This is a genomic window from Rothia sp. HMSC069C10 (genome assembly GCF_001812205.1).
Classification (GTDB): domain Bacteria; phylum Actinomycetota; class Actinomycetes; order Actinomycetales; family Micrococcaceae; genus Rothia; species Rothia mucilaginosa.
The window spans coordinates 1-57,671 of the sequence record NZ_KV808290.1 but is presented as its reverse complement, the minus strand read 5'-3'; the positions used below and the strand labels follow the sequence as shown (position 1 = coordinate 57,671).

At 59.9% G+C, this 57,671-nt stretch carries 46 protein-coding genes (1 of these 46 running past the window's edge); 41 read left to right on the top strand and 5 right to left on the bottom strand.

Features of this window, described 5'->3' with window-relative positions:
* From argS to HMPREF2842_RS00960, 9 genes are all read left to right on the top strand, one after another.
* Positions 1 to 1,451, top strand: partial view of an arginine--tRNA ligase gene (argS, locus tag HMPREF2842_RS01000; protein ID WP_070641932.1) — the 3' portion only. 214 nt of this gene lie to the left of the window's left edge; the window shows 1,451 of its 1,665 coding nt (coding positions 215-1,665); the start codon falls outside the window, past its left edge; the stop codon is at positions 1,449 to 1,451.
* An 82-nt stretch (positions 1,452 to 1,533) separates the two neighbouring features.
* The gene (locus HMPREF2842_RS00995) at positions 1,534 to 3,054 is read left to right on the top strand and encodes a diaminopimelate decarboxylase family protein (protein ID WP_070641930.1); all 1,521 of its coding nucleotides are present in this window, start codon (positions 1,534 to 1,536) and stop codon (positions 3,052 to 3,054) included.
* Positions 3,055 to 3,356: 302 nt separating this feature from the next.
* Positions 3,357 to 4,646, top strand: a complete 1,290-nt coding sequence (locus HMPREF2842_RS00990; RefSeq protein WP_012903775.1) for a homoserine dehydrogenase — start codon at positions 3,357 to 3,359, stop codon at positions 4,644 to 4,646.
* A 173-nt stretch (positions 4,647 to 4,819) separates the two neighbouring features.
* Complete coding sequence (gene thrC, locus HMPREF2842_RS00985; RefSeq protein WP_044150573.1) at positions 4,820 to 5,920, top strand: threonine synthase; 1,101 nt, start codon at positions 4,820 to 4,822, stop codon at positions 5,918 to 5,920.
* A 123-nt stretch (positions 5,921 to 6,043) separates the two neighbouring features.
* Complete coding sequence (gene thrB / locus HMPREF2842_RS00980) at positions 6,044 to 7,012, top strand: homoserine kinase (RefSeq protein WP_044150571.1); 969 nt, start codon at positions 6,044 to 6,046, stop codon at positions 7,010 to 7,012.
* A gap of 513 nt (positions 7,013 to 7,525) precedes the next feature.
* Entirely contained in the window at positions 7,526 to 9,688 is a 2,163-nt protein-coding gene (gene rho / locus HMPREF2842_RS00975; RefSeq protein ID WP_070641928.1) for a transcription termination factor Rho, read from the top strand.
* A 142-nt stretch (positions 9,689 to 9,830) separates the two neighbouring features.
* A complete protein-coding gene (prfA, locus tag HMPREF2842_RS00970; protein WP_049337341.1) occupies positions 9,831 to 10,913 on the top strand; it encodes a peptide chain release factor 1 in 1,083 nt (360 codons plus the stop codon).
* 152 nt (positions 10,914 to 11,065) lie between these two features.
* Positions 11,066 to 11,974: a peptide chain release factor N(5)-glutamine methyltransferase gene (prmC, locus tag HMPREF2842_RS00965; RefSeq protein WP_070641926.1), complete on the top strand. Its 909-nt coding sequence runs from the start codon at positions 11,066 to 11,068 to the stop codon at positions 11,972 to 11,974.
* 169 nt (positions 11,975 to 12,143) lie between these two features.
* Entirely contained in the window at positions 12,144 to 13,349 is a 1,206-nt protein-coding gene (locus tag HMPREF2842_RS00960; RefSeq protein ID WP_049352981.1) for an L-threonylcarbamoyladenylate synthase, read from the top strand.
* A gap of 162 nt (positions 13,350 to 13,511) precedes the next feature.
* Here HMPREF2842_RS00960 and HMPREF2842_RS00955 read toward each other — a convergent pair whose 3' ends face one another.
* The gene (locus HMPREF2842_RS00955) at positions 13,512 to 14,513 is read right to left on the bottom strand and encodes an NAD-dependent epimerase/dehydratase family protein (protein ID WP_070641924.1); all 1,002 of its coding nucleotides are present in this window, start codon (positions 14,511 to 14,513) and stop codon (positions 13,512 to 13,514) included.
* 429 nt (positions 14,514 to 14,942) lie between these two features.
* Between HMPREF2842_RS00955 and HMPREF2842_RS00950 the strand changes: the two genes are divergently transcribed.
* From HMPREF2842_RS00950 to HMPREF2842_RS00890, 13 genes are all read left to right on the top strand, one after another.
* A complete protein-coding gene (locus HMPREF2842_RS00950) occupies positions 14,943 to 16,907 on the top strand; it encodes a glycosyltransferase family 2 protein (RefSeq protein WP_070641922.1) in 1,965 nt (654 codons plus the stop codon).
* Positions 16,907 to 18,865 (top strand): polysaccharide biosynthesis protein, encoded by a 1,959-nt coding sequence (locus tag HMPREF2842_RS00945; protein WP_070641920.1) that lies wholly within the window; start codon positions 16,907 to 16,909, stop codon positions 18,863 to 18,865. Before HMPREF2842_RS00950 ends, HMPREF2842_RS00945 begins: the two co-directional genes overlap by 1 nt.
* 256 nt (positions 18,866 to 19,121) lie before the next feature.
* Complete coding sequence (locus HMPREF2842_RS00940) at positions 19,122 to 20,408, top strand: MraY family glycosyltransferase (protein ID WP_049350328.1); 1,287 nt, start codon at positions 19,122 to 19,124, stop codon at positions 20,406 to 20,408.
* Entirely contained in the window at positions 20,408 to 20,974 is a 567-nt protein-coding gene (locus HMPREF2842_RS00935) for a hypothetical protein (protein WP_052265079.1), read from the top strand. The genes HMPREF2842_RS00940 and HMPREF2842_RS00935 overlap by 1 nt, the downstream gene beginning before the upstream one ends.
* A 28-nt stretch (positions 20,975 to 21,002) precedes the next feature.
* Positions 21,003 to 21,263, top strand: coding sequence for a hypothetical protein (locus HMPREF2842_RS00930; RefSeq protein ID WP_049347487.1), 261 nt, complete (start codon positions 21,003 to 21,005; stop codon positions 21,261 to 21,263).
* A 112-nt stretch (positions 21,264 to 21,375) separates the two neighbouring features.
* Positions 21,376 to 22,167, top strand: a complete 792-nt coding sequence (atpB, locus tag HMPREF2842_RS00925; protein ID WP_049347485.1) for a F0F1 ATP synthase subunit A — start codon at positions 21,376 to 21,378, stop codon at positions 22,165 to 22,167.
* 143 nt (positions 22,168 to 22,310) lie between these two features.
* On the top strand, positions 22,311 to 22,514 hold the full coding sequence (atpE, locus tag HMPREF2842_RS00920; RefSeq protein ID WP_005506461.1) for an ATP synthase F0 subunit C: 204 nt from the start codon (positions 22,311 to 22,313) through the stop codon (positions 22,512 to 22,514).
* Positions 22,515 to 22,565: 51 nt separating this feature from the next.
* Entirely contained in the window at positions 22,566 to 23,123 is a 558-nt protein-coding gene (locus tag HMPREF2842_RS00915) for a F0F1 ATP synthase subunit B (protein ID WP_049326923.1), read from the top strand.
* Positions 23,123 to 23,935, top strand: a complete 813-nt coding sequence (locus HMPREF2842_RS00910) for a F0F1 ATP synthase subunit delta (protein WP_005506459.1) — start codon at positions 23,123 to 23,125, stop codon at positions 23,933 to 23,935. Before HMPREF2842_RS00915 ends, HMPREF2842_RS00910 begins: the two co-directional genes overlap by 1 nt.
* 187 nt (positions 23,936 to 24,122) lie before the next feature.
* A complete protein-coding gene (gene atpA, locus HMPREF2842_RS00905; RefSeq protein WP_070629493.1) occupies positions 24,123 to 25,748 on the top strand; it encodes a F0F1 ATP synthase subunit alpha in 1,626 nt (541 codons plus the stop codon).
* A 75-nt stretch (positions 25,749 to 25,823) separates the two neighbouring features.
* Positions 25,824 to 26,765: a F0F1 ATP synthase subunit gamma gene (locus tag HMPREF2842_RS00900; RefSeq protein WP_070506648.1), complete on the top strand. Its 942-nt coding sequence runs from the start codon at positions 25,824 to 25,826 to the stop codon at positions 26,763 to 26,765.
* Positions 26,766 to 26,821: 56 nt separating this feature from the next.
* Positions 26,822 to 28,285: a F0F1 ATP synthase subunit beta gene (gene atpD / locus HMPREF2842_RS00895; protein WP_005507810.1), complete on the top strand. Its 1,464-nt coding sequence runs from the start codon at positions 26,822 to 26,824 to the stop codon at positions 28,283 to 28,285.
* 2 nt (positions 28,286 to 28,287) lie between these two features.
* Positions 28,288 to 28,545: a hypothetical protein gene (locus tag HMPREF2842_RS00890; RefSeq protein ID WP_070629492.1), complete on the top strand. Its 258-nt coding sequence runs from the start codon at positions 28,288 to 28,290 to the stop codon at positions 28,543 to 28,545.
* Positions 28,546 to 28,776: 231 nt separating this feature from the next.
* On the opposite strand, the gene nucS is transcribed toward HMPREF2842_RS00890, so the two are convergent.
* Positions 28,777 to 29,490: an endonuclease NucS gene (nucS, locus tag HMPREF2842_RS00885; RefSeq protein ID WP_005506450.1), complete on the bottom strand. Its 714-nt coding sequence runs from the start codon at positions 29,488 to 29,490 to the stop codon at positions 28,777 to 28,779.
* A gap of 247 nt (positions 29,491 to 29,737) precedes the next feature.
* On the opposite strand from nucS, the gene HMPREF2842_RS09035 reads away from it, so the two are divergent.
* Both HMPREF2842_RS09035 and HMPREF2842_RS00880 read left to right on the top strand, forming a co-directional pair.
* On the top strand, positions 29,738 to 30,064 hold the full coding sequence (locus HMPREF2842_RS09035) for an ATP/GTP-binding protein (RefSeq protein WP_081094630.1): 327 nt from the start codon (positions 29,738 to 29,740) through the stop codon (positions 30,062 to 30,064).
* A gap of 66 nt (positions 30,065 to 30,130) precedes the next feature.
* Positions 30,131 to 30,949, top strand: coding sequence for an alpha/beta hydrolase (locus HMPREF2842_RS00880; protein WP_070641915.1), 819 nt, complete (start codon positions 30,131 to 30,133; stop codon positions 30,947 to 30,949).
* Positions 30,950 to 31,133: 184 nt separating this feature from the next.
* Here HMPREF2842_RS00880 and HMPREF2842_RS00875 read toward each other — a convergent pair whose 3' ends face one another.
* Positions 31,134 to 32,420, bottom strand: a complete 1,287-nt coding sequence (locus HMPREF2842_RS00875) for an AI-2E family transporter (RefSeq protein WP_070641913.1) — start codon at positions 32,418 to 32,420, stop codon at positions 31,134 to 31,136.
* A 294-nt stretch (positions 32,421 to 32,714) separates the two neighbouring features.
* Here HMPREF2842_RS00875 and HMPREF2842_RS00870 point away from each other — a divergent pair, with 294 nt between their 5' ends.
* The 7 genes from HMPREF2842_RS00870 to HMPREF2842_RS00840 all read left to right on the top strand — a co-directional run bounded on the left by HMPREF2842_RS00870 (position 32,715) and on the right by HMPREF2842_RS00840 (position 43,350).
* Positions 32,715 to 33,728: a co-chaperone YbbN gene (locus HMPREF2842_RS00870; RefSeq protein WP_070641912.1), complete on the top strand. Its 1,014-nt coding sequence runs from the start codon at positions 32,715 to 32,717 to the stop codon at positions 33,726 to 33,728.
* Between the two features lie 319 nt (positions 33,729 to 34,047).
* Positions 34,048 to 35,043 (top strand): ABC transporter ATP-binding protein, encoded by a 996-nt coding sequence (locus HMPREF2842_RS00865; protein WP_070641910.1) that lies wholly within the window; start codon positions 34,048 to 34,050, stop codon positions 35,041 to 35,043.
* The gene (locus HMPREF2842_RS00860; RefSeq protein WP_070604643.1) at positions 35,019 to 36,695 is read left to right on the top strand and encodes a transporter; all 1,677 of its coding nucleotides are present in this window, start codon (positions 35,019 to 35,021) and stop codon (positions 36,693 to 36,695) included. The genes HMPREF2842_RS00865 and HMPREF2842_RS00860 overlap by 25 nt, the downstream gene beginning before the upstream one ends.
* A 281-nt stretch (positions 36,696 to 36,976) precedes the next feature.
* On the top strand, positions 36,977 to 37,276 hold the full coding sequence (locus HMPREF2842_RS00855; protein ID WP_005506434.1) for a DUF3039 domain-containing protein: 300 nt from the start codon (positions 36,977 to 36,979) through the stop codon (positions 37,274 to 37,276).
* Positions 37,277 to 37,619: 343 nt separating this feature from the next.
* A complete protein-coding gene (locus HMPREF2842_RS00850) occupies positions 37,620 to 39,407 on the top strand; it encodes a DEAD/DEAH box helicase (RefSeq protein WP_070641908.1) in 1,788 nt (595 codons plus the stop codon).
* Between the two features lie 592 nt (positions 39,408 to 39,999).
* Entirely contained in the window at positions 40,000 to 41,487 is a 1,488-nt protein-coding gene (locus HMPREF2842_RS00845; protein WP_070641907.1) for a transcriptional initiation protein Tat, read from the top strand.
* Between the two features lie 492 nt (positions 41,488 to 41,979).
* The gene (locus HMPREF2842_RS00840) at positions 41,980 to 43,350 is read left to right on the top strand and encodes a hypothetical protein (RefSeq protein ID WP_070641905.1); all 1,371 of its coding nucleotides are present in this window, start codon (positions 41,980 to 41,982) and stop codon (positions 43,348 to 43,350) included.
* A gap of 202 nt (positions 43,351 to 43,552) precedes the next feature.
* Here the strand turns inward: HMPREF2842_RS00840 and HMPREF2842_RS00835 are convergent, their stop codons facing one another.
* Together HMPREF2842_RS00835 and HMPREF2842_RS00830 are read right to left on the bottom strand one after the other, a co-directional pair.
* A complete protein-coding gene (locus HMPREF2842_RS00835; protein ID WP_049352972.1) occupies positions 43,553 to 44,179 on the bottom strand; it encodes an isochorismatase family protein in 627 nt (208 codons plus the stop codon).
* A gap of 87 nt (positions 44,180 to 44,266) precedes the next feature.
* Positions 44,267 to 45,565 (bottom strand): nicotinate phosphoribosyltransferase, encoded by a 1,299-nt coding sequence (locus HMPREF2842_RS00830; RefSeq protein ID WP_070641904.1) that lies wholly within the window; start codon positions 45,563 to 45,565, stop codon positions 44,267 to 44,269.
* A gap of 228 nt (positions 45,566 to 45,793) precedes the next feature.
* Here HMPREF2842_RS00830 and clpS point away from each other — a divergent pair, with 228 nt between their 5' ends.
* From clpS to cydB, 10 genes are all read left to right on the top strand, one after another.
* Positions 45,794 to 46,114, top strand: coding sequence for an ATP-dependent Clp protease adapter ClpS (clpS, locus tag HMPREF2842_RS00825; RefSeq protein ID WP_070593485.1), 321 nt, complete (start codon positions 45,794 to 45,796; stop codon positions 46,112 to 46,114).
* The gene (locus HMPREF2842_RS00820; protein WP_070641903.1) at positions 46,114 to 46,746 is read left to right on the top strand and encodes a DUF2017 domain-containing protein; all 633 of its coding nucleotides are present in this window, start codon (positions 46,114 to 46,116) and stop codon (positions 46,744 to 46,746) included. The genes clpS and HMPREF2842_RS00820 overlap by 1 nt, the downstream gene beginning before the upstream one ends.
* Positions 46,747 to 46,900: 154 nt before the next feature.
* On the top strand, positions 46,901 to 47,953 hold the full coding sequence (gene murI / locus HMPREF2842_RS00815; RefSeq protein ID WP_070641901.1) for a glutamate racemase: 1,053 nt from the start codon (positions 46,901 to 46,903) through the stop codon (positions 47,951 to 47,953).
* Entirely contained in the window at positions 47,944 to 48,837 is an 894-nt protein-coding gene (locus HMPREF2842_RS00810) for an MBL fold metallo-hydrolase (protein ID WP_049350312.1), read from the top strand. The genes murI and HMPREF2842_RS00810 overlap by 10 nt, the downstream gene beginning before the upstream one ends.
* 142 nt (positions 48,838 to 48,979) lie before the next feature.
* On the top strand, positions 48,980 to 49,711 hold the full coding sequence (gene rph, locus HMPREF2842_RS00805; RefSeq protein WP_070641899.1) for a ribonuclease PH: 732 nt from the start codon (positions 48,980 to 48,982) through the stop codon (positions 49,709 to 49,711).
* 38 nt (positions 49,712 to 49,749) lie between these two features.
* A complete protein-coding gene (locus tag HMPREF2842_RS00800) occupies positions 49,750 to 50,406 on the top strand; it encodes a non-canonical purine NTP pyrophosphatase (RefSeq protein ID WP_070641898.1) in 657 nt (218 codons plus the stop codon).
* Between the two features lie 336 nt (positions 50,407 to 50,742).
* Positions 50,743 to 51,972, top strand: coding sequence for an RDD family protein (locus tag HMPREF2842_RS00795; RefSeq protein WP_070641896.1), 1,230 nt, complete (start codon positions 50,743 to 50,745; stop codon positions 51,970 to 51,972).
* A 223-nt stretch (positions 51,973 to 52,195) separates the two neighbouring features.
* Positions 52,196 to 54,298: a DNA gyrase/topoisomerase IV subunit B gene (locus HMPREF2842_RS00790; protein WP_070641894.1), complete on the top strand. Its 2,103-nt coding sequence runs from the start codon at positions 52,196 to 52,198 to the stop codon at positions 54,296 to 54,298.
* Positions 54,299 to 54,788: 490 nt separating this feature from the next.
* Complete coding sequence (locus tag HMPREF2842_RS00785; RefSeq protein ID WP_070641891.1) at positions 54,789 to 56,360, top strand: cytochrome ubiquinol oxidase subunit I; 1,572 nt, start codon at positions 54,789 to 54,791, stop codon at positions 56,358 to 56,360.
* Positions 56,361 to 56,381: 21 nt separating this feature from the next.
* Complete coding sequence (gene cydB, locus HMPREF2842_RS00780; RefSeq protein WP_070641889.1) at positions 56,382 to 57,452, top strand: cytochrome d ubiquinol oxidase subunit II; 1,071 nt, start codon at positions 56,382 to 56,384, stop codon at positions 57,450 to 57,452.
* Positions 57,453 to 57,671: the final 219 nt, after the last annotated feature.

The window sequence follows — 57,671 nt, the reverse complement described above, 5'->3', positions numbered from 1 at the left end:
AGAAGATTGGTGCCATCCCCGGTGTCGCATCCGTAGATATTGCTGGCCCCGGCTTCCTGAACATCACCCTGGACGCCGCAGCCGCTGGTGAGCTTGCCGCCACCATCGTTGAGGCTGGCGAAGCATACGGCCGCAGCGACAAGTTCGCCGGTAAGACCATTAACCTTGAGTTCGTCTCCGCGAACCCCACCGGCCCCATCCACCTGGGTGGTACCCGCTGGGCTGCCGTCGGTGATGCGCTCGCCCGCGTCCTTGAGGCTGAGGGTGCTAACGTCGTGCGTGAATACTACTTCAACGACCACGGCACCCAGATTGACCGTTTCGTGCGCTCTCTGATTGCCGCTGCCCGCGGCGAGGAGACCCCCGAGGACGGCTACGCTGGAGCGTACATTGTTGACATTAAGGACCAGATTCTGGCTCAGCGCCCCGACGCGCTTGAGGCTGAGAACCCCGAAGAGATTTTCCGCGAAATCGGTACTCACCTGATGTTCGATCAGATCAAGGAGTCCCTGGCGGCATTCGGCACCCACTTCGACGTGTTCTTCCACGAGAACTCCGTGTTCGAAGGCGGCAAGGTGGACGCCCTGCTCGACACCATGCGTGAGAACGGTCAGCTCTTCGAGGCTGACGGCGCATGGTGGATGCGCACCACCGACTACGGCGACGACAAGGACCGCGTGGTCATTAAGTCTGACGGCAACCACGCCTACGTGGCGGGCGATATCGCCTACTACCAGGACAAGATGACCCGCGCAGTAAACCCCGCCGACGTGGCGATTTACATGCTCGGTGCTGACCACAACGGCTACGTGGGCCGTCTGAAGGCTATCGCCCAGATTCTTGGCTACCGCGCCGACCAGATTGAGGTCATGATCGGTCAGCTGGTGAACCTGGTCAAGGACGGCAAGCCCGTCCGCATGTCCAAGCGTGCCGGCACCGTGGTCACCCTCGAGGACCTGGTCGAGGCTGTGGGCGTTGACGCGGCTCGCTACGAGCTGACCCGCTACTCGGTGGACACCCCCATCGACATTGACCTGGGCCTGCTGACTTCCAAGAGCAACGAGAACCCGGTCTACTACGTGCAGTACGCTCACGCACGTACCGCCGCTGTGGCACGTAACGCCGCGGAGGCTGGCGTGAAGGTTGAGGACGGCGTGGACACCTCCCTGCTCGACTCGGCTGCTGACGGCGAGCTGCTGGCTGTACTCGGCCAGTTCCCCGCTGCTGTGCGTGATGCCGCGAAGTTCTACGAGCCGCACCGCGTGAACCGCTACCTGGAGCAGCTCGCTTCGGCGTACCACAGCTGGTACGGTGTCTCCCGCGTCACCCCCAAGGCGGATGAAGAGGTCACCGACCTGCACCGTACCCGCCTGCTGCTGAACAACGCGGCACAGCAGGTGCTGGCTAACGGCCTGAACCTGCTGGGTGTGAGCGCACCCGAGCGCATGTAATACTCTCGTTTCAACCCCCGACCCGGTGCTACCGGGGCGGGGGTTGAGCGTATGCCGGCAAGATAGCTAAGAAAGAGATACGATGAGCGAAGCCCGCGCCCTCTACGCCCCCGAATGGCTCACCTACCCCGAGCGCCCCGAGGCCCTGTCCCGCACGATCTGGACGGATTCCTTTACCCGCAATAATCAGGGCGAGCTCTGCATTGATGGCGTGACCGTCAGCGACCTGGTTGCTGAGCACGAAACCCCGCAGTACGTCTTCTCCGAGACGACCTTCCGCGCCCGCGCCCGCGCCTACCGCACCGCTTTTGAGCAGGCTTTCGCCGCGCACGGTGCGAAGGTGAGCGTTTACTACGCCGGTAAGTCGTTCCTGTCCACTGCCGTGGCGCGCTGGGCGACCGAGGAAGGCCTGTGCCTGGATACCGCCTCCGGTGGTGAGTTGGCGTTGGCTCTGCGCGCACAGGTGCCCGGTGCGAACATCGCCCTGCACGGTAATAACAAGTCGGAGGCTGAGCTTGCCCGCGCGATCCGTAACGGCCTGGGCCGTGTGGTGGCTGACTCGGTGGATGAGCTCAAGCTCATTGAGTGCGTGTACGCCGAGCTTGCCGCCGAGCGTGTGGCTGAGGGCGAGGAGCCTTACGCCCCGGTTCCGGTGCTGATTCGCATCACCCCCGGCGTGCATGCCTCGACCCACGAGTCCATTGCGACCGCGCACGAGGATCAGAAGTTCGGCATGTCCCTGCAGCCCGGCACCGCCGCGCTTGCTGGTCTGGATGAAGAGGAGCTGGAATACTGGGGCGTTGAGTCTACCGATTCTTACGCGGCTCTGGCTGCCGCGATTCTGAACGCGACCGATTCCCTGGATTTCCGCGGTATTCACTGCCATATTGGTTCGCAGATTTTTGAGGCGGAGGGCTTTGAGCAGGCGGCTACTACCGCCCTGGAGTTCATGAACCGCCTCAACCGTGACCTGGGCGTGACCCTGCCGGAGCTGGATTTGGGTGGTGGCTACGGCATCGGCTACACCGAGGCGGATCACCCCCGCTCGATTACCGAGGTGACCGAGTCGATTGCCGCTTCCGTTGCGGCGACCTGTGAGCGCCTGGGCATGGCGATTCCGCACATGTCGTTCGAGCCGGGCCGTTCTATTTCTGGTCCTTCGGGTGCGACCCTGTACACGGTGGGCACCATTAAGAACGTGAGCATTGAGGATGAGAACGGCGAGATTCGTGTGCGCCGCTACGTTTCGGTGGATGGCGGTATGAGCGATAACGCCCGCCCGGTGCTGTACGAATCGGATTATTCGGTGACTCTGGCTAATCGTGCCCCGGTGGGGGAGCAGGTGCTCTCTCGCGTGGTGGGTAAGCACTGCGAGTCTGGCGATGTGGTGGTTCGTTACTGCTACCTGCCTGCTGACCTGCAGGCTGGCGATATTCTGGCGGTTCCGGCGACCGGCGCGTACTGCTATGTGCTGGGTTCGAACTATAACTTCTTGACTCGCCCGCCGGTGATTGCGACCGCGCAGGGTCAGCCTTCTCGTGTGATGATTCGCCGTCAGTGCGAGGAGGATATGCTGGCGCTGGATATGGGTTCGGATATCTAAGAACCCTGTCTGACATCATGAAAAACCGTGAAGTTCCCGTCTCTGCCATGGACGCCGTGAGGTGGCGGTTGCGGGCGGGGTCTTCACGGTTTTGTGCGTTCAAAACATGACAGACGATAAGGTTCACCTCATAACTGTGAGGGATACCTCATCTCAGAGAGTAAAAGTCGCACCTTGAGGCTGCTGAGCCGTCGCCGCCTCTTGATAAAGTGGTTGTTGGGTGCGTGCTCTGCGCCGCATCCGTGCCTTAGCCCGAAGAGATACCGGGGCGAACCCGGAACAGACCGTAGAAAGAGACTATCGTGGCTGAAAAGATCAAAGTAGCACTGCTTGGTGCCGGTAATGTCGGTTCCCAGGCTGCTCGCATCCTGGTAGAGGATAACGCTGTCCTTGAAAAGCGCATTGGCGCGCCCGTGGAGTTGATCGGTATTGCTGTGCGCGATACTAATGCATCCCGCCACTGGAATGCGGACCCCTCGCTGTACACCACCGATGCTGACGCTCTCATCGATGCAGCGGATGTGGTCATCGAGCTGACCGGCGGTATTGAGCCGGCTCGCACTCGCATTCTGCGTGCTCTGAAGGCGGGTAAGTCCGTGGTCTCCGGCAACAAGGCGCTGCTGGCTAAGCACGGCGTGGAACTGCAGGCTGCCGCTGATGAGTCCGGTGCTCAGCTCTCTTACGAGGCTGCTGTTGCGGGTGCTATCCCGATTCTGCGCCCCCTGCGTGACTCCCTGGCTGGTGACCGTGTGACCCGCGTTCTGGGCATCATGAACGGCACCACCAATTACATTCTTGACCAGATGGACACCACCGGCGCATCCTTCTCGGACGCGCTGGCTGAGGCTCAGAAGCTCGGCTACGCGGAGGCTGACCCGACCGCTGACGTTGAGGGCCACGACGCCGCGTCGAAGGCTGCGATTGTTGCTTCTTTGGCGTTCCACTCGACGTTCACTATTGATGACGTGCACACCGAGGGCATTACTTCCATCACCGCTGATGATGTTGCTGCCGCGGATGCTGATGGTTACGTCATCAAGCTGCTGGCTATTTGTGAGCGTGAGGGTGAGAACGGCGCGAACATTCGCGTGAACCCGACCCTGATTCCTCGTCAGCACCCGCTGGCGGGCGTGCACGGTGCGTTCAACGCTGTGTTCGTTGAGGCGGAGAACGCTGGCGAGCTGATGTTCTACGGTCCCGGTGCGGGTGGCGCTCCGACTGCTTCGGCTGTTCTGGGTGACTTCGTGTCCCTGGCTCGTCGTCTGGTGCTGGGTGGTCCCGGTGTTCCGGAGACTTCCCACGCTCAGCTGCACGCAACCGGTCTGGATAACGTGGTGTCTCGCTACTCGGTGGGTGTTTTGGTGGAGGATCGCCTGGGCGTTCTGGCGAATATTACCCGCATCCTGACTGAGCACGGCATTTCTGTTGATTCTCTGCGCCAGTCCGCCCCGAAGGAGGGTGTGGCTCAGATTCGTATGGTCACCCACTCTGCGAAGGACGCAGATTTGCGCCGTGCGATTGCTGTGATTGACGCTCTGGACACTGTGCGTGAGGTGAACTCGGTCATCCGCGTGGAGTCCGAGAAGCACTAGGCACTGAGAAGCACTAGGCGCTTAGCGCTAACTGATGTGCGGCACGCGCCGCTCACTAAACGTGCGATGCTCGCGTGTAGAAGCATCGCTCACGAACGAACCCGCGTACCCGCTACCGCGCCGGACCTACGGGAGGTCCGGCGGGCGGGGCGCCAAGATTGAAGGAGAAGCCAATGGCACACGTGTGGCAGGGCGTTATCAATGAGTACCGTGACCGTCTGCCCTTCGCAGACGATGTGAAGGCTGTGACCCTGGGCGAGGGCGGTACCCCGCTGATTCACGCGCCGGCACTGTCTGCTGAGACCGGTAACACCGTTTACCTGAAGTTTGAGGGTATGAACCCGACCGGTTCGTTCAAGGACCGCGGTATGACCAGCGCGATGACCGCCGCTAAGCGTGACGGTGCGAAGGCTGTTGTGTGTGCTTCGACCGGTAACACTTCTGCGTCGGCTGCTGCGTACGCTCTGCAGGCTGGTATGCGCTGTGCAGTGCTGGTTCCGGACGGCAAGATTTCTATGGGTAAGCTGTCTCAGGCTATTGCTCACGGTGCTGACATCATTCAGATTGACGGCAACTTCGATAACTGCCTGGAGATTGCTCGCAAGCTCAGCGAGAACTACCCGGTGTTCCTGGTGAACTCGGTGAACCCTTACCGTATTGAGGGTCAGAAGACCGGTTCGTTCGAGGTTGTTGACACCCTGGGTGACGCTCCCGATTACCACCTGCTGCCGGTGGGCAACGCGGGTAACATTACCGCGTACTGGAAGGGCTACAAGGAGTACTCGGAGCCTTACACCAACCGTGACGGTAAGGTTCTGGAGCCGGTTGCGACCAAGCGTCCGATCATGTGGGGCTTCCAGGCTGCTGGTGCTGCTCCGATTGTTGCTGGCCACCCGATTGAGGCTCCTGAGACCATTGCAACCGCTATCCGTATCGGTAACCCCGCGTCGTGGGAGAAGGCTGAGGCTGCTCGTGACGAGTCCGGCGGCGTGATTGAGGCTGTCACCGATGAGGAGATTCTGGAGGCGCACCGCTGGCTGTCTGCCCGCGAGGGTGTCTTCGTGGAGCCGGCTTCGGCTGCTGGCGTTGCGGGTCTGCTGAAGAAGCACCGTGCCGGTGAAGCTCCCGAGGGTAAGACCATCGTCATCACCGTGACCGGTCACGGTCTGAAGGACCCGCAGTGGGCTCTTGAGGCTGTTAACGGTGTGAAGGTTGAGCCGACTAAGGCTCCCTTCGACGTGGTTGCTGTGGCAGATATTCTTGATTTGAACTAGTCTGTTCATACTACGATGTGCACTCCGTCCCGTGTTTGCGGGGCGGGGTGCACCTGCATGACAGCCCCTTTTTGTATCTTTCACCTATTCACTCATTACGTCACCGATCGCGAGGTTCTTCTCATGTCTTCCCTGCATATTTCTGATATTCCGGTGGGCGCGTCCGTTAAGGTTCGCGTTCCCGCTACGAGCGCTAACCTGGGTCCCGGCTATGACAGCATGGGTTTGGGTCTTGGCTTCTATGATGAGCTGGTTGTTGAGCGTATTGAATCCGGCCTGGAGTTTGAGCTCAGCGGTGAGGGTAGCGCGGATGTTCCTCGCGATGAGAGCCACCTGGTTTTGCAGGCGATGAAGGCTGGTTTTGCGGCGGCTGGTTTGGATGAGCTGCCGCCGGTGAAGCTGATTGCCGATAATAAGATTCCGCATTCTCGCGGTATGGGTTCTTCGGCGTCGGCTATTGTGGCGGGTGTGGCTGCGGCGAGCGGTCTGCTGCCGGAAGAGTACCGTCTGAGCCGTGAGCAGATGCTGCAGGTCGCCTCCGATATGGAGGGCCACCCGGATAACGTGGCTCCGGCGATTTACGGCAACCTGTCGGTGTCCTGGGGTGAGATGGGCAACTGGAAGACCTTGATTATTCCGGTGCATCCTGATGTTCACCCTGTGGTGGCTGTGCCCGATTATGAGGTGTCGACGAAGCTTGCTCGTTCGCTGATTCCTGAGGAGATGCCCCACGTTGAGGCGGTGGCGAACTCCGCTCGTGCGGCGTTGCTGGTGCGCACTCTCTCTGATGCTCCCGAGTACCTGATGGATGCGACCGTGGATTACCTGCATCAGGGGTACCGCGTGACCGCGATGGAGCCGTCCGCTGTGCTGGTTGCGTACCTGCGCAGTCAGGGTTTTGCTGCGGTGATTTCTGGCGCTGGCCCTACTGTTTTGACCTTTGCGCACGGTGACGAGCAGGTGCGACAGGTTCAGGAGGCGATTGCCGAGTTTGAGGCGACTCACCCCGGTAGCGCTATTGCGGATCGCCGCTTGAACTGGAGGGTTCTTCCCCTTGAAATTGACACTGAAGGTGTTATAGTTACTCAGTAGGACGTTATTAGTTCGTCCTATGTTGAGGTTCGCCCGTCGTTCAATGTAGACCGTCGATACTATCCTTCGTAACGTACTTCCGTTTCCCCTGATGCCTCAGATGCTTTGTGTATCTGGGCGGGAGCCGGCAGAGTTCGGGGGAGTGCCTTTGGAGTTCACGTCTTTCTTTATTTCTGACGCATAGGGGAAGACTTTTCTGGAGGTTCGGTTTCGCGGCGGGTGCCCTTTCAAAGTGACCAATCCATCCTCTTCATCTCGCGTAGATGGTTTGTATAGATGATGGTTTGGGCTTACCCACATTTGTGATAGAGCGCCTTATCTTCCGTGTGTGCTCGCTGTGTCTGAATCAGCGGGTACGGTAAGAGACGCGAACCGCCTCCAGCGCGGTTCGAGGGAGTCGAAGGTGCAGACTGCTGTTTTCTTTCGGCAGTGTCTAAACCTTTGACCGCGCTATAGCGCCCGCCCGATCTTTATTCTGAAGATTTTCAGGGCTTATAACCAAAGGAATTGTAGTTGGCAAAGAATATTGTTGTCACCGATGAGTACGGTACGGAAGCTGCCGCACCGGAACTTGCAAACTTGAAGGTCGCGCAGCTGCGTGTCCTCGCCCAGCAGCTTGGTATCCGCGGCTACCTGAAGTTGAAGAAAGCTGAGTTGGTTCAGGCTCTTGAGGAGCATCAGCGTGGTGGCGCCGTAGCCGCTCCTGCTGCACCCAAGTCTGAAAAGCCTACGTCTGAAGCACCCGCTGAAGCTGCTGAATCTGCCCAGGATCCCGCTGCTGAGAAGGCTGAAGAATCTAAGCCTCGCCGTACTCGCCGCACTCGCGCCCAGAAGGACGCCGAGGCGAAGGCTGAGAAAACCGAAAACACTGAGGCTGCTGAAGCCCCCGCTGAGGGCGTTGAGAAGGCTGAAAAGTCTGAGAAGCGTACCCGCTCCTCTCGTTACGAGACTCCCGCTCAGAAGCGTGCGCGCGCTCGCCGTGCCGCTGAGGGTGAGGACGCATCGGCTGAGATGAACGAGAAGGCGGAGAAGCGTACCCGCCGCACCCGTAAGGACGAGAATCCCGCTGAGCTTCCTCCGCTGGATGTGCGCGCTGAGCTGGCCGCTGAGCGTATTGGCGAGCGTTCGGAGCAGATTGACCTGCCCGGTAACTCTGCTGAGCTGAAGGCTGCTACCGCTGACGGCACCGCGAGCCTGGACAGCCTGAACGCTGCCCTGGATATGACTTTTGGTACCCCCGACGGTGAGAAGAGCTCGAAGCGTACCCGCACTCGTGAGCGTCGCCGCGATCAGGATGGTGAGCGTACCGAGCGCCGCACTAAGCGTGACCGTCAGGCTGAGCGTGCAGAGCGCAGCACTGAGCGTAGTGAACGTGCCGAGCGTAAGGCTGCTGAGCGTGCCGAGCGCACCGAGCGCACCGAGCGCACCGAGCGCACCGAGCGTACTGAGCGCCGTTCCAAGCGTGACCGTCAGGCTGAGCGTGCTGAGAAGCAGGCTCGCCGCCGCGAGGAGAACGAGCCTCGCCTGAGCGAAGACGATGTGCTGGCACCGATTTCGGGTGTTCTGGACATTCTCGATAACTACGCTTTCGTGCGTACCACCGGCTACCTGCCCGGCACTAATGACGTGTACGTCTCCCTGGCTCAGGTGAAGAAGTACAACCTGCGTAAGGGTGACCACGTGCTCGGCGCGATTCGCGTGCCGCGCGAGGGCGAGTCGAATAACCGTCAGCGTTTCAACGCGCTGGTTCAGGTTGAGGCGATTAACGGTCAGAGCGTTGAGGAAGCAGCGAACCGCCGCGTCTTCTCGAAGCTGACTCCGCTGTACCCCAAGGAGCGTCTGCGTCTGGAGACCACCCCGAAGAAGCTGGGCACCCGCGTGGTGGACCTGGTGTCCCCGATTGGTAAGGGCCAGCGTGGTCTGATTGTGTCCCCGCCGAAGGCGGGTAAGACCCTCATGCTGCAGTCCATTGCGAACGCGATTACCGTGAACAACCCGGACGTGTACCTGATGATGGTCCTGGTGGATGAGCGTCCTGAAGAAGTGACCGATATGCAGCGCACCGTTAAGGGCGAGGTTATTGCCTCGACCTTCGACCGCCCGGCTGAGGATCACACCACTGTGGCTGAGCTGGCTATTGAGCGCGCAAAGCGTATGGTGGAGCTCGGCTACGATGTGGTCGTGCTGCTGGACTCCATGACCCGCCTGGGCCGCGCATACAACCTGGCGGCTCCCGCATCCGGTCGTATCCTGTCCGGTGGTGTAGATTCTGCCGCGCTGTACCCGCCGAAGAAGTTCTTCGGTGCTGCCCGCAATATTGAAGAGGGCGGCTCGCTGACTATCCTGGCTACCGCCCTGGTTGAGACCGGCTCGAAGATGGACGAAGTGATCTTCGAAGAGTTCAAGGGCACCGGTAACATGGAGCTGCGCCTGTCCCGTCAGCTGGCGGATAAGCGTATCTTCCCGGCGGTTGATATTAACGCTTCTGGTACTCGCCGCGAGGAGAACCTGCTCTCCCCGGATGAGGTCAAGATTATGTGGGGTCTGCGCCGTGCCCTGGCGGGTATGGAGCCCGAGCAGGCTCTGGGTGTTCTGACCAACCAGCTGCGTAAGACTGAAAGCAACGTGGAGTTCCTTCTGACGGTTCAGAAGAACGGTCTGCGTCTGGTCGACTAAGGCTCGTATCTCACGCGCCCCACCTCCTCATGTGGGTGGGGCGCGTGAGCCGTTCGTTTTGTGCATCCCCGTTGTGAGGGGTGTGAGATGTCTAGTGCCTGCCCGTGCGGCGTAAAGTGCGGGAGATGGAAGAGAGAACAGAATGTTTGAATCTATTCAGGTTCTGCTGGATGAGCACGCTGACCTGCAGAATCAGCTGGCGGACCCCGCCGTGCAGGCGAACCAGGGTAAGGCACGCCGTGTGGGCCGCCGTTACGCGGAGCTGACCGGTATTGTGACTGCGTACAACAAGTACACTTCGCTGAAGGATGACCTTGAGGCTGCTCGCGAGATGGCTGATGAGGATCCGGACTTCGCGGCGGAGATTCCCGGCCTGGAGGAGGAGCTGGAGGTTGCTCAGGAGAAGCTGCGCCGCCTGCTGATTCCGCGTGACCCGGATGATGGCCGTAACGTCATTCTTGAGGTGAAGGCTGGTGCTGGTGGCGACGAGGCGGCTCTGTTCGCTGGTGACCTGCTGCGCATGTACATGCGTTATGCCGAGAACAAGGGCTGGAAGACTGAGATTATTTCTTCGACCAGCACCGATGTTGGCGGTTACAAGGACGCACAGATCGCTATTAAGGGTTCCTCGAATGAGCCTGCTGAGGGCGTGTGGGCGCACCTGAAGTACGAGGGCGGCGTGCACCGCGTGCAGCGCGTTCCGGCGACCGAGTCTCAGGGCCGTATCCACACCTCCGCTGCTGGTGTTCTGGTGTTCCCTGAGGTGGATGAGCCCGAGGAAATCGAGATTAACCAGAACGACCTGAAGATTGACGTGTACCGTTCTTCGGGCCCCGGTGGTCAGTCGGTGAACACCACCGACTCGGCGGTGCGTATTACCCACCTGCCCACCGGTATTGTCGTGGCGATGCAGAATGAGAAGTCTCAGCTGCAGAACCGTGAAGCTGCAATGCGCGTGCTGCGTGCGCGACTGTTGGCTCACCAGCAGGAGCAGATTGACGCTGAGAACGCGGCGCACCGTGCTTCGCAGGTGCGTACTATGGACCGTTCGGAGCGTATCCGTACCTACAATTTCCCAGAGAACCGCATTGCGGATCACCGTACCGGCTACAAGGCGTACAACCTGGATGCTGTACTGAATGGTGACCTGGAGCCTGTGGTTCAGTCCGCTATTGAGATGGATGAGGCGCACCGCCTCGCTCAGGTGGGCCAGGAACAGAAGTAGTTCTGTGCAGAAGTAGGTTCTGTATATAGGCTCTTGCCGATTCGCTGAATCGACGTGAGATGTTGGTGAGGGGCTCGCCGCTACGGCGGTGGAGCCCCTTAGCCATATGCTGTGACAGGTTTTGAGCTGTTGAGAGAGCGTAAGGAGAGCTCATGAAGGTGAATGTGCACGACCCGCGCGGGGAAGAACTCGCGCAGGTACTCACGCGCGCCACTGCGGCACTGGCGCAGGTGCCCAGCCCCCGCGTGGACGCCGAGCTCCTCGCCGCGCACCTGCTCTACGGCGGCTCACGCTCACGCCTACAGCACGCGGCGCTCATGGGGGAACGGCTCACCCCTGAACAAATCGCAGAGTACGAGGCGCTGGTCGCCCGCCGCTCCTGCCGCGAACCGCTGCAGCACATCACCGGCTCCGCTCCCTTCTACCGCCTAGAACTGGCAGTCGGACCGGGCGTGTTTGTACCCCGCCCCGAGACCGAGCTACTCGTCGAAGAAGCCCTCAAGGTGCTGGCACCCCGCACCGAATCGGCAACCGGTCAGCTGCGCATCGTCGACCTGTGCACCGGCTCCGGGGCTATCGCCGCGGCAATCAAGAGCGAACTGCCGAACGCCCAGGTGTTCGCGGTGGAACTCTCCGAAGACGCCATCCCCTACACCCGCAAGAACCTGGGGCCGCTCGGCGTGCACCTGGTTCAGGGGGACGCCCTCACCGCCCTGCCCGAGCTCGCCGGAACCTTCGACGCGGTGCTCTCGAACCCTCCGTACATTCCGCCGGCGAACGTGCCCGCCGACCCGGAAGCCGCCCTGCACGACCCGGACATGGCACTGTACGGCGGGGGAGAGGACGGCATGCAGATTCCCTCCGCGATTGCCGCCCGCGCCTTCGAGCTTCTTACCCCCGGCGGCCTGTTCATCATGGAGCACGACGACACCCAGGAAGAGGCCGTCGCCGAGCTGTTGGCGCGTGTTGGCTTCGAGGGCTGCTACCCGGTGCGTGACCTGAATAATCGTCCGCGTCATAGCGTCGGTTATAAACCGCGCCCACTAGAGCCTTTAGACTAGTAGATGCACCACCTAGCCCGTGCCGGGCTGCGTGAAGGCAACGCGTCCGCCTCCTCAGCCAGCTCAAAGCCCGCGAAATATGGTGAACCCCCGGAAGAGCGCTTCCACATGGCGCGTTGTGGGTGCCGGTGTCTCGCCGCATCCAGAAAAACATGAGAGAATAAGACCCGTGACTGCAAAGCTGTACCCCGTAACGACTGAAACTGAGACCCGCGAGGCCATCGAAGCTGCCCGCGAGGCGCTGAAGGCGCACGACACGATTGTGATGCCCACCGATACCGTCTACGGTATTGCCGCCGATGCTTTCTCGCATCAGGGCGTTGCCAAGCTGCTGGCAGATAAGGGCCGCGACCGCACCATGCCGCCGCCCGTGCTGATCTTTGATCTTGCTGCGCTCGCTGGCGTGGTCGACGACGTTCCGGACGATATTTACGATCTGGGTGGTCGCTTCTGGCCCGGCGCGCTGACTATCATTCTTCACGCGTACCCGTCGCTGAGCTGGGATTTGGGTGAGACCCGCGGTACTGTTGCCGTGCGTGTTCCCGATGACGAGTTCGCCCTGAAGCTGCTGACTGAGCACGGTCCGCTGGCGGTTTCGAGCGCGAACAAGACCGGTCAGGAAGCCGCACTGGACGCACAGACCGCCATGGATTCTCTGGGCGAGGACGTTGCTGTGGTGATTGACGGTGGCGCTCGTCCTAAGCCGCTTGAGTCTGAGCCGAATGAGGACGGCGTGGTTGTGGTGACTGAGCGTGACCCGGCACCGTCCACGATTCTGGATTGCACTTCCTTCCCCTACGTGGTGGTTCGTGAGGGCGCAATTTCGGTGGAGGAGCTGCGCGAGGTCGTTCCGACCATTCTGACTCGTGCGGAGGCTGACGAGCAGGCGGCTCGTAAGGTTGAGGAAGCTGAGGCTGCTTCTTCCGCGTCGTCTGAGTCGACTCCTTCTGAGCGTGCTCTGGATGAGCAGGCTGACCTGGATGAAGCGTACGAGCAGTGGGACAGCACCCACACTGTGAGCGGTGAGCCTGCTCGTCGCGCTTCGGCACCGGTGGCCGGTTCTGTCGCTGCGTCCCTGCTGGGCGCTACTTCGGCTCTGTCTTCTGCTTTCAGCACTGGCGTGGACCAGGAGCGTTCGCGCGGCTACCGTGACAACACTCCGAAGCCGGTTCGTGCGGATGAGCCGCAGACTCACCCAGTTCCTGCTGATACTGCTCGCGCGCTGGTCTTTGGCGCGTCGAAGATTGAGACTGCCTCTAAGGATGAGGCTAAGTCGGCAGAAGCTAAGACTGAGGCTACCAAGACTGAAGCTGAGGCAAAGGTTGAGTCTGAGGCAAAGACCGAGCAGAAGGACGCCCCGGAGGATCACCTCTAAACCTCTGCGAGTTATAAAGCTCGGAGCATAAAAACGTATAGGGAACCCCCGATATATCGTTCAGATATATCGGGGGTTCCCTTTCGTTATGAGTCCTACAGGTTATGCGCTCCTGGGCTGCGTGCCTCAGGTTGTGCGCTGCTAGGGGCGCACGTACGCTACCTAGTTCTTGTCGAAGCGGCGGTCCTTCTTCTTACCCAGCGCGGTGTGGGCGTTGCGCAGTACTTCACGCACGCGCGGGGTGGGCAGAAGGTTGTTGTCACGTGCCCAGGAGTCGTCGATGCCCTGGCCGAACCACATGACCTCGACCTTACGCACGGATCCTGCGAACTTGTCATTCATCAGCTCGGAGACGGTGTAGCCCGCCTTGACGGCTGCGCGGCAGAGCCACTCGGGCAGGCGGTGCGGGTGGCGGCGACCAGCGTCCATGGATGCGGAGGCAACGGTTGCGCCTTCCCAGGGCTGCAGCACGATGGTGGGTAGCTCGCCGGGGAAGGTGCCGAGCATGACCACGAATTCTGCGAGGGCGTGCACGCTGGAAACCGGGGACTTGCCGGTGCCTGCACCCGCAACGGATGCGAAGGGGGAGGAGGCCATCTTGGCGAAGAGTTCGGTGGTGCGTCGGCCGCGGCCCTGCACGCTGGTTGCGCGAAGGATGCACAGTTCGGGTGCGCAGTCGGGGTGCTCTTCGAGGAAGTAGTCCTGCAGGTCGAGCAGCGCTTCTTCGCCGAGTGCTTTGGAGAAGGAGTAGGCGCTGAACGGGTTGGTCTCTTCGGAATCATCCAGTACGAGGCGCGGGCCCTGTACCGCTGCGGAGGAGAGGTGGATGACGCGGCGTACGCCGGTTCGCTGTGCGGCGATGGCAATTACGGCGGGAAGCAGGGCGTTTGCACCGACGAGCGGAGGTAGATCCTGCATATTGGGCGCTGCGAGGCCCGCTGCGTTGACGACGACCTGCGCGCCGGCGAAGGCTTCTGCGAGGGAGTCGATGATGCCTTCAAGCTGGTCTGCCTCGTCGATGATGCTATCTACGTCGAGGGCGCGGGTTGCGAGTCGAGGTGCCTCGATGGGATCAACGCTGATACCTTCTGCGTTTAGACGCGCGACGATGGAGGAACCAACGAAGCCGCTGGCGCCAATGACTTTCCACTTGGATTCGGACATCTCTTTTACCTCTCACGAGCCCGCGTACATTGCGGGGAAAAATGGGGTCATTTCAACTTTCCCATATCTGAACAGTTTATGGGGAATTTGTGGGTTTTTATTCGGTCTCTGGTCGTTTTTTCGCACGGGGTGCACAGCGCAAACACAGGCTGTGAAGCTGATAGCTTGATGGATACCCAAAACTGGGTGTGCGGGTACGTCCGCTATGCGGATAAATCAACTGAATTCGGTTGTTTATTTGTCATAAAGTGCGTCTTTTGAGGTGATGGTTCACTCTCTAGTGGAGACCGCAGGTAGAATATTTTCTTTGAGTGATATATCCACACGGTTGAATACCGCGGGCGCGAGAAACACCATAAGCGCCCAGCTCGGTATGGGTATATCGCGTACCGGCTGATTCAGGCGCATCGCGCCGCGGAGGGAGAACTTATGGCAGAAAAGTACAGCGACGTGACCGCTTTTGCCCAGCCTTCTTCCGATCAGTCTTCTTCTCACGATTCTTCGAGCGAGTATCCCCGCACGGTAGCTGTGGTGGTGACCTATAACCGTGAGGACCTGCTACCGAAGACCCTCGCTGGTATCGCTTCTGGTGAGCGTGTGCCTGCGGCGGTGGTGATCGTTGATAACGCCTCCACGGACGGTACTGCCGAGTATCTGCGCACCCTGGACTATGAGCTGCCGGTGGAATGCATCCGCCTGGAGAGCAATATGGGCGGTGCTGGCGGTTTCGCGGTGGGTATTGATCGCGCCCTGGAACGCCATAACCCGGATTTGGTGTGGGTTATGGATGATGACACCGAGCCGACCGAGAACACCCTGTCGGAAGCGGTTGCCGCCTGGCTGAACTATTCGCCGGTGCCTTCGCAGCGCCCCGCGGTGGTGGCGTCCCGTGTGGTGTGGACGAACGGTGAGGACCACCCGATGAACACCCCGCGCACCATGTTTGCGGCGGGGGAGCAGCGTCATGCTCGTGCGCAGGCTGTGGGTGCCCGCCCGATTCGTAGCGCCTCGTTCGTGTCGATTCTGATGGATGCGCAGGCGATTCGCCGCAACGGTGGCCTGCCGATTGCTGAGTTCTTCATCTGGAATGACGACTTCGAGTTTTCGACCCGTCTGATTCATCACCGCGACGGCATTGCGGTGCCGTCCTCTGTGGCTAAGCACCACACGAAGACTTTTGGTACGACGAACGCTGACCCGGGTCCGCGTTTCTATAACGATGTGCGTAATAAGCTGTGGGTCTTTACCCGTTCGCGTACCCTGAACCCGCTGGAGAAGTTGCTCTATGGTGGCTCATCGGCGCGCCTGTGGATTTCTACTGTTCTGCGTACTGATGACCGCCGCACCTACCTGGGATATTTCCTGAATGGTGTGCGTGATGGTTTGCGTGCGCCTCGCCCGAATGCTCAGGTGCTTGAGGGTATTTACCCGTTGACTTTCCCGGGCCGCTACGGCGTGCCGGCTACTGTTAGCGCCGTTGACTCTGAGAAGGCGCGCGGTTGCGTGAGCTCTGTACCCGATTTTTCGGTGCTGATGAGCGTGTACGCGAAGGAGAACCCCTCCTATCTGGATCAGGCGTTGGAGTCGAATCTGCTGAACCAGACGGTGCGTCCTTCCGAGCTGGTTTTGGTGAAGGATGGTCCGCTGACCCCCGAGCTGGATGCCGTGGTGGACCGCTGGGTTCAACGCGCCGAGAATCTGGATTGCCCGCCGATTCAGGTGGTGGATCTGGATCAGAATGTTGGTTTGGCGGAGGCGCTGAACGCCGGTCTGCAGGCGTGTTTGTATGAGCTGGTTGCTCGTGCTGATTCTGATGACCTGTCTGAGCCGACTCGTTTTGCGCGTCTGATTCCTGCCCTGGTGCAGGGCGGCTACACGGTGCTGGGCTCTGCCATGCTTGAGGTGAATGAGAGCAATACTGCGGTGGAGTCGACCCGCGAGGCGATTGTTGATTCTGCGCGTCTGCTCAGCGCGATGGATTCGCGTAACCCGATTTATCACCCGTCCGTGGCGTTCGTGAAGAGTGCCGTGCAGCAGCTGGGCGGTTACGAGTTCGTGCCCGGCGCTGAGGATTGGTGGCTGTGGATGCGTCTGCGCGATGCCGGCTATCGTCTGGGTAATATCCCTGAGGCTCTGGTGCGTTACCGCGTGGGTGCGGGCGCGTACACGAAGCGCGGGGGAGTGGACGCCTGGTTGCAGGATGTGGCGATTCAGCGTCGACTGTACACCGGTCACGGTATTTCTAAGCTTCAGTGGGCTCAGAATATGGCGGTGCGGAGTGTGTACCGTTTTGTTCCTGAGCAGGCGCGCCGTTCGGCGTTTCGTGCGTTGTCGTCGTTGACGGCTCGTTCTTCTTCTCGTTCTTCTGGCACCGCATCTGAAGGAGGCATGTAGTGGCTCAGTTGAAACCTCACGCTCATGTGGTGATGCAGAAGGCTGCTCAGCGCGGCACGATGGTGACGGAGGGTGACTCTGGCACGATGCTGGTGAACCGCCTGTATGAGCGTAAGCCATGGTGGCTGATTGCGCAGGCGCTGATTGATTCGAGTGCCTGGGTTCTGTCGGTTTTGTTCGCGTACATGCTCCGCTATAGTGTGCTGCTCAGCAACGGCTCGGTGTTCGATATTATTCACCCGGCGTCATTGACGATGACCGCTACTTTGGCTGTGGTGTTGCACCTGGTCGTTGGTTTGGCGGGCGTGAAGATTTATAACGGCGTGTATTCGTACGGTTCGTTTGACGAGTCCTGGCGTGCCGGCGCGGCTGCTTTGAGTGCGGGTGCGGCGTTGACTGCTTTCTCCTTTGTGGATGAGCTGTTGGGTCTGCCGCATATTCCGCATAGTGTGCCTGCGATTGCGGCGGCATTTAGCTTGATTATGATGGCGGGCGCTCGCATGGCGAAGCGTGTGTACACTGAGCGCGGTGCTGTGCGTGAGCTGACGGGCGAGCCAGTGATTGTGTACGGTGCCGGCTTTATTGGCGGCATGGTCATGGATTCGATGCTGCACGATGAGGAGGCGAAGCTTCGCCCGGTTGCGGTCTTCGATGATGACCAGTTGAAGGCTGGTACGAAGTTCCACGGCATTTCGGTGATTACGACTTACCGTGAGCTGGAGCAGGTGATTCGTGAGTCGGGTACCCGTAAGATTCTGGTGACGATTTCGGATATGTCGGAGGATTACTTCGAGTCCTTCTGCAACCGCATGCGTAAGCTTAAGGTTGAGGTTCAGCGTGTTAGTAGCGCGAATGCTCGACTGATGGGTGAGCGTCTGATTACCGCGAGCGATAACGACCTGATGCGCGTGATTCGTGGCGAGATTAACTACGATATTGACCGCGATATTCTGCGTTCATACCTGCACGGTAAGCGCGTGCTGGTCACGGGTGCGGGCGGTTCGATTGGTTCTGAGCTGTGCCGTCAGATTAGCGAGTTTGAGCCGGAGACCCTCATGATGCTTGATCATGATGAGACTCTGCTGATGGAGACGAAGGTTTCGATTACTCACGAGTCGAGCCTGGATGATGACCGCATTATTCTGGCTGATATTCGTGAGGGTGATAATCTGCTGGAGATTTTCCGTGACCGTCGCCCCGAGGTGGTGTTCCACGCTGCGGCTTTGAAGCATGTGTCGGCGCTGGAGGCGTACCCGCAGGAGGCGTGGAAGACGAACTCCTTGGGCACTCTGAACGTGCTGCGTGCCGCGGAGGCGGTGGGCGTGAAGACGTTCGTGAACGTTTCGACCGATAAGGCTGCGGATCCGAAGACTGCGCTGGGTCAGTCCAAGCGTGTGGCGGAGCGTCTGACTGCGTACTTTGGTGAGAAGACCGGCAACACCTACGTGTCGGTTCGTTTTGGCAACGTGTTTGGTTCGCGCGGTTCGATTAAGCCGCTCTTTACGAAGCAGATCCTCTCGGGTGGTCCGATTACCCTGACGGATAAGCGCGCGACCCGTTACTTCATGCTGATTACCGATGCCTGCTTGCTGGTGATGCTTGCCGGTGCGATTGGTCGCCCGGGTGAGGTCATGGTGCTGGATATGGGTCAGCCGGTCAAGATCCTGGACGTTGCGAAGGCGATGCGCCAGGCGTATGAGCGGTATGACGTGGAGATCAAGGAGATTGGTCTTCGCAAGGGTGAGAAGCTGGATGAGGCTCTCTTCGGCGGTACCGAGAAGCTGGTACCTAGTGAGGAGAACCGGTATATTTCCCGGTCGAGTGCTCCGGCGCTTGACCCTGATGAGCTCGATTATGAGCTGTGGATTCAGAACTATCGGGAGCACAGTGGCTATGAGCGTCATGGCCTGGAGCGTGCCCCTGATCCGCGTACTTTGGCGGATGCGCAGACGTTCTAATCTTTAGGGAATGACATCGGATGCTGCACTTGCGTGGCGGGTGCGGTATCCGGTGTTTTCTCTTTCTCGGGTGTAGAACATTTCAGGACGCAGAATATGCAGAACGTATGGAGAGAATCTGTAATGTTTAGTCCCGGGCTACTGAAGAGTTCTATAGAATACGAAGTAAACACACACACACTACGCACACATCGTCCCTTAGCTGCAATTCTGGAGCTTGCGTCCAGGGGAGCGGCGCCAATGCCTTGGAGCTGGTATGACCTCCTTTTCTGAGCTGTTGAGCATTTTTGCTCTTGCTTTTGTTTTGGGTGCCCTTTTGCCGTTTGCGGTGCGCCCGATTTTGCACCGCTACAACATGGTGGATGTTCCTAATGAGCGTTCTTCGCATACTGCTCCGACCTACCGCGGTATGGGTTTGGCGACTGCGGCTGCGACCTTTGTGGCGTTTGTGGCGGCTACCCTGTTCGGCTGGACGTACCGTTCTGCTGAGTCTTTGCAGCTGGCGGTGACGATTGCCGCGGCGATTCTGTGTGCTCTTGCCCTGGGCTGGCTTGAGGATATTCGCGGCGTGAGCATTGTGCGTCGTGCGGGCCTGCAGCTGGTGATTGGCGTACTGGTGAGCGTGAGCTTTGCGACGGTGCAGGGCACGAACATTCTGCTGCTGATTCTGGGCGCGATTTTTGTTGCCGGCTACATTAACGTGGCGAATTTTATGGACGGCATTAACGGTATTTCTGGTGCTCACGGTCTGGTGGCTGGTTTGGCGTATGCGCTGACCGGTTGGATGGTGAACCTTCCGTGGCTGGCTTTGGCTGGTGTGGCTGTTGCCGGTGCTTTTGCGGCGTTCCTGCCGTGGAATGTGCGCCCTGGTAAGAACGTGTTTTTGGGCGATGCGGGTTCTTATGTTTTGGGCGCGGCGCTGGGCACGTTGGCTGTGGGCGCGTGGTTTGCGGATGTTCCGTTCCTGTTGGCTTTTGCTCCGCTGATGACGTATCTGGCGGACGCGGGTACGACTCTGTTCCGTCGTTTTATGGCGGGGGAGCAGTGGTACAAGCCGCACCGTACTCACACTTATCAGCGTCTGACGGATGTTGGTTTCAGCCACCTTGGTTCGACCGCCGTGGTGACCGGTACGACCATTCTGGTGTGGGTGCTGCTGGCGTTTGCCTCTGATTTGTTTGCTTCGGGCGCCGTGCTGGCGGCTGTTGGTGTGGTTCTTGTGGCTCTTGCCGTGCTGGTGGTGTACCTGCGTATGCCGCAGCTCTTTGGCGGTGAGGCACCTACTTCTGCGATTGACCTGTCGAAGCGCTTTGCGGCGGATTCGAAGGGTTCGGCGCCGAAGGCGAAGTCGGCAACTGCAGAGCCTGCTACCGGCTCTTTGACCTCGGCAACTGGTGTTCCTGCGACTCCTGAGAATGTGGAGCCGACCTCGCTGCATCCGGAGCCGATCATGCCGGATTCGGTGAAGGATCGTGCGGGTCAGCCTTCTTCTGCTTCCTCTTCTTCGACGCAGTCTAATCAGAATCGTGGGGAGAAACACTAATGGCTTCTGAGCAGCCTAAATCTCAGGCTCCTGCAGAGCCTCTCTGGAGGCGCGTGGTGGACGTTCTGTGGTATCCGCCGGCGGAGCGCAAGAAGCAGCAGAAACACCGCCGAGAGCGTGCTCAAGCAGGTTTGAAGGCCTCTTCTTTCGAGAGTCAAGAGCTTTCCTGGAAATTTTTGTTCTACAGGGTATCGGCTTACTCTCTGCTGGCTTGGTTGGGCGGTATGATGAGTGCGTACCTGTTTGCGGGCCCCGTGGGCGCGCTAGGAATAACATTGGGCTTTCTGATAATCTATATATGCTTCACTCTGGGCGTATTGGTTATGTTGGTTGCTCCCATTTTCGACTGGGGTGTACCCAAATCGCTGGTGGTGAGCTACCTCGTGAAGATTGCTCTGCTCGGTCTGGTATTGATGTTTGTGCCGTTCCCCGAGAATCTGAGGCACGGTTGGACTCTCGCAGGCGCATGTACCGGCGTGATTCTGTGGATTGTTATTGAAACAGTTAGCATCGCACGACTGAGAATTTTGTACTTCGACACCGACTCGGAAGACCATGGTCGGTAACACGATCGGTGTTTGAAAGGAAAAACGTTTGGCCGAAGAGAAGAAGTGGTGGGACGGAGATAAAAAGCTCCGCACCACCGGAGAATTGGTATCTGACGGAGGTCTCTCCGGTGCAGTCATGTCGATTCTCTATCTGATCATCGGTGTAGCAGTGTGGGGAGGCATCGGTTACCTCGGTGACCTGGTCTTCTCCACCACCTGGCTGGTGTGGGTTGGCGTCTTGATTGGCGCTATTGGAGGTTTGACCCTCGTCTTTACCCACATGACCAGGCAGAATAAAGACCGTTAGGTCATTGAACGCGGACCGCCAGGTCACACATTCATCCATGTAGTTAGCATGTCAGTCGTTTATAGGCAGACATGGGCTCTTGATAGCCACTAGTAGCAAGAAAGGACTTGCTTTGATCGAGAACGGGTTGATCCTCGCGGAAGCCTATGTGCCGCCGACCCCCGAAGACATGCATCTGCCACCCTTCTTCACCATTGGTGATTTCGCTTTCGGTAAGCAGAACGTACTGATTCTGCTGTCCGTGGTGATTATCGCGGTCTTCTTCCTCACCGCAGCACGTAAGCGCGCCATGGTTCCCGGCAAGACTCAGTTCATCGCTGAGTCCGGCTACATGTTTGCTCGTAACTCCCTCGGTAAGGAAACCCTGGGCGTACAGCACTACAAGCCGTTCGTGCCGATTCTGTTCGCCTCCTTCTTCTTCGTTCTGGTGAACAACCTCTACGGTTCGATTCCGTTTGTTCAGTTGCCCACCTTCTCGCACCCCGGTAGCGCCTACGCGCTGGCTGGCGTAGCGTACCTGACCTGGGTTGGCGTTGGTATCAAGCGCAAGGGCCTGGGCGGCTTCTTCAAGGACATCACCATGCCCTCGGGTCTGCCGGTGTGGATTTACCCCATCCTGATCCCGATCGAGTTCTTCTCGAACCTGCTGATTCGTCCCGCAACTCACGCGCTACGTCTCTTCGCGACCATGTTCGGTGGTCACCTGGCGCTGATGGTTGCATCCAGCATGGTGACCTACATGGTTGAGACCCTGGGTGGTATCGGCTACCTGGCTGCTATTGCTCCCGGTGCTCTGGGCCTGTTCCTGTACTTCCTGGAATTCATGATTCAGTGCATCCAGGCTTATGTGTTCGCTCTGCTGCTGGCTGTGTACCTGCAGGGCTCGGTTTCCGAGGGACACTAAACTCTCTAGTTTTTTAGGTTTTCGCGTTCGTCATTGGGCGTGAATAAAGCAACCCACACGTTCACTGTGCGGGCTATTAACTCAAATCAAACTCTGTTCGGTCCGGGTATGTTCCCGGTCGAACACTGTTGAAAGGAAAAATAATGGTTGGTTCCATCACTGCGGTTGGCTACGGTCTGGCAGCTATTGGCGGCGGCATCGGCGTGGGTCTGATCTTCGCGGCATACATGACCAGCGTTGCTCGTCAGCCCGAGTCCCAGAAGACCCTGCAGCCCATGCTGTTCCTGGGCTTCGCACTGGTCGAGGCGCTGGCAATTCTGGGCCTGGTTCTCGTCTTCATCAAGTAACCGGCTCTGCCACATCCTAAACGACCCATCCCATAGAACAGGATTCCCTCCATGATTTATCTGGCAAGCGAAGGGGGAGCGGAGGCAACTTCGAACCCCCTGATTCCCGACGTCGGGGAAATTGTCATTACCCTCATCGGATTCCTGATCCTCTACTACATCGTTGCTAAGTACGTTGTCCCGGCGTTCGAGAAGATCTACCAGGACCGTAAGGAAGCAATCGAAGGTGGCCTTGCCAAGGCCGAGAAGGCACAGGCAGAGGCTGCAGCGGCTCGCGATGAGTACACCCAGCAGCTCGAAAGCGCTCGACTGGAGGCTCAGAAGATTCGTGAAGAGGCACGCGCAGAGGGCGAGGCAATCATTGCCGATGCTCGCGAGCGTGCAACCGCTGAGGCTCAGCGCATTAGCGATAATGCAGCAAAGGCTATCGAGGCAGAGCGTGCGGCAGCAGCAGTGTCCCTCCGTTCCGAGGTTGGCACTCTTGCTACGACCCTTGCCGGCAAGATTGTGGGCGAAGCCCTCAACGATGATGAGCGATCGGCCCGTGTGGTAGATCGTTTTCTTGCTGACCTTGAAACCGAGAAGCAGAACGCAGGTGCGGCTCGGTAATGGCAGGAGTATCTACTGAATCACTGAGCAAGGTGGAAGAGGTGCTGGAAGCTCACGCTTCCCTGCAGCCCCTGAACCTGGCGAGCGAGCTTTTCGCTGTGGTTGATGTTCTCGACCACAACGGCACCCTGCGCCGTGCTGTCACCGATTCTTCGCGTGATGCAGCAGCACGTCAGGGTATCGCTAACACCGTCTTCGGCGGCAAGATCTCTTCTCAGGCTATGGCTGTGCTCACCAGTGCGGTGGCTCAGCGCTGGTCTGATGATGCTGATCTGGCGAACGCCCTGGAACGTGCAGCAGTGCTCGCCGTGACCGCATCGGCTCAGTCTCGCGGTGGCGTGGATGCCCTGGACGAGGTGCTCAACGAACTACTCACCTTTGTGCGTACCGTTGATTCCAACGCTCAGGCGCAGGAAGCGCTGTCCGACCATCAGGCAAGCAAAGAAGCAAAGAAGAAGCTCGCCGTGGCGCTCGGTGGCCCCGCCACCACCGCCGAAGGTGTGCTTCTGCTCGAACGAGTTGGCTCCAACCCCCGCGGCCGTCACGCTGCACGGGTAGCCGATGAGTTCGCAGAAATCATCGTCACGCGACAGAACCGTTACATTGCGCGAGTAACTAGCGCGATTGCGCTGTCGCAGGCACAGCTTGAACGTCTCGGTCGCGCGCTCAACGCCGTGTACGGCCGTGAGCTGAAGCTCGACGTTTCGGTGGACCCCGCCGTTCTGGGCGGTCTGCGTGTTCAGGTGGGCGACGAGGTGATCGACGGTACCGTCGAGACCCGCATGTCCGACCTGACTCGTTCCATCGGCTAGCGGCTCAAGCTAGCGACGCTGAACCGTTCGTCGCAACGGTGATTTAGAAGATACCTCGGGTAGCGGGTGCGTGGCTGATGCCTCCTTCGCAGAAGCGGCGGCATTGCCCGCCCGTTCAACCCGAATTGCAAGTTTCGGTTGGTTCCGTTGACGGAACGCAACCACAATGAGAGAGCAGGGACACAAGATGGCCGAACTGACCATCAATGCCGAAGATGTCCGTAATGCGCTGAACGAGTTTGCAGCGTCTTACGAACCCGGCAATGCAGAACGTGTTGAGGTGGGTCGAGTTGTATCGGCCTCCGACGGTATCGCTCGTGTCGAGGGCCTTCCCTCGGTTATGGCGAATGAGCTGCTTCGTTTCGAAGACGGCACCCTCGGCCTCGCACAGAACCTGGATACCCGCAATATTGGTGTGATTGTCCTGGGTGACTTCACCGGTATTGAAGAGGGCCAGGTCGTACACCGCACCGGTGAGGTCCTCTCGGTGCCCGTTGGCGACGCGTACCTCGGTCGCGTTGTTGACCCCCTCGGTAACCCGATCGATGACCTGGGCCCCATTGAGTCCGAAGGTCGCCGTGCACTGGAGCTGCAGGCTCCCGGCGTGACCCAGCGTAAGTCGGTTCACGAGCCGCTGCAGACCGGTCTGAAGGCAATCGACTCGATGATTCCGATCGGTCGCGGTCAGCGTCAGCTGATCATTGGTGACCGCCAGACCGGTAAGACCGCTATCGCGATCGACACCATTCTGAACCAGAAGGACAACTGGGCTTCCGGTGACCCCGAGAAGCAGGTTCGATGCATCTACGTGGCTGTTGGCCAGAAGGCATCCACCATTGCAGCTGTCCGCCACACCCTTGAGACTCGCGGCGCGCTGGAGTACACCACCATCGTGGCATCTCCCGCATCTGACGCAGCAGGCTTCAAGTACCTGGCACCCTACACCGGTTCGGCTATCGGCCAGCACTGGATGTACGGTGGCAAGCACGTCCTCATCATCTTCGACGACCTGTCGAAGCAGGCAGAAGCATACCGCGCTGTGTCCCTGCTGCTGCGCCGCCCTCCGGGACGTGAAGCATACCCCGGTGACGTCTTCTACCTGCACTCCCGCCTGCTGGAGCGTTGCGCTAAGCTCTCTGACGACCTGGGCGCAGGCTCGATGACCGGCTTCCCGATCATTGAGACCAAGGCAAACGACGTTTCCGCCTTCATTCCGACCAACGTCATCTCCATTACTGACGGCCAGATCTTCCTGCAGTCCGACCTGTTCAACGCTAACCAGCGTCCGGCAGTCGACGTCGGTATCTCCGTCTCCCGTGTTGGTGGTGCCGCACAGACCAAGGCTATGAAGAAGGTCTCCGGTACCCTGAAGCTGGAGCTGGCACAGTACCGTGCAATGGAAGCGTTCGCAATGTTCGCATCCGACCTGGACGACGCTACCAAGGCACAGCTGACCCGCGGTTCTCGCCTGACCGAGCTGCTGCGTCAGCCGCAGTACACCCCGTACGCAGTTGAAGAGCAGGTTGTCTCCATTTGGGCTGGTACCTCCGGTCACCTCGACGACATCGAGATTTCCGACGTGCTGCGCTTCGAGGCAGGATTCATCGAGTACCTGCGTCACAAGACCTCGGTACTGACCGATATCGCTTCCTCCGGCAAGCTTGAGGATGACACCGTTGCAGCTCTGAAGTCCGCAGTTGCTGACTTCAAGCAGGGTTTCAAGTCTGAGGGCAGCAGCCACCTCGTCGACGCAGGTCACGAGGAGCACAAGGCAGCTCGCGATAGCGACATCACTCAGGAAACCATCGGTTAGCGATTAGTCCTCGCCTTCTCCCCGCCTCAGCTATGAGGCTGGGGCGGGGCAGAAAGCAAGGAGAAAGGAAGCTCTATGGGAGCCCAGATTAGGGTTTACCGACAGAAGATTGCTTCGACGTCGTCTATGAAGAAGATCTTCAAGGCGATGGAGATGATCGCGACCTCCCGCATTAACAAGGCTCGTAACGCTGCTCAGGCAGCCGGACCTTACGCGAACGCTCTGACCCGCGTGGTGACTGCGGTTGCGACTCAGCACGGTATTAAGCACCCGCTGATTCACAAGCCGAACGAGTCCGAAGCCTACGAACACCGCCGCTCCGCAATCCTGGTTGTTACCAGTGACCGCGGTCTGGCAGGTTCGTACTCCTCCGCTATCCTGCGTCGTACCGAATCTCTGATTGAGAGGCTGCGCTCTAACGGCCAGGAGGTACAGCTGTACCTGGTTGGTCGTAAGGCAAAGGCTTACTTCGAGTTCCGTGAGCGCCCCTACGCCCGTGCGTGGGAGGGCCACACCGATGCACCTCGCGTCGAAACCGCCGTCGAGATTCGTGACGCGCTGCTCGAAGCCTACGACCTGCCCTTCGAAGAGGGCGGCGTGGACGAACTGCACATCGTATACACCGAGTTCAAGTCGATGGTTGTTCAGGAACCCAAGATTCTGCGCCTGCTGCCCATCCACGTGGGTGACGCAAAGGCTATGGGCGAGGAAATCGTTCCCGACCAGGAACTGACCAAGGCTGAGTACGAGCAGGCGGCATCCTTCGAGTTCGAGCCCTCCGCTGAGGAAGTGCTCAACGCGCTGTTGCCGCGCTACATTGCATCGCGTATCTTCTCCTGCCTCCTGCAGGCAGCAGCAAGTGAGCTGGCATCCCGCCAGCGCGCAATGAAGACCGCAGGTGACAACGCTGAGACGCTGATTACCAAGTACACCCGTTTGATGAACAACGCACGTCAGGCGGAAATTACTCAGGAGCTCTCCGAAATCGTGGGCGGCGCAGACGCCCTCGGCTCCTAGTATTGGTACGCCAACGAAGCCATCAACTGTCCAAACTTTCTAAGTAAGTGAGAAATATGACTGCCACCTACAACGAATCGGTCTCCGCACCGACTCAGGGCGCAACGGGTCGTATTGCCCGCGTCATCGGCCCCGTGGTCGATGTCGAGTTCCCCGCCGGTCAGGTCCCCGAGATTTACAACGCTCTGACCACCGAGCTGACCCTCGACGGTCGCACCCGCACCATCACCTTCGAGACCGCACAGCACCTGGGCGACTCGATCGTTCGCGCTATTTCCCTGCAGCAGACTGACGGCCTGGTCCGCGGTCAGGCTGTAGTCGACACCGGCGCACCGATCTCCGTCCCCGTTGGTGACGGCGTGAAGGGCCACATCTTTAACGTTCTCGGTGACGCACTCGACGTGCCGAACTCCGAGATCAAGGCTGACACCTACTGGCCGATCCACCGTGCCGCTCCCGGCTTCGCAGAGCTGGAAGGCTCCACCGAAATGCTGGAGACCGGTATTAAGTCCATCGACCTTCTGACCCCCTACATCAAGGGCGGTAAGATTGGTCTGTTCGGTGGTGCAGGCGTGGGTAAGACCGTGCTGATCCAGGAAATGATTACCCGTGTGGCTCGTAACTTCGGTGGTACCTCCGTGTTCACCGGTGTTGGCGAGCGTACCCGTGAGGGTAACGACCTGTGGGTCGAAATGGAAGAAGCAGGCGTTCTGAAGGACACCGCTCTTGTATTCGGCCAGATGGATGAGCCCCCGGGAACCCGTCTGCGCGTGGCACTGACCGGTCTGACCATGGCGGAGTACTTCCGCGATGTTCAGAACCAGGACGTGCTGCTGTTCATCGACAACATCTTCCGTTTCACTCAGGCAGGTTCTGAGGTTTCCACCCTGCTGGGCCGCATGCCCTCCGCAGTGGGTTACCAGCCGAACCTGGCGGACGAAATGGGTCTGCTGCAGGAGCGTATTACCTCCACCCGCGGTCACTCCATCACCTCCATGCAGGCAATTTACGTGCCTGCGGATGACTACACCGACCCGGCGCCGGCAACCACCTTCGCGCACCTGGATGCGACCACCGAGCTCTCTCGTGAAATCGCATCGCGCGGTCTGTACCCGGCAATTGACCCGCTGTCCTCCACCTCCCGAATTCTGGACGCACAGTACATCGGTCAGGAGCACTACGACACCGCAATTCGCGTGAAGGCTATTCTGCAGGAAAACAAGGAACTGCAGGACATCATCGCGATTCTGGGTGTGGACGAGCTCTCCGAGGAGCAGAAGATTGTCGTGGCACGTGCACGTCGTATCGAGCAGTTCCTCTCCCAGAACACCTACACTGCAAAGCAGTTCACCGGTGTCGAGGGTTCGACCGTTCCGCTGAAGGACACCATCGAGTCCTTCCAGATGATCTGCAACGGCGATGTCGACCACATCCCCGAGCAGGCGTTCTACAACATTGGTGGTATGGACGACGTTATGCGCCGCTACGAGGAAATCAAGGCACAGACTGGAGCTAAGTAATCATGGCTCTGAAAGTTGAAGTTGTTTCCCGCGAACGCGTCGTGTGGACTGGCGAAGCGAAGTACGTTCGTGCACGCTCCGTCAGCGGTGACCTCGGCATCCTGCCGGGCATGATCCCCACCTGCACGCTGCTGGCACAGGACGGCGAGCTGCTCATTGAACCTGTTGATGGTGAGCCCATTAAGACCATCCTCAACGCAGGTTTCTTGACCGTCTCGAACGATCACGTGACCATCGCTGCAAAGCACGCACAGATTTAAAGTCGGTTCTCTACAGAGGGAATTGACCGCTGTGTACACCTCGCCGGTGTTCCACCCTGAAAGGGGAGGGGCACCGGCGATTGGTGTATCCGGGGGTAGAGCATGGGCCCAGAAAGAGCGCGCGTGCAGAACGACAGCGTGCATAGAAAGATAATGCGCACAGAAAAGGGGCGCCTCCCATGTATCGGGAGGCGCCCCTCAAACTATGTGTAGCCGCCTAGCTAGAGTCGTTTAGAACAGGCGGTCAGCCGAATCGTCCACGCCGCGCATCGCGTCGTAGTCCAGGCTGACGCAGCGGATGCCGCGGTCCTCAGCCAGGGTACGAGCCTGCGGCTTAATCGTCTGCGCCGCAAACACGCCGCGCACCGGAGCTAGCAGCGGGTCACGGTTGAGTAGCTCCAGGTAACGGGTCAGCTGCTCCACACCGTCAATATCGCCCACACGCTTGAGCTCAACCGCCACGGAGACGCCGTGCGCATCCTTCGCCATGATGTCTACCGGACCGATAGCGGTCGGGTACTCGCGGCGCACCAGCGAATAGCCCTCACCGAGAGTGTGGATCTGCTCTGCGAGCAGACGCTGCAGATCAGCCTCCACACCGTCCTTGATGAGGCCGGGATCAACACCCAGGTCGGTGGCGTGCTCGTGCTCAATCTTGTAGATGCGAATCATGAGGCGGTCATCGCTCTTAGCTGCCTGAACGGTCCACAGCTGCTGAACATCGGACTCCAGGTCCTCACGGATGCTCTGCGGAACGTCCTCACGCTCAGCCACCAGCAGGGAGCAGGGAGGGCTCATCCAGTTCAGAGGCTTGTAGGAACCGCCGTCGGAGTGAATGAGGACGGAGCCGTCATTCTTGACCATCAGCAGGCGGGTAGCGCGGGGCAGGTGGGCGCGGAGGCGGCCCTCATAATCTACGGAGCATTCAGCAATGACAATACGCATCCGTCCACTCTAGCAGGTACGAGTGTTTGGCTCTAGCAGGTGAGGGTATGAGCTAGGGAACCTGAGCTTGGTACAGGTCGCGGTACGGGGGCACAGTAGGGAAGTACGGCACAGTAGGGAGGCGCGGCACAGAGCGGGGGAGTACCGCCTCAACATGAGTACCACGCCAGTATGTGGAAGAGCGTAGAGCGAACAGTGGCAGAACCGATAGGTAGAGATAGCTGAGCGGCGCGGTAGAATAGGGCTCATGGCACGTAAGAATCATCCCGGCAGGCGAGTATCCGGCACCACCAGCGATAAGTGGCACCGTCAAGCACCCGCAGGGCGTGATATCAGCAGGATCCTCGATCCTGCGCCCCGATTGGAACGTGACCGATACGGTGACTGGCTGGTGCAATACATTCCCGCCGTCAACGCCCAAAAAACCTACACCTGCCCCGAATGCTATCGCCCGATTCCGCCCAGAACAGCGCATCTGGTGGTGTGGCAAGAAAGCCACACGATGGGCCGTAGCCGCGCTATTGACGAGCGCAGGCACTGGCATCAGCATTGCTGGCGCATCCGCCGCAAATAGGCTGAACACTGCACTTGAGGTGCAGCCCAAGACCATATTCTCGAATCCATTTCTTGAAGGAACGCAATGAGCAATACCGCCGATATTACCCGCGAGCAGGAATTCGATCCCGCCCGCTACGTCTTCAGCACCGCCGCTGAGCCCACCCCCATTAAGGCACGTACTGTGCTTCCGGCACGCCGCGAGAACTTCACCGTCACCACCGCGGATGGCAAGCGCCTTGTCGGTGAACTTGCCCTGCCCGAAGGCGAAGTCAAGGCAACCCTGGTGACCTTCCACCCGTTGCCCACCCACGGCGGCTACATGGACTCGCACGTGTACAAGAAGGCGTCCTTCCGCCTGCCTGCGCTGTCGAACATTGCGGTGCTGCGTTTCAACACTCGCGGCACCTCCTCGATTCGCGGCACCAGCGAAGGTGTCTTTGACGGCGGCTTTGCCGAGAAGAAGGACTTCGACGCAATCCTGAAGTTCGTACGCGAGCGCGCCCTGCCGAACCCCTGGCTGGTCGGCTGGTCCTTCGGCACCGAGCTGGTGCTCAAGTACGCGCCCGAATACGCGAGCGAGTTCACCGGCGCTATTCTGCTCTCCCCGCCGCTGCACCGCGTGCACCCGGCTGAGCTGGACGAGTGGAACAAGATCTCGAACCCGCTGTACGCGCTGGTGCCCGAGCATGACGACTACCTGCAGCCTCCGGCAGCGCGTGAGCGTTTCGCGGCTGTACCGCGCACTCGGGTGATTCCCTTTGAGGGTTGCAAGCACCTGTGGGTGGGCGAGAAGTCCGTGCAGCAGGTCCTCAACACCGTGGTCAGCATCGTGACTGGTGTACCCACCGAACTGCCCACCGAATACAGCGGCCCGGTGGCAGAAGAAATTACTGAGCTCTAAAGGTTCGGCATAAAAACACGACATAAAAACGCTGCATAAAAATATCAAGGCGGCGGCTTTGGATAGAACATCCAAAGCTGCCGCCTTCGTATCTATACGCGATGCGTGCCCCGCGGGAAGAGTAGCGAGAGCTTAGAGAACCTACAACTGTTTACAGCTGGAGGTGACTACAGTTGGGCGGTGACTATAGTTGGTCCTGGCGAGGAATGAACACCTCACGCACCAGAATCAGCATGGAAGCCGCCACCGGAATAGCAATCAGCGCGCCCAGCACGCCCCATAGCGCGCCACCGGCAGCCACCGAAATAATCGCAACACCGGCAGGGACCGACACAGCGCGAGCCATAATACGCGGAGAAATCAGGTACGCCTCCACCTGCAAGTACAGGAAGTACGCCACCGCAAACCACAACGCAAGGCTCCAGCCCTGGGTCAGCAGAATCAGCGAGGTCAAAATCAGCGCAATCACGCCACCAACCAGCGGAATGAACGCCAGAATCATGACGACCAAAGCCATCAACTGCGGGAAGCTGAAGCCCAAAAACAGCATAATAAAGAACGCCACAAAAGCATTCAGAACAGCAACCAGAGCCTGACCCATCACGTAGTTACCCACCGACTCGGTAATCTTGTCGGTAATGTACTTGACGCGCACACGCTTAGACGCCGGCGCCAGGCGCACACCCCACGCCTTGATGGTGTCCATCGAAGTGAGGAAGTACAGGGACAGGAACAAGACAATAATTACGCCGGTCACGCTCTGCGCCAAAGTAGACCCAGCAGAAACCAAGCTCGACATGAAGCTATTGACCTGTGAAGAGGAGAACGTTGACTCCAAGAACTTAGGGACGTTCTCATTCACCCAGGTGCTGATGTTAAAACGCTGATCAAGCTCGTGGTACCAATCAGAATCAATTGTGTTCTGATAGATACCCGGCGCGTACTGCACAAACTTAGATGCCTGCTCGCTAATAATTGGGCCAATGGTCATGACCAGACCGGTCACAGCGCCAGCAAAACCAGCAAGCACAGCAATCACGCCGATACCGCGCTTAATGCCCCAAGACTCCAGGCGGCGCACAATCGGGTCTAGACCCAGAGCAATGAAAATAGCACCGGTCACCCAACCCACCAGGGCACCCACATTGTTGAAAATGTAGTAGGCGAAGAGCGCCAGACCCACGCCCACGGTCATGAGGAAACCAAAAGCGACCGGGTTGTGCATCATGGATGCCTTGCCGTTGCCGACCACCTTCGGTGCGGGAGGCGCATCCTCAGAAGCGGCGGGAACCACCGGAATGGTATCCGTAGGAGGCATAGAAGCGCGGCGGCGGTTGGAACGCACCTGGCTAATGCTTTCGGTCAGCTCGCTGAAGGTCTCCGTTAGCTGATCGGTGAGGGATTCCTTCTTGCGCGTCTCGGGGGACGATGTCGTCTCTGCGGGAGCTTCTGAGGCTTTCTTCTCGCTCATGCTCTTCCTTTCCGAATCATTCCGGGTATTTTTTCTCTACTGTGCCATTCTACCGGCTGGTTTACTTTGTTACGGCGTCCACGGTGAATCCCAAGGACAGGGGAGTGCATGTGGGAGAGATATTTGCGGGACGGATCGGGCAATAGCCCAAACGCTATCCCCGGCATGAGCTCAGAGCGTAGGCGACAGAGAACGGGCGCTCGCAACGGTGCGTTGTGGGGATAATAGAGGAAGGAACGCGTGAAGGATCTAGCCCGCACGCAACAATAGGTACAGAACGTAAAGGAGCCCAGGATGAGCATTATTTTTGATCCGGCAGACCGCGGCGCATCCCAGAACGCGGCACAGGGTAACGTCGCGCAGGGTAGTGCAGCACAGAACGGGGCAGTGCAGAACGGGGCAGCGCAGGAGATTCCCGCCTCCGTACGCAACGCCATGGAACTGAACCCCAACGCGGCACAGTCTGCTGGCGAACAGGGCGGCGAGCAGACCCCCTCCGCTCCCACCTGGCGCTACGAGGTCAACACCCCCGAAGAGTTCCAGAAGTTCGTTCAGCTCTCCAGCCAGGGCGCCGTGATTTTTGCGCTCTACGCACCGCACTCGCCGTCCTCCCTGCAGATGCTTGAGGGCGTACAGAAGCTCGTCGACTCCGCCGCGGGTAGTATGATTTGCGCCGCCGTGGATGTCACCAAGCTCCCCGAAGCTGCCCAGGCATTCGGCGTGAGCGGTGTGCCCGCGGGTGTTGCCGTTCTGGCGGGCCGCCCGGCACCGATTTACACCGGCCCGGTCAGCGCAGAAGACCTCGGCGATGTGCTCTCCCAGGTTCTGCAACTCGCGGCACAGTACCAGCTGCCCGGCGGCTTCGACCCGGTCGTTCCCGAAGATGAAAAGCCCCTGCCGCCCCTGCACGCAGAAGCTGTCGCCGCCCTCGACCGCGGCGACCTGGAGGGCGCCCGCGCCGCATACCGCAAGGCAATTGCCGAGAACCCCGGTGATAAGGAAGCGAAGCTCGGCCTGGAACAGGTTGAACTGCTCGCCCGTGTGAAGGATCTGGACATGGCAACCGAACGTGCGGCGGCCGCGGCAGATCCCATGAACATTGACGCCGCGTTCAACGTAGCCGACCTGGACCTGGTCGGTGGCCACGTGGAGGACGCGTACAACCGTCTACTGCGCCTGTTCAGCGCTGTTGGTCCTGACGATAAGGCGTGTGTGCGCGAGCGTCTCGTGCAGCTCTTCGATGTGGTGGGTGCATCTGACCCGCGCACCGTCAAGGCGCGTGCGGCACTGACTATGGCGCTGTTCTAAAAGGCGCTGTCGCCTGGGAAACGTCATGAGCCGGTCTAGCTAGCTCTGGCTAATCTAGGCGGCTGAAACGTTGAATACGGACGGGCTATCGTCTACCCCCGCACTCGGGTTGCGGGGGTAGACGGTAGCCCGTTCTGTTTTGCGTTTTTTGGCGGTTTTGAGGGTGGGGAGAGTTTATCGACTCAACCTGTCTGATAGTGCGGCTGGATGGTATCTGTAGCACTCCGGAATGTCCATAATATGCGTTGTGAGTACTTAATAATGCAGGTTTCATCACCAAACCTGCTAGACCTCATGGGGGGGGTGGTAGGGTGAAAATATGAACACTAGTCACTTTCCCCAGGACCCGAACCCGCAAGAACCAGGTTCACCGCAGAACCCGGTACAAGAGACCAACCCGGTACTAGAGACCACAGTAGAGGCAACCCCCGCCGCGGCAGCACCCCAGGCTGTAGCCTCCGAATCTGTAGCCCCAGAAGCTCCTGAAGCTGTAGTTCCCGCATCGGTAGCACCGCAGCTACCCGTCACCCCGCAGACTATACCTGTAGCTGGCGCTCGCCCCGCCATCGAAATCCGCGGCCTCACCAAGGCATTCGGTCAGAAGGTCGCCGTCGACCGCATCAACCTCGACATCCCCTCCGGATCCTTCTACGGACTGGTCGGCCGCAACGGTGCCGGTAAAACCACCACCATCTCCATGGTCACCGGCATGCTCAAGCCCAACGAAGGCACCGCATACGTGCGCGGCATCGACATGTGGGCCGACCCGCTCAAAGCCAAGGCACACCTGGGTGTGCTGCCCGACGGCGTGCACCTCTTCGACAAGCTCACCGGCGAGCAGCTCATCACCTACTCCGGCTACCTGCACGGAATCGATAAGGAAACCGTCGCCTCCCGCGTCAAGGACCTGCTCGTGGCCATGGACCTGACCGACGCTGCGGGTCGTGCCGTTGCCGACTACTCCGCCGGTATGACAAAGAAGATTGCGCTCGCCGCCGCCCTTGTTCACGCACCCTCCGTGCTGATTCTGGATGAGCCCTTCGAGGCGGTCGACCCGGTTTCTGCCGCTAATATTCAGGACATTCTGCGTGGCTTCGTTGCCTCCGGCGGAACTGTCATTATCTCCTCGCACGTGATGGACCTTGTCCAGCGCCTGTGCGACCACGTAGCCGTCATGGACTCCGGCCGTATTCTCGCCGCCGGAACCGTCGACGAAGTACGCGCCGGCGTGAGCCTTGAAGAACGATTTGTGCAGCTGGTCGGTGGCCGCACCTCCTCGGAAGGATTGTCATGGTTGGGCACCTCGTCTCACTAAAGTGGCAGTATGTGCTCGCTTCCTTCCGCCGAAGCATCTGGGCGCTCATCGGCCTGATTTTTGCGGCGCTTTATGCGGGCGGTATGCTCTTCGGCCTCGGCTCCGCATACGTTATCGCTAACTCGGAGGTACCCGAATACGGTCAGCTCGGCGCCCTCCTTGTAGGCACCGTTGTGGCGCTCGCCTGGGCTATCGTCCCCATCTTCTTCAGCGGACTGGACGGCACCCTGGACGAGAGCCGATTCGTGCTCTTCCCCATCAAACCCTCCACCCTTCAGAAGGGCCAGTTCCTCGGCGGGTTCGTGGGTATCCCCGGTATCGCCAGCATCATTGCCGTGCTGCTGGGCGCTATCGCGTTTATATCGCAACCGCTCGCGCTGGTCGTGTACCTCATCTGCTGCGTGCTCGGCCTTGCGAACCTCATGGTGTGGGCGCGCCTCGCCAACCGCCTGGGCATGGCGCTGAACGATAACCCGCGCATCGCCAACACCCTGATGATCGTTGCCATGCTACTGATGATGAGCGCCGGCTTTATCTTCGGTGGAACGATAACCTACCTGACCAAGCACTGGGAAGAGGTGCTGCCCTACCTGCCGTGGCTCAGCGTGACGCCCTTCGGGTCGGCATTTGCGGTGCCCTACTTTATGGCGACCGGCAATATGGGTACCGCCCTTGGTTGCCTGGCTCTGACCCTCGTCTACCTGGCTGGCGGATGGTGGCTGTGGGGTAAGAACCTGGCACGCTCCATGGCGAATGTGGGCGGTAGCGCGCACCACGCCAGCGCTGCCGAAGTCGCCGCAGGTGATTTGGGTCTGTTGGCACGGTTCCCCGCAACCCCGCGTGGCGCCGTGGCGGCACGAACCCTGCACTCATTTCTGAAAGACAACCGTCTGCAGCTGCTGACCGCAAGCACCGCCATGCTTTACCTGATACTGACGGTGGCTATGCCCCTGTTCCTGAGCTCTGTAGGCTCCTTCGAAAGTCGGGCCAGTTTTAACGGCGTCAACGCGGCTGAAGCTAACCAGATCATCAATAGCGGCGTGATGCAGCTCTTCGGATTTTGGATGTACTTCTGCACCGTCTTCACCGGCTACTACATGTGCTACCTCGTCTCCTACGACAACACCGCATTCAGCCTGCACGTGCTCTCCCCGCTACGCGGTATTGACGATCGTCTCGGCCGTCTCTGGGGTTACAGCATCCTGATGGTTCCGATCGTGGTGGTGATGGTGTTCGTCGCCTCAGCGGCAAATGGACACCTGGAGCTTTTCCCCATCGTGCTGATGCACCAGCTGGGCGTGCTCGCCGCAGCGGCTGGTATGGGCAGCGTGATGGACACCTTCATTAGCCCGCCCGTGGCGCCTCCGGGTGCTAACCCGTTCAAGAACCCGAAGAACAATGAGGGCTTCGCTAATCAGTTGCTGCTCATGCTCACCGTAATTCTGGTGATGCTCAGCGCGCTACCCGGCGGTATCTCGGTTGTTGTGTACATTTTCGTGACCCAAGATCTACTAACCCTCGTCTACGGTGGCTTGATTCAGCTGCTGATTGGTGCCGCACTGCTCGTGGGCGGCGTGGCATGGGGCGGTCACCGCTACGACAAGGTCAGCTCCAAGATGCTGGAGCGTGTGGCACGCTTCCAGGCGAACTAACAAGAGTCGAAGCTCCAGCACATCAGGAATAAACGAGAGGGGTTCCGTGTTAGGTACTAAGCCTGGCACGGAACCCCTTTTCTGTGCCGCCCGAACTTCTAGCGGAAAGAAGCTCACCGCAATACCTAAGAGTCTATGGTTGAGCTGTGGCCTGCCTCCATATTGACCACCCGGGGGCTCAGCACCTCCCAACTGCTACTAAAATAGAGAAGGCGCCAATCACCCAACCGTGCAGCGGCACCCCTCACCCTATGTATCCCACCTCATCATCAAGGAGAAACATGAGCTCGATCGAAGGCATCGAAGACCCCTTTGGCCCCGGAACCGCAGGCGGCACCGCCCTGCTCGAACGCGAAGAAACCCAGCTTTCTGAGCCCGGCGACCACGAGCGCTTCTCCCACTACGTACGCAAGGAAAAGATCCTCGAATCGGCGCTGACCGGTGAACCCGTACGCGCCCTCTGCGGCAAAATGTGGGTACCCGGCCGTGACCCGCAGAAGTTCCCCGTCTGCCCCCAGTGCAAGGAAATCTACGAAGGCCTCGCACCCGGCAACGACGGCGACAACGGCTCCGGCGAATAATACGCGCCAGACGACACGCTTCAGACAACACAACCGGGGCGATACAACCTGGGCGATACGCCTGAATAAATACGAATAAATAACACGCCGCAGCAGCAAGACTCAACGGTCCAACACCGCTCATGAGACTTTGCTGACGAGCACTAAATTCTTGCACCACAGCCCGGCCCAACCCGCGGATGTGGTGCTAGAATTTAACCTCGCTGTGCCCGGACCGCCAGAGCGCTAAGAACACCAGAGCAATGGGAACGCCAGAGTGCCCACCACCTCCACACGGGGGAGGAACACCCTGCGCTGAGTTGGCGGGAGGAATCAGCAGAGGTAGACGAGGAAGAAGGAGAGAATGAGCGCACCCGCAGAGGAACCCACCCTATTCGACAGTATGGTGAAGCCGAAGCTCTCCCCGGCATACCCCGACCGCGCCCCCTGGGGCACCTCGGTGCACCTGCGCGCCTGGCAGGCAGAAGCCATGCAGAAGTACTTCGAAACCAACCCCCGCGACTTCATGGCTGTGGCAACCCCCGGCGCGGGTAAAACTACCTTCGCGCTCACCCTCGCCAAGGAACTGTTCAACCGCGGCACGGTCCGCCAGCTCATCGTTGTGGCGCCCACCGACCACCTGAAAAAGCAGTGGGCAGACGCCGCCGCGAAGGTCGGTATTCCCATTGACCCGAACTTCAAGAACGCGGATGTGACCATCAGCCGCCACTACAAGGGCGTGGCGCTGACCTACGCGCAGGTGGCGAATAAGCCGCAGCTGCACGCCCGCAACACCGAGGAAACGAAAACCCTCGTGATTTTTGACGAGATTCACCACGCCGGTGATTCCCTTTCCTGGGGTGACGGCCTGCGTGAAGCGTTCGACGACGCGACCCGCCGCGTGGCGCTGACCGGTACCCCGTTCCGTTCGGACACCTCCCCGATTCCGTTCGTCACCTACGAGGTCGACAATGACGGTATCCGCCGCTCCAAGGCGGACTACTCCTACGGTTACGGCCCCGCGCTCAAGGACCACGTGGTGCGCCCGGTCATCTTCATGGCGTACTCGGGCCAGATGCGTTGGCGCACCTCCGCGGGCGAAGAAATGGCGGCAAACCTCGGCGAAGGTTTCACCAAGGACATCACCTCCCAGGCGTGGCGAACCGCCCTCGACCCCAACGGCGAATGGATCCCGACCGTGCTCGCGGCAGCCGATAAGCGCCTGACCGAGGTGCGCCGCACCGTGCCCGACGCCGGCGCGCTCGTCATCGCCACCGACCACGCGGACGCCAAAGCCTACGCAGAGCAGATTCAGAAAATCACCGGCGAATACCCCGCCGTGATCCTCTCTGACGACCGTGAAGCCTCCGCGAAAATCGACGAATTCCGTGAAGGCATGCAGCGCTGGATGGTCGCCGTGCGCATGGTATCCGAAGGCGTGGACGTGCCCCGCCTCGCCGTGGGCGTGTACGCCACCAGCACCAGCACCCCGCTGTTCTTCGCCCAAGCAATTGGCCGTTTCGTGCGTGCCCGCAAGCGCGGCGAAACCGCCTCCGTGTTCCTGCCGTCGGTGCCGCAGCTGATGATGCTCGCCAACGACATGGAGGTCGAGCGCGACCACGCCCTCGACCGCGGCGCACCCCAGGAAATCGACCCCATGGTTGAAGGCCTGGACGACCACCTGCTCGAAGAAGCAAACCGCGAGGAGCGCGCCTCCGAGCAGTTGGCACGCGGCAAGTTCGAGGCGCTCGGCTCCGAGGCGTCCTTCCACGGTGTGCTGTTCGACGGCGCCGAGTTCGCCTCCGGCAACCTTGCCGTGGGTAGCGAGGAGGAGCAGGACTTCCTGGGTATCCCGGGTCTGCTGGATGCGGAGCAGGTGGGTACGCTGTTGCGTGCGCATCAGCGTGAGCACGCGGCGCGTCGCCCGGCGACGGCGGCACCTTCGGTGGTGGATCACCGCCAGTTGAAGGCGCTGCGCAATAAGTTGGCGAAGAACGTGGCGGCGTGGTCGATTCGTTCGGGGCAGCCGCACGGCGTGATTCACAACGAGCTACGCAAGATTTGTGGCGGCCCGGCGGTCGCGCAGGCTTCTGCGGAGCAGATTCAGGCGCGTCTCGATAAGCTGTCGGACTGGTTTGTTGGTCGACGCTAGAACGCGGATAGAACGTCAAGAAAAGCCCCGCGAGTTTTTGCGCTCGCGGGGCTTCTTACGTTTGTGGGGCTACTGTAGCTCTTTGAGTGATTTTTACCTGAAGGTTTTTTGAGGTGCTTAAAAGCACATGCGCGGAAAAATAAGGCGACTAGATGGTGGGAATGTGTGGTTCTTGGAAAGTAGATGTTGGTTTTTGTTTCCTAATTTGAGAAAAACATCGTCTGAAGGTTGTTTATGGGAGGTGTGCCAGAGGGATTTAAGGGTGGAATATGTGTGAATAAAAGTTCAAGCATTGGTTGAATAACGCAGGTCAAAGTGGGTTTATGGAAGATTGTGTGCGTTTTTCGCTTGAAAAACTCATACGGGGGGGGTATGCTTTCTCCAAGTGTTGGGTTTCCCTGTGCTTTTGAAGCTGACCTTTGTGTTTTTGATCTTCTGGCTATGCAGGGGCTGACGCTTGTATAGAAACATCATGCATTCACTCTCTTCTGCACGCTATCTTCACTTTTTGTGTGCGTCTGCCCTGCGTGGATTTATCGGCCGCGTTCTTGGTGAGAGTGAATGCCCAAGATATCACTCTCGAAGGACATACATGTCTACTAACATTTCTCGCCGCAAGGTTGTAGCTGGCGCAGCATGGGCTGCTCCGGTTGTTGCAGCATCTGCTGCAGTTCCCGCTTTTGCATCTTCTACTGAGTGCGCCTACGCATCTGCTCCCAAGTTCAACATTTCCGGTCAGCCCTCCGGCGCTAAGGACACCGTGAAGTTCACCGTTCCCGCGAAGGTTGACAAGATTCGCTTCGAGGTCGCTGGTGGCGCAGGTGGCGGCTCCTTCCAGGTTGCTGGTGGTTCCGGTGCTCTCGTGACCGGTGAAATGCCCGTCAAGGAAGGCCAGGTTGTTGAGCTGGTCGCAGCAGCCGGTGGTGTGGCTTACCTGATTTCCGAGCCCGGTGTTGACAGCAAGGCTATTTGGCAGACCCGCCCCGCAACCGGTGGTAAGGGTTACGGTAACGGTGGCGACGTAAACGAACAGCCCGTTCCCGCCGACGCTAAGGCTCGCGTTGATGCTATCTGGTCCAAGCCTTCCGATATGAAGCGTTACCTCTATGGTGGTTCCGGTGGCGGTTCCTCCGCTCTGATTATCGACGGCACCCCGATTGCTGTCGCAGGTGGCGGTGGCGGTGCGGGTATCCGTACCCAGCCCGGTAGCAACAATCATCCGGATATGATCGTCAAGAAGATTAACGGGGAGGATAAGGTAGTCCCGAATCCTTTCTACAACTCCAAGGCAGTTGACGCTTCCACCACCGCTCTGGACGACACCGCAGTTAAGTCGGTTCTGCCCGCTGGTGCAGACGCATCCGCAGCAGCCGGTGGCGACGCTGAGACCTCCATCTCTCACTACACCGTTCTGAAGCCGCACACCACTGATGGCACCGCTATGAAGGTTGCCGGTGGTAAGGGTGGTAACGGCGGTCAGGGTGGTGCAGGTGGCGAGCAGCCCCTGCTGTACAAGCTGGCTAACGTCTACGGCGTTCTGGGCTTCACCAGCCAGAACAAGCAGGAGCTCTTCAGCTCCTCCACCGCTGGTGACAAGGGTGGCTCCGGCTTTGATGGTAAGGGTGCAGACGGCGTCTTCGCATACTCCTACCAGATCGACAACAACGACATCTCCAAGCTTGAAGAGGTTCCCGTCACTAACCAGAAGGCTATTGATGCGGGTGTAGCTAAGGGTGACGAGATTGGCGGTCTGCAGGAGGACGCAACTCGTAAGAACTTCAATGGTTACCAGACCGTTGTTTCCGCAGGCGGTGGCGCAGGTTACGGTGGCGGTGGCTCCGGTGCTGCTCGCGGCCTCTCCTCCATCATTACCTCCCAGAAGTGGAACGCTAACCCCCGTGATACTCGATACCGCCAGAACGTTGGCGCACTGCTTCAGGCAGGCGCAGGTGGTGCAGGTGGCTCCTACGTCGCTCCCTCCGTCCCGAACGGTACCATCGCATCCGCTAACAACGGTGCAAAGGAATCTGGCGTTCGTAACCCCGGTTACGTGAAGGTCACCCTCTGCGAGCGCTCCTAATAGCGTGCTTATCCGAGTCTCCCTCTTGGGTTGCTCGGTGGGTTAGACGCTAACCCTTCCGGTTCTCCCGCTCCTGAAATCTCATCAGGAGTGGGAGAACCGGCCCCTAAGTTTTAGTCCCCCAGATGTGCATCCGCGCGTATCTGGCATGAGGACTGTGTGCTTCTCTGGCGAGTGGTCTCTTGGTGTATTTTGGCCACTCACGGAGAATGCCATTGAGTGATGTCTCGTTGAGTCTCAACGATGAAACCAATGGCTTTTGAGGAAAAGGTTGGTAGTAATGCGCCAACCTGAAGGCCCGCAGGCACTTCGGTGTCTGCGGGCCTTCGCTATACCCCGGAAATGCCGGGTTGAGCGGGGGCATAGCGCGGCGAGTTGAGAATGTTTTTCAAGGTCTATACCCTAGAAAATGAATATTGCACTCAGTGCACAATGGTGTAAATTATTCACTCTACTCAACCCGTACCCTCAGCCCTCATGAAAGAAAACCTCATGCCCCACAACGCACACCCCACCCGCCGCACCATCCTCACCGGCGCCGCCTGGGCACTGCCCGTCATCGCAGCCTCCGCAGCCGTACCCGCCTACGCCGCCAACGGCGCGCAGACCGGCACCTCCCACACCATCAAGGGCCAGGCAAACGGCCGCAAGACCGTCAAGACCTTCACCGTCCCGGCGGGCGTACGCGAACTCAGCTTCACCCTCACCGGCGGCGCGGGCGGCACCGTCATGGCACGCAGCCAGGGCGGATGCGGCGCCAAGGTCACCGGCACCGTCAGCGTCACCCCCGGCGCAACCGTAGAAATCGTCGCCGCGGCAGGCGGCATCGGAGTGCTCGAGCGCGTCACCCGCAATGGCGCAAGCTGGAACGAATCCAAGCCCGCAACCGGCGGTGAAGGCTACGGCAAGGGCGGCTCCTCCGCCGCTCAGGTCACTGTTCCCGCAGGTCCGAAGGCTATTATCGACGCAGCAAACCCCCGCACCTACGGCAACCCCACCGCTGGCGACGGCGCACCCCACACCCACTTCAAGCGCAGCATTTACGCCGCATCCGGTGGCGGCTCCTCCGCGCTGCTGATCAACGGCACTGTGGTCGCAATCGCTGCAGGTGGCGGCGGCGGACACGTGCGTAACTCCAGCTCCACCGCACCGCTGCCCGGCTCCAGCTACGCCATTAGCCCGGTCTGCGGCCTGGAATGGGTGCGCGGCGGCTCCGGCGGCAACGCAGAATCCGCCATGGGTTCCGAAGGCGCAGCCGCAAGCGATGCGTACAGCGTCGAGGCGAACCTGAAGATCACCGCACGCGCGGGTGCTGGCGCATTCAACGGCCGAGGCGGCATGGGCGCTATTCCCAATAGCCTGCCCACTGGCGACCACGGTCTGGTCGGCTTCGGCTCCCAGAACAAGCAGGTCATCCACAGCACCAGCACCGCGGGCGCAACCGGCGGTAGCGGCTTCAACGCGAACGGTGCGGACGGCGTGGGTGCGTACGCCTACCAGTACGACAAGAACGACCCCGTGAATCTGACCGGCACCGCAACCGCACGAACCACCAGCATCACCATCAGCAAGAACTTCTTCGGCTACCAGACCGTGGTGTCTGCTGGCGGCGGTGCGGGCTACGGTGGTGGCGGCTCCGGCGTGGCGAACGCGGTTTCGGCAATCATCATCTCGCAGCAGTGGTGCAACAACCCGAAGAACCCGCGCCGCGCGGTCGGCTACGTTCAGCAGGGCGGCGCCGGTGGTGCTGGCGGATCCTACCTGGCGCCGAGCGTGCGTAACGGCGCAATCGTTGGCACTAAGGAGGCGCCGGCTGGCCCGAACGTGCGCGTGAATGGCATGGCGGAGGTTCGCTTCAAGTAAGCGGCTCAATCGGCTACATGACCGCCGGGGTTCTTTGCCCGGCGGGTGCTGAGAATGCTAAGTTGCGGGCACGCTAGGTCGTGGACACACTAAGAGGCGGGGAGCCCGGGATAGTACATCCCAGGCTCCCCGCCTCTGTATATTCAGCGCCCGGTATTCAGTGCCCGCCTAGATAGCGAGTCACCGGCAGAGCTGGTGGAGGTTAGAGAACCTCAACCACCTCAACGCCCTCATCTTCAAGCTCGGCAACCACGTCGTCTAACTTGTCCTCGTGCACGGGCGCGGTCAGATCAATCAGTACGCGAGTCTCGTAGCCTGCATCGACCGCATCGCGAGCGGTTGCCGACACGCAATAATCGGTGGCGATACCGACAACATCGACGAACTCGATGCCGCGCTCATCCAGCCACTCCGACAGGGGAGTCTGCGGGCCGTCCTCAGACGCATCCGCACCAGGCTCGTGCTCGCCGGTTGCGACCTCATCCTCGGGGGCGAGAAGACCCTCAAAACCCGAGTAGGCTGCCTCGAAGCGGCCCTTGCGGAAGTACGCCTCAATGTAGTCGGTGTCCAGGTTCTCGTGAATCTGCGCGCCTTCGCTCTTCGCCACGCAGTGCACCGGCCAGGAGTCAACGTAGTCGGGGGTGTCAGAGAAGTGCGAGCCCGGATCGATATGCCAGTCCTGGGTGGCGACAATCGCGTCGTAGCGGTGGTGGTTGTTCTCCACGTATTCGCTAATCAGCGCGGCAACGTCCGCACCGCGCTCGGTGGCGAGGGCGCCGCCGGCGCAGAAATCGTTCTGCACGTCAACAATAATCAGTGCCTTAGACATGTCTGTCCTTTACAAATAGGAATGAGTTTTCACTCTGATTCGCCGAGTGAAATTCGCCGAGTGAAAACAGTATCTCAGAAGGGTGGTTTAGATGAACTCGGTCGGAATGATCGGCTCACCCTCCGAGAGGCGGCGGGCGGCCTCGGGAAGCTCAGCCAGGGAGGCAGCGTGGCGGGCGGTTGCGCGGCGCACGCCTTCCTCGCCGGTGAAGCCGGGCAGCAGTTCGCCGTTGCGGACGAAGTCCACCATGAGCGGGCGGGTGTCCTCGAGCAGGTTCGGGTCCTCGTGGGTGCCCAGAACCTCGGCGGTCGCAATGCCCATGCCGTTGAGGCGGCGGGCCGCACGCTTGGCGCCACCGATGGACGCCTTGCCAGCCGACGCCTTAGCGACCGGCTGCATTTCACCGGCGGAGTTCTCACGCTCAACGACCTTGTACACCATGGAGGAGGTCGGCGCGCCGGAACCGGTGACCAGCTTGGTGCCCACGCCGTAGGAGTCCACGGGTGCTGCCGCCAGGGATGCGATGGCGTACTCGTCCAGGTCGCTGGTGACGGTGATCTTGGTGTGGGTGTTGCCGAGCGAGTCGAGCAGTTCACGCACACGTGCCGCGGTGGCAACCAGGTCGCCGGAGTCCAGGCGCACGCCGCCAAGCTCTTCGCCCGCGAGTTCCACGCCGAGGCGGACTGCCTCGTCCACGTTGTAGGTGTCGACGAGCAGGGTGGTGCGGGCGCCGAGGGAACGCAGCTGCGCCTCGAACGCTTCACGTTCGCTGTCGTGCAGCAGGGTGAAGGCGTGGGCGCTGGTGCCGATGGTGTGCAGGCCGTAGCGCAGGCCAGCCTCCAGGTTGGAGGTGCCCGCGAAGCCGGCAATCACGGCGGCGCGTGCGGCGGAGACGGCGGCGCGTTCGTGGGCGCGGCGCGAACCCATTTCGAGGCAGGGGCGGTTGCCTGCGGCTGCGCTCATGCGGGAGGCGGCGCTTGCCACGGCGGAGTCAAAGTTCAGGATGGACAGCAGGTAGGTTTCGAGGACGCACGCTTCGGCGAAGGTGCCTTCGACCTGCAGGACGGGGGAGTGGGGGAAGAACGCTTCGCCTTCTGCGTAGCCGCGGATATTGCTGCTGAAGGTGAAGGATTCGAGGTAGGAGAGGGTCTCTTTGTTGACGATATTGCGGGAGGAGAGGAAGGAGAGTTCTTCGTCGTTGAAGCGGAAGTTAGCGAGGCCTTCGAGGAATCGGCCGGTGCCTGCGAGGACGCCGTAGCGGCGGCCCGCGGGCAGGCGGCGGGTGAAGACTTCGAAGGTGCACTTACGGTTGGCTGCGCCGGAGGCGAGTGCCGCCTGGAGCATGGTCAGTTCGTAGTGGTCGGTGAGAAGGGAAGTAGTAGCCATGTGTTTATTGTAGTGGGGGATTAGGGTATTTTTCCTCTTGAGTCGGCGTGTCAATCACTACATAAAGTATTCTTGACTCTAAGTACTGTAGTATGACAAATTACCAGCACTCTGTGCGGGAGCAGTACAGGACGAACACCGCAGTAGCGCAGGACGAACACAGGGGCCACACAGGGGCAACACATACCCGCCCGTATAATCAAAGGGAACCGGCCGCAAAGGAAACCAATGAACACTACCGCCGTGACCCTCTCCACCGGAACCCTCGAGGACACCGACCTCGACACCGCCTTGGAGAACATCCTCGCCGCAGACATCCCCTGGAACGTCATCGTCTGGAACGACCCCGTCAACCTCATGACCTACGTGTCCTACGTTTTCCGTAGCCACTTTGGCTACTCCCGTGCCCGCGCCGAAGAACTCATGCTGCAGGTGCACAACAACGGCAAGGCAATCGTCTTCACCGGCTCCCGCGAAGACGCCGAAAAACACACCCAGGCAATGCACGCCTGGGGTCTGCTGGCAACCTTCGAGAAAGTAGAAAACTAATGGCGCGACCCTTCCGCCGCACCCCCGGAGGTTACACCGCCTCCTTCGAACCCGCCGAACGCGACCTGATCCGCGAACTCGCCGAAGACGTGCGCGCGCTGCTGCGCCCGGCAGATACCACCGCCGACGGCGGCACCGTCGACCCGCTGGAGGCGCTGGTCGGCATCACCGAAAACCCCACCATCCCCGCCGACAGCGCCGTGGCGCGCCTGCTTCCCGCCGCAAGCAGTGACGACGAGGCCGCCACCGAATACCGCCGCTACACCGAACGCGACCTGCGCGAAACCAAACGCGCGAACCTCGCCATGCTCGCCTTCGACATTGAGTCCAGCGACCTGCGCCTGAACGAGGAACACGCCCGCGCCTGGGCTACTGCGCTCGGCGATATTCGCCTGGTGCTTGCCGACCGCCTCTACATCGTGGACGAAGACACCGCAGAAGATATTGCAGCGTTCACCGACCCGTCCGAGATCGAGACCCAGGAAGAGTACATGGCTGTGGTGTACAACTTCGTCTCCTGGGTTCAGGACTCGCTCATGCTCGCCATGCTCGACGGGCTGGACAACGAAGAAGAGGATGTGACCGGCGGAGCATTTGACGGGGCAAATGGCGGGGAAAAAGAGCAAGAATAGAACGAATTTTTCAAATTCCCCTTCAAACTATCGTCATATACAACCACATAATGGTGGTTCTCGACTCATCTAACCGCCCAACGGACTAAAAGGGTAACCTTAGCGAGTTAGCATAGAACGTGGTACCCGACCGATAACGAAGTGTAGGTGACACATGAGTGACAGCATCGACGCAACAAATCCCTACCGTGCCCGCACCCCCTGGGGAAGCCCCGCGCCTGTAGGCCCCACCGCCGCGGCACCCATCGGCGTCTTCGACTCCGGCGTTGGCGGACTCACCGTGGCACGCGCCATCATGGACCAGCTGCCTCACGAACGCATCATCTACGTCGGCGACACCGCCCACGGCCCCTACGGCCCCCTCAAAATCGCAGAAGTACGCGCCAACGCGCTACGCATCATGGATGAACTCGTCGACTCCGGCGTGAAAATGCTCGTCATCGCCTGCAACACCGCCTCCGCAGCGGTGCTCCGCGACGCCCGCGAACGCTACACCCGCCAGTACGGCATTCCCGTCATCGAGGTGATTCAGCCCGCCGCCCGCCGTGCGCTCGCCGCAACCCGTAACCGCAAGATCGGTGTGATTGCGACGGAGGCGACCGTCACCTCCCGCGCCTACGAGGACACTTTCGCGATTACCCCGAACCTTGAGGTGCACTCGGTGGCGTGCCCGCGCTTCGTGGAGTTCGTGGAGAAGGGCATTACCTCCGGCCCCGAGCTGCTGGAGACTGCCCGCGAGTACCTGCAGCCGCTCAAGGATGCCGGCGTGGACACCCTCGTGCTCGGCTGTACCCACTACCCGCTGCTGGCCGGCGTGATTTCCTACATTATGGGTGAGGACGTCACCCTGGTTTCCTCCGCGGATGAGACCGCGAAGGACGTGTACCGCGAACTGCTCAACCTCGCCATTGAAAGCCCGGTCCCCGCGGAAAATCCGCACCATGAATTCCTCGCCACCGGCGAATCTGAGACGTTCTCGCAGCTGGCGCGCCGCTTCCTCGGCCCCGAGGTCACCAACGTGCGCCACACCAGCTCCGTGGCGGAACGCTACCCGACCGGCTCGCTGGCGGCACTCACCCCCGAAATGCTTGCGGCACACCGCAACATCACCCTCGACGAATCGGCAGATCCTGCAGAGGCAGCACACACTGTCGCGGGCACCGAATTTTCCGGCACCACCCCTAAGGACGACACCTCATGCGTCTAACCGTTATCGGTTGCACGGGCTCCTTTCCCGGCCCCGTCTCACCGGCTAGTTGCTACATGCTCACCGCCACGGACTTCGCGGGTCGAACCTGGCGCATCATCATGGACATGGGCAACGGCTCCCTCGGCATGCTCCAGCGCCATATCGACCTGAGCGATATCGACGCGATTCTGATTTCGCACCTGCACCCAGACCACTGCATCGACCTGTCCGGTCTGCACGTGGCAGTCAAGTGGGATCCGCGCGGCTGGCCCAAGGGTCGCATTCCGCTGTACGGTCCCGCCGCGATTAACGAGTACCTTTCGGCAACTCACGGCCTGGACCCGGAGCCGGGCATGAGCACCGAGTTTGACTACCACACCTGGACTGAGGGCGAGCCCGTGCAGATTGGTCCCTTCCGCGTGGAGCCGTTCCGCGTGGTTCACCCCTCGAAGGACCCGTACGCGCTGCGCATCACCTGCAACGACCGCGAGGGCCACACCGTGTTCTCGTACTCGGGCGATACCGACCTGTGCGAGGGCCTGGTCAAGGCTGCGCGCGGTGCTGACTTGTTCCTCTGCGAGGCGGCATACCAGGAGGGGCGCGACGACGCCCTGCGCGGTATTCACCTGACCGGCAAGCGCGCCGGCGAAGCCGCCACGGAGGCGGGCGTGCGTAACCTGCTGCTGACCCACCTGCCCGTGTGGAACGACCCGGACATTGCCCGCGCGGAGGCGCGCAGCGCCTTCTCCGGCCCGGTCGGCATTGCCGAAATGGCGGCAAGCTACCGCATCTACCCGCGCCCGACGGAGGCTCACCCGGTCACGTCCACCCTGAACGTGGTGGAGGTGCTTGACCCGCCGCTGAACACCGCGATTGCGCTCCCTAAGCCCGAACTAGATTAGGTGAAGCCCGAGCTGGACTAGGCCAAACCCGAGCTGGGCTAAAACAAGCTGGGCTAGTACAAACTGCGCTCAGCCCCGCCCACTTTTCGACATAGAATCAACAGACAGACACAGATCCCGCAGACAGATTCAAGGAGAACCCATGACTGCAACCCGCGACGACGGCCGCGCCCTCAACGAACTGCGCCCCATCACCATTACCCGCGGCTGGTCCCGCAACGCCGAGGGTTCCGCCCTCATCGAGTTCGGAAACACCCGCGTGCTGTGCACCGCATCCTTCACCGAGGGCGTGCCGCGCTGGCTCAAGGGCGAGGGCAAGGGCTGGGTGACCGCCGAGTACGCCATGCTGCCGCGCGCCACCAACACCCGTTCTTCGCGCGAGTCGCTGAAGGGCCGCGTGGGCGGCCGCACCCACGAGATTTCTCGCCTGATTGGTCGCTCCCTGCGTGCGGTCATCAACATGGACGAGCTGGGCGAGAACACCATCGTGCTCGACTGTGACGTTCTGCAGGCTGATGGCGGCACCCGCACCGCTTCTATTACCGGCGCATACGTGGCGCTGGCTGATGCTATTTCTTGGGCGAAGGAGCAGAAGATTCTGCCCGCTAAGGCGAACCCTCTGATCGATTCGGTGTCCGCAATTTCGGTGGGCATTATTGACGGCACCCCCATGCTGGACCTGCCCTACACCGAAGACGTTCGCGCCGAGACCGACATGAACGTGGTCGTCACCGGCAGCGGCAAGTTCGTTGAGGTTCAGGGCACCGCCGAGGGCGCGCCTTTCGACCGCGACGAGCTCAACAGCCTGCTCGACCTGGCGCTGGAAGGCACCGCTGAACTGGCTCAGATTCAGCGTGAAGCACTGGCACACTAACCCGTCCCAGTAACTAGTTCCGTCAACAAGGAGAAACTATGGCAGACGCAAAGATTGTTCTGGCAAGCCACAATAAGGGCAAGCTCAAGGAACTGCGCGAAATTCTGCGCGGACGCATTGACGGCCTGGACGTTGACACCCAGGTGGTTGACGCCTCCAGCGTGAACGCACCCGACGTTCCCGAGACCGGCGTGACCTTCGCTGAAAACTCCCTGCTGAAGGCGCGCGCTGTTGCCGAAGCAACCGGCCTGATCGCTATTGCTGACGATTCCGGCCTGTCGGTGGACGTGCTCAACGGCGCTCCCGGTATTTTCTCGGCGCGCTGGGCGGGTAGCCACGGCGATGACACCGCGAACCTGAACCTGCTACTGGCTCAGCTGAGCGATATTTCTACCGAGCACCGCGGCGCGAAGTTCTGCTGCGCGGCCTCGGTTGCCTCCCCGAACGGTTTTGAGGCGGTCGAGTACGGCGAGCTGCCCGGCGAGCTGCTGACCGCACCGGCGGGGGAGGGCGGCTTCGGCTACGACCCGATTCTGCGCCCCGTGGAGCTGAACGGTGAGAACGCCCTGTACGAGGGGCAGTACGCTGGCAAGTCTTGCGCTGAGATTCCGGCTGAGATTAAGAACTCGATTAGCCACCGTGCGCGTGCTTTTGAGGCGCTGATTCCTCAGATCGCCACGGCGTTGACCTCCTAAAACCGCTGTCTAAAACCTCTGTCTAAAACCGTCGCTGAGGCGCCAGAGCATACTCACTGCGCCGGTCCGATGGGTGAAAATGCGGGGGTTGAGTGCGATTTTTTCGTGCATCCCCCTAAAATCCCCCACAGGGATACCAATTAAAGGCACAATAGGTAGAGAAGCTTTACCTCAAGGTTAGTGACACCAAAGAAACTCGTCTGTTGAAGGTACCTTCGGCAGGCGAGTTTTGTTGTTGAAGAGCATTTCAACGGTGCATCTGTCAACGGGGCACCTACCCGATGCCCGCCGGTCACCGACCGCGGTAGAAAAACCTGCAGCGAAAGAGACACACTGATGCTCATCCTTCTTCTGCTGATGGCACTCGCCCTTGCCGCCGGATGCTGGGCGTACTCCTACGTGTGGCGCGGACTGAACCGCCGCGTCATTGCCGCCGTGAAGGTGGTCGATCCGATGATTACGCTCGGGCCGTACGTCATGGCGGCGTGGGTGGCGTTCATGGCTCTAATCGCCACGAATATCTGGGCAACCGGAACCCTGCACACTGTGCTGACGATTATTTTCTGCGTGGTTGCTGCAGGGTGCCTCGGCTGGGCTGGATTCTGGCTGCTCATGCACTGCCTGGGCGGGCAGACCCCGGGCAAACGCCCGATGTGGTGGCGCGAGGCGGTTGCCGCGAAGTTCGCCTGGCGTAACCTCTCGCGCATGCCCGCCTACCTGGGTGCTCGCACCAGCATCCTGCCGGTGGAGAACCCGCACCTGACCAAGCCGTATTCGGGGTCGTGGACTCGCCCGCTCGGTGCGACCATGCCCGGGTACAGCTCCAACGGCGAGTTTATTGAGGGCTTTGACGAGTTCGGTCGCAAGATGCCGCGCATCTACCCTGTAGGCCCTGAACCGACCATTTTTGAGATGGCGCGCTGGGGTAAGTCGGTCAGCTCCGATCAGCTGCTGACGACCTTCCTGCCGACCGCTCCGTTTGAGCGTCTGCGTCTGCCCGGCACTATGACGGGCCCCTTCACCTTTGCGGGGGAGGTGCCGCACGGTGCGGTGACGAAGTGGCCTCGCCGCAGCGGCGCAAACCGCGCCTTCGGCTCCTACGCTCGTCTGGGTGAAATTACCGAACGCAAGGTGGAGCTGCTGGTCGACCACCGCCTCATTGCGGCGCTGCAGACCACCCGCGAAAGCTACGAACGCCGACACAGCTGGATGCTCGCCTTCACCGACATCGCCGACGGCGACTTCACGATGGATGCCGACGAGAACGGCAACCTGCGCATCACCTTCGGCATGATTACCGAAGGCTACGAGACCCCGTGGGTCTTCACCAGCACCCTGAAAGACAGCACCCACCTGCGCCGCAAGGTACGCCACGCCATGAGGGAACGCCGCGTGCTCAAGCAGAGCAGCGGCGAGCTGATGGACTGGTACTTTGTGCCGAAGCTCAGCGAGTTCCCGCACGGCCCGGTCACGAATGAGCTTCCCGAAGAGTTCTACTTCAAGTCCAATATCATGGTCACGAACCGTCACGAGAGCTCCTCGCGAGCCTCGGGTGATGCTCACTAGGGGAAGGAACGTGGGAACAGAGCAACGCATTAGCGGTGACTGTCTTAATCACTCTTTTCCCCAAGCCACGCTAGAATAGAGTTCCGAACGTTGAACGCTCTGCGGGGCACGACACGCGTCGTGCCCCGCTGTCGTTCTGCCCCCGTAGCACTTGAGCCGGACTCGCACTCCGCCCGGTGGCACGCGTTCACCACCGCAGACATATTCACCCGAAAGGATTCCCGTGGCGTCTTCGAACTACACCGCCCGTCACCTCTCCGTGCTGGAAGGTCTGGAAGCTGTACGCAAACGCCCGGGCATGTACATTGGCTCCACCGATTCCCGCGGCCTGATGCACTGCCTCTGGGAGATTATCGACAACTCGGTGGATGAGGCGCTCGCCGGTTTCGGCCAGTCCATTCAGGTCATTCTGTACCGTGACGGTTCGGTTGAGGTGCGCGATGATGGCCGCGGTATCCCCACCGACATTGAGCCGCGCACCGGCCTGTCCGGTGTCGAGGTCGTATTCACCAAGCTACACGCCGGCGGTAAGTTTGGCGGCGGCTCCTATAACGCGTCCGGTGGTTTGCACGGTGTGGGCGCTTCCGTGGTGAACGCGCTGTCTTCCCGCCTGGACGTGCAGGTGGATCGTGGCTCGAAGACCTACCAGATGTCCTTCCGCCACGGCATTCCCGGCTTCTTCGAGTCCGGCCGCACCCCCAAGCCCGAAGATCCGTTCACTCCCGCAACCGAGGGCACTGACGCCCTGCAGATTGTGGGTCGCGCTAAGCGCGGCGTGACCGGCACCCGTGTGCGTTATTGGGCTGACCCGCAGATTTTCACCCCCGACGCTAAGTTCAGCTACGAGGACTTGGCTGCTCGTGCGCGCCAGACCGCGTTCCTCATTCCGGGTCTGCGTATTTGCATCCGCGATGAGCGCCGACTGCCCGGCACCCCCGGCGAGTTGGAGCCCCACGAGGAGGTTTTCCAGTATGACGGCGGCATTAGCGAGTTCGTCGAGTTTCTGGCGCATGATGAGCGTATTACCGACACCTGGCGTTTTAGCGGCAGCGGCTCTTTCACCGAGACCGTGCCGGTGCTGGGGGAGGACGGCCGCTCGCAGCTGACCGACGTGGAACGCGATTGCGAAGTGGACGTTGCGCTGCGCTGGGGCATTGGTTACGAGACGACGGTCCGCAGCTTCGTGAACATTATTGCCACCCCCAAGGGCGGTACTCACACGACCGGTTTTGAGCAGGGCCTGCTGCGCGTGATGCGCAAGCACCTTGCCGATAATGCCCGCAAGTACAAGGTGGGTAACGACAAGATTGAGAAGGACGACGTGCTCGCCGGCTTGACCGCCGTGCTGACCGTGCGTCTTGCCGAGCCGCAGTTTGAGGGTCAGACCAAGGAGATTCTGGGTACCCCGGCGGTTCGCCAGATCGTGTCGAAGGTCGTGGGCGATGCGCTGAAGGCTCGCCTGGAGTCGACCGCCCGTGCGGAGAAGGCTCAGGCGGCCGCTCTGTGCGAGAAGGTCGTCTCTGAGATGAAGACCCGCGTCTCGGCGCGCATCCATAAGGAAACTCAGCGCCGTAAGACCGCGCTGGAGTCTTCGTCCATGCCTACTAAGCTGGTGGATTGCCGTTCGACCAATGTTGAGCATTCTGAGCTGTTCATTGTGGAGGGTGACTCGGCGCTGGGTACTGCGCGTCTGGCGCGTTCTTCTTCGTATCAGGCTCTGCTGCCGATTCGCGGTAAGATCCTGAACACTCAGCGTGCTTCGGTGACTGATGTGCTCGCGAATGCTGAGTGTGCGGCGCTGATTCAGGTCATCGGTGCAGGCTCAGGCCGTACTTTTGATCTGGACTCTGCTCGCTACGGCAAGGTCATTATGATGACCGATGCGGACGTGGACGGCGCCCACATTCGTACCCTGCTGCTGACTCTGTTCTACCGTTACATGCGTCCGCTGATTGAGGCGGGTCGCGTGTACGCTGCGGTCCCGCCTCTGCATCGCGTGGAGGTGGTGCGCCGCGGCAAGCCGAACGAGATGGTGTACACCTACTCGGAGAAGCAGTTGCACGAGCTTCTGGATTCGTTGCAGGAGCAGGGCGTGTCTTATAAGGAACCCATTCAGCGCTATAAGGGTCTGGGTGAGATGGACGCCGACCAGCTGGCTGAGACGACGATGGATCCGCGTCATCGCATGCTGCGCCGTATTCGTATTGAGGATGCGGAGGCTGCCGAGCGTGCGTTCTCTCTGTTGATGGGTTCTGAGGTGGCTCCGCGTAAGGAGTTCATCATTGCCGGTGCTCATCAGCTGGATACTGAGAGCATTGATATGTAGCGTGCGGTGCCTTGCGGGGCAGTGGTGGCTGGCGTGTCACAATCCACGAATTTTGTGTGAGAATAGTCACGCAATTCTCGGAGATTCCGCGTAAATTCCGCATGAAGCAGGCAAATTTAAGCTTTGAGTACTACTTGAACCGCCTGTCATATTCCGGGAATCTGTCACCAAAATTTTGCAGAAATAATATAAAAATGCAAAGTTTCACCGTGGTTCCGAAACTACCCCGTAACCCCGCAAGGCACCATCGTGTCTCATTCCTCTAACCACCCTCGCATCGAGGGATAACGTCCAAGGTACCTTTAGCGAAACGTCAAACAATAAACGTCCATACTATGCACAGCCTACTCACAGCTCCTCAGGAAAACCCTGTACCTTAGAAGCATGAGAGACAGTGTGTCAGTAACTCTCGTACGCTCCCCATTGACGGGGAACTACCCGAAATCTGGCACAAGCACACATTAAGTACACACATAGTAAGGACCTATCAATGGATCCCCTTGATTTTGGTAGGTGGCAGTTCGGTATCACCACCGTCTACCACTTCTTCATGGTTCCGCTGACTCTGGGTCTGGGCCTTGTGGTGACCTACCTGTACATTTGCTACGTTCGTACCAAGAAGGACGAATACAAGCGCATGACGAAGTTCTGGGGCAAGCTGTACCTCATTAACTTCGCAATGGGTGTGGCCACCGGTCTGGTTCAGGAATTCCAGTTCGGCATGGCGTGGAGCGAATACTCCCGCTTCGTCGGCGACGTCTTCGGCGCTCCGCTGGCAATGGAAGGCCTCTTCGCCTTCTTCGTTGAGTCGACCTTCCTGGGTCTGTGGATCTTCGGTTGGGACCGCCTCAAGCCTGCTGTACACGCATTCTCGCTGTTCATGGCAGTCCTTGGCTCCTGGATTTCTGCATTCTTCATTCTGGTTGCAAACTCCTGGATGCAGCACCCCGTTGGCGCAGAAATGATTGACGGTCGTCCCCGTATGACCGATATTGGTGCCGTGCTCATGAACCCCCTCGCATGGGTGACCTTCACTCACGTCATCACCTCCGCTATCCAGGTTGCTGGTGGCTTCCTGGTTGGTATCGCATGGTACAAGCTGTGGCGCCGCCGCAAGGACGGCATCGACAAGGTCGTTGACGGCAAGGTTGTTGTTGGTGAGTTCGACAAGGGCGCACGCGACAAGGCCGACTTCCAGGTCTGGTTCAAGTCCCTGCGCCTGGGTGCTGTTGTGGGCCTGCTCGCCTTCGCAGGTATCGGCGCGTCCGGTCACATTCAGGCACAGATGATGATTCACGAGCAGCCCATGAAGATGGCTGCTGCAGAAGCTGCGTGCCACGACGGCACCTCCTTCTCCGTTCTGACCGTCGGTGAGCTCGGCGCTCAGAGCTGCGATAAGATCCACACCGTCATCGAGGTCCCCGGCGTGCTGTCCTTCCTGGCACACGACAACTTCGACACCCCGGTGAAGGGTATTCAGACCCTGCTGCCCGAGTACGAAGCTAAGTTCGGCACCAACCTGCCCAACAACCCGCTCTACGGTGAGCGTGCAGGTCAGAAGATTGATTACCTGCCCTCCCTCGAGGTCTCCTACTGGGGCTTCCGCGGCATGATTGGTCTGGGTGCGGTCGTACTGCCCTTCTATCTCTACGCGCTGTGGGTAACCCGTAAGAAGGGCGTGGGCACCGTCCCCGAGTCCAAGCTGCTCAAGAACGTTGCAGTCTGGTCCATCCTGGCTCCCTTCTTCGCTATCTCCCTCGGCTGGATCTTCACCGAAATGGGCCGCCAGCCCTTCGTTGTGGCTCCGAACCTTCAGGGTGACCCCTCGATTCACCTGTTCACTGCAGCAGCTATCTCCCCGGGTGTTTCTGGTGAAGAAATCCTCTTCTCCCTGCTCACCCTGGGTCTGCTCTACGGTGTGCTGATGGTGGTTGAGGTTTACCTGCTCATCAAGTACGTCAAGGCCGGTGTGGTGGCAGCAATGCCCGAGCTGGTTCAGTCGCACCACGAGGACGAGTCCAACGACAAGTCCAAGCGCGATGTGCTGGAGTTCGCCTACTAGGCGGGTAAGGATTGATTCACCATGAACTTTGATTTCAATATCTTTGCCGGTCAGCCTGGCCTGCCCACCTTCTGGTTTGCTGCCATTGGTGTCTTCTTCATCATGTACATGATTCTCGACGGTTTCGACCTGGGCGTCGGTATGCTGATGGGTTCCAAGTTCACCAAGAACGAAAAGGAACGTCGTCTGCTGCTGAACATCATCGGCCCCGTCTGGGACGGTAACGAGGTGTGGCTTGTGACCGGTGGTGCAGCTCTGTTCGCTGCATTCCCCATCTGGTACGCAGCCCTCTTCTCGGCTCTGTACATCCCCCTGACCCTCGCGCTGGTCTTCCTGATTCTGCGCGTGGTCGCCATTGAATACCGCGGCAAGAAGAACGACGAGAAGTGGATCCGTAACTGGAACATCGCTCTGTCTGTTTCTTCCTTCTTTATCCCACTGCTCGTTGGTGCTCTGCTGGGCCTGACCTCCATGGGTCTGCCCATCAACGACAATGGTGACCGCGTCGGCGGCGCCTTCGCATGGGTCTCCCTGCCGGTTCTGCTCGGCGGTCTGGGCTTCGTTGGCTTCTCCCTGGTTCAGGGTCTTGCCTTCATCGCTCTGAAGACCGACGGTGACATCCGTGACCGTGCCCGTAACACCCTGGTACGCTGGTCTCCCGTCCTGCTGCTGCCGATCGTTGCATGGGTTCTGGCACTGGACTTCACCACCGGTAACGGCGTCTCCTGGCTGTGCACCATCCTGGCTGTGGTTGCTGTTCTGATTGCTTGGATCTCCGCAAAGGGTGGCCGTGAGGGTCGCGCTTTCGCTGGTCTGTCTGTGTTCCTCGCATTCGGCGCTCTGGCAATCTTCACCGCAATGTACCCGAACGTTCTGCCCTCCACCCTGGACCCGGCATACTCGCTCACCATTGCGAACGCCTCCAGCTCCGAGTACACCCTGGGCGTTATGACCTTCGTGACCTGCATGGGTCTGCCGGTCGTGTTCGTCTACCAGGCATGGACCTACTGGGTCTTCCGTAAGCGTCTGCACGTGGATCACATCCCCGAGGCACACGACGCTACCGAACTGGCTGAACTGCCGACCAAGTAGCATGTAGCTGATTGAAGGATCCCCCGAATTTCTCTTCTGAGAAGTTCGGGGGATTTTTCTATGCCCCCAGAGGACTATTCCTACAGAGGATATTCCCGCAGAGGATGCAGCTTGCGGCAGGTGAGTGGGTGCGCAAAAATTTTTGGTGCACACCCCCCCCCGAAATCTGGGCGCGACAGGGAGTAAAACGTGTAATGTGGTGTACAACTCACTCTCACG

What these genes read in the sequence shown, in the direction of transcription:
- HMPREF2842_RS00995 (WP_070641930.1), top strand. Translation starts at nt 1,534, where the DNA reads ATGAGCGAAGCCCGCGCCCTCTACGCCCCCGAATGGCTCACCTACCCC.
- thrC (WP_044150573.1), top strand. Translation starts at nt 4,820, where the DNA reads ATGGCACACGTGTGGCAGGGCGTTATCAATGAGTACCGTGACCGTCTG.
- thrB (WP_044150571.1), top strand. Translation starts at nt 6,044, where the DNA reads ATGTCTTCCCTGCATATTTCTGATATTCCGGTGGGCGCGTCCGTTAAG.
- prfA (WP_049337341.1), top strand. Translation starts at nt 9,831, where the DNA reads ATGTTTGAATCTATTCAGGTTCTGCTGGATGAGCACGCTGACCTGCAG.
- prmC (WP_070641926.1), top strand. Translation starts at nt 11,066, where the DNA reads ATGAAGGTGAATGTGCACGACCCGCGCGGGGAAGAACTCGCGCAGGTA.
- HMPREF2842_RS00955 (WP_070641924.1), bottom strand. Translation starts at nt 14,513, where the DNA reads ATGTCCGAATCCAAGTGGAAAGTCATTGGCGCCAGCGGCTTCGTTGGT.
- HMPREF2842_RS00950 (WP_070641922.1), top strand. Translation starts at nt 14,943, where the DNA reads ATGGCAGAAAAGTACAGCGACGTGACCGCTTTTGCCCAGCCTTCTTCC.
- HMPREF2842_RS00940 (WP_049350328.1), top strand. Translation starts at nt 19,122, where the DNA reads ATGACCTCCTTTTCTGAGCTGTTGAGCATTTTTGCTCTTGCTTTTGTT.
- HMPREF2842_RS00935 (WP_052265079.1), top strand. Translation starts at nt 20,408, where the DNA reads ATGGCTTCTGAGCAGCCTAAATCTCAGGCTCCTGCAGAGCCTCTCTGG.
- atpE (WP_005506461.1), top strand. Translation starts at nt 22,311, where the DNA reads ATGGTTGGTTCCATCACTGCGGTTGGCTACGGTCTGGCAGCTATTGGC.
- HMPREF2842_RS00915 (WP_049326923.1), top strand. Translation starts at nt 22,566, where the DNA reads ATGATTTATCTGGCAAGCGAAGGGGGAGCGGAGGCAACTTCGAACCCC.
- HMPREF2842_RS00910 (WP_005506459.1), top strand. Translation starts at nt 23,123, where the DNA reads ATGGCAGGAGTATCTACTGAATCACTGAGCAAGGTGGAAGAGGTGCTG.
- atpA (WP_070629493.1), top strand. Translation starts at nt 24,123, where the DNA reads ATGGCCGAACTGACCATCAATGCCGAAGATGTCCGTAATGCGCTGAAC.
- HMPREF2842_RS00900 (WP_070506648.1), top strand. Translation starts at nt 25,824, where the DNA reads ATGGGAGCCCAGATTAGGGTTTACCGACAGAAGATTGCTTCGACGTCG.
- atpD (WP_005507810.1), top strand. Translation starts at nt 26,822, where the DNA reads ATGACTGCCACCTACAACGAATCGGTCTCCGCACCGACTCAGGGCGCA.
- HMPREF2842_RS00890 (WP_070629492.1), top strand. Translation starts at nt 28,288, where the DNA reads ATGGCTCTGAAAGTTGAAGTTGTTTCCCGCGAACGCGTCGTGTGGACT.
- nucS (WP_005506450.1), bottom strand. Translation starts at nt 29,490, where the DNA reads ATGCGTATTGTCATTGCTGAATGCTCCGTAGATTATGAGGGCCGCCTC.
- HMPREF2842_RS09035 (WP_081094630.1), top strand. Translation starts at nt 29,738, where the DNA reads ATGGCACGTAAGAATCATCCCGGCAGGCGAGTATCCGGCACCACCAGC.
- HMPREF2842_RS00880 (WP_070641915.1), top strand. Translation starts at nt 30,131, where the DNA reads ATGAGCAATACCGCCGATATTACCCGCGAGCAGGAATTCGATCCCGCC.
- HMPREF2842_RS00875 (WP_070641913.1), bottom strand. Translation starts at nt 32,420, where the DNA reads ATGAGCGAGAAGAAAGCCTCAGAAGCTCCCGCAGAGACGACATCGTCC.
- HMPREF2842_RS00870 (WP_070641912.1), top strand. Translation starts at nt 32,715, where the DNA reads ATGAGCATTATTTTTGATCCGGCAGACCGCGGCGCATCCCAGAACGCG.
- HMPREF2842_RS00865 (WP_070641910.1), top strand. Translation starts at nt 34,048, where the DNA reads ATGAACACTAGTCACTTTCCCCAGGACCCGAACCCGCAAGAACCAGGT.
- HMPREF2842_RS00860 (WP_070604643.1), top strand. Translation starts at nt 35,019, where the DNA reads ATGGTTGGGCACCTCGTCTCACTAAAGTGGCAGTATGTGCTCGCTTCC.
- HMPREF2842_RS00855 (WP_005506434.1), top strand. Translation starts at nt 36,977, where the DNA reads ATGAGCTCGATCGAAGGCATCGAAGACCCCTTTGGCCCCGGAACCGCA.
- HMPREF2842_RS00850 (WP_070641908.1), top strand. Translation starts at nt 37,620, where the DNA reads ATGAGCGCACCCGCAGAGGAACCCACCCTATTCGACAGTATGGTGAAG.
- HMPREF2842_RS00845 (WP_070641907.1), top strand. Translation starts at nt 40,000, where the DNA reads ATGTCTACTAACATTTCTCGCCGCAAGGTTGTAGCTGGCGCAGCATGG.
- HMPREF2842_RS00840 (WP_070641905.1), top strand. Translation starts at nt 41,980, where the DNA reads ATGCCCCACAACGCACACCCCACCCGCCGCACCATCCTCACCGGCGCC.
- HMPREF2842_RS00835 (WP_049352972.1), bottom strand. Translation starts at nt 44,179, where the DNA reads ATGTCTAAGGCACTGATTATTGTTGACGTGCAGAACGATTTCTGCGCC.
- HMPREF2842_RS00830 (WP_070641904.1), bottom strand. Translation starts at nt 45,565, where the DNA reads ATGGCTACTACTTCCCTTCTCACCGACCACTACGAACTGACCATGCTC.
- clpS (WP_070593485.1), top strand. Translation starts at nt 45,794, where the DNA reads ATGAACACTACCGCCGTGACCCTCTCCACCGGAACCCTCGAGGACACC.
- HMPREF2842_RS00820 (WP_070641903.1), top strand. Translation starts at nt 46,114, where the DNA reads ATGGCGCGACCCTTCCGCCGCACCCCCGGAGGTTACACCGCCTCCTTC.
- murI (WP_070641901.1), top strand. Translation starts at nt 46,901, where the DNA reads ATGAGTGACAGCATCGACGCAACAAATCCCTACCGTGCCCGCACCCCC.
- HMPREF2842_RS00810 (WP_049350312.1), top strand. Translation starts at nt 47,944, where the DNA reads ATGCGTCTAACCGTTATCGGTTGCACGGGCTCCTTTCCCGGCCCCGTC.
- rph (WP_070641899.1), top strand. Translation starts at nt 48,980, where the DNA reads ATGACTGCAACCCGCGACGACGGCCGCGCCCTCAACGAACTGCGCCCC.
- HMPREF2842_RS00800 (WP_070641898.1), top strand. Translation starts at nt 49,750, where the DNA reads ATGGCAGACGCAAAGATTGTTCTGGCAAGCCACAATAAGGGCAAGCTC.
- HMPREF2842_RS00795 (WP_070641896.1), top strand. Translation starts at nt 50,743, where the DNA reads ATGCTCATCCTTCTTCTGCTGATGGCACTCGCCCTTGCCGCCGGATGC.
- HMPREF2842_RS00785 (WP_070641891.1), top strand. Translation starts at nt 54,789, where the DNA reads ATGGATCCCCTTGATTTTGGTAGGTGGCAGTTCGGTATCACCACCGTC.
- cydB (WP_070641889.1), top strand. Translation starts at nt 56,382, where the DNA reads ATGAACTTTGATTTCAATATCTTTGCCGGTCAGCCTGGCCTGCCCACC.